The following is a 53,653-nucleotide window of genomic DNA, read 5'->3' as shown; positions in this document are numbered from 1 at the left end:
GGTGCCGCCGCCCGAGACGTCCAGGCACTTGCCCAGCGCCCGGACGGTGCCGTCGGTGCCGACCGTCCACTGCTGGGCGGCGTTGCCGTTGCACCAGGCGAGCTGGATCGGCGTGCCGTTGGCGGTGTTGGCGCCGGCCACGTCGAGGCAGATGCCGTTGGACGCCGTGACGGTGCCGGTGCGGCTGCCCCCGCCGCCGGTGGAGTCGTAGACGCGCACGTAGTCGACCACCATCTGCTGCGGGAACTGGGTGGTCCCGTCCGGGTATCCGGGCCAGTTGCCGCCGACGGCGACGTTCAGGATGAAGAAGAACGGCTGGTTGAAGACCCAGGGGTTGCTCCCGGTGTTGGCCGGGGTGAACGTCTGGTAGGCGACGCCGTCCACGAGCCACGTGATGGAGTTGGGGCTCCAGTCGACGGCGAAGGTGTGGAAGTCGTCGGCGAACGACCAGCCCTGCGGGTGCATGTACTGCCCGGTGATGGGGTTGCCGCCCGAGTACCCGGGGCCGTGCAGCGTGCCGTGCACCAGGTGCGGCTCGCGGCCGATGTTCTCCATGATGTCGATCTCGCCCGAGTTCGGCCACGGCGTGCTCGGGAACTGCGCCCCCAGCATCCAGAACGCCGGCCAGATGCCCTGCCCGCGCGGGATCTTGATGCGCGCCTCCAGGCGGCCGTACTGCGGCTGGACCTTGCCCTTGGTGGTCAGGCGGGCGGAGGTGTACCCGCCGTTGCCGTCCTGCCGGGCCGTGATGACGAGGTTGCCGTTGCCGTCCAGCGCGGAGTTCTGACGCGAGTTCACGTAGTTCTGCAGCTCGTTGTTGCCCCAGCCGCCCGCGCCGGTCTCGTGGTTCCAGTTGGCGGCGTTGGGCGCGCTGCCGGCAGCGCCGTCGAACTCGTCCGACCAGGTCAGGGCCGCTGCCAGGTCCTGGGCGGATGCGGCCGGTGCGGCGGCGTCGTCTGCGGTGGGCCCGGCGTCGCCGGCGCGCGGTGCGGCCGCCGAGGCCGCGAGCGAGGCCGACAGGACGAGCGACAGGGCGGCCGTGGCCACCAGTGCGGTGCGGGTGGTGCGGTGTCTGGTGCGACGCATCGAACGCTCCTTCGCGGACGTGTCCTCCCGCTGCGCTGGGGCGCGACGGGTGCGGTGCTCAGGAGAAGTATTTGGCGCCGTTTCGCGGCAGACAACGATCTGACCGGCACATACGGGTTTTCCCCGACGGCGTCCACGGCGTGCCGCGCCGGAAGGGGTGAAAAGGCCCCGTACACGACGACGGCGCCCGGCCGCGTGGAGCGGTCGGGCGCCGTCGGTGGAGCGCCTGGGATCAGGCGGCGGTGGTGACCTCGATGCGCTGCGGCGTCGTGCCGGCGAAGACGCCCGGCACGGTGACCGTCAGCACGCCCGCGTCGTAGGACGCGCGGACGGCGTCGCCGTCCACGGCCTTCGGCAGCGTGACGGTGCGGCGGAAGGAGCCGAAGCGGACCTCCGAGATGCGGCGGCCCTCGGACTCCTCCGAGCGCTGGTCCTTGCGCTCGCCGCGGACGACGAGCTTGCGGCCCTCGACCTCGACGGTGATGTCGTCGGCCGGGTTCACACCCGGCAGGTCGAGGCGGGCGACGAGGTCCTCGCCCTCACGGTAGACGTCGGCCGCGGGCACGGGGCCCTCGGCGGCCAGCGTCTGGCTCCACGGGTCGCGGAGCCAGGTGTGGGCGAACGGGGAACGGGTCAGAACGGTGGTCATGATGTCCTCCTCGGGCGGGGTCTGATGACCGGTACAACCTGAGTCGACCCGACTCAATTTCCGGGTTCGCCGACGGCGGACGCCGCCCCGGGACCACGAGGTCAGTGGCGGGTGATCGTCAGCGTTGCCTCGTCCGGGCCGACGGCGACCTCCGCCGTGCCGCCCACCGGGAGGGTGAGCAGCGGGCTGGTGTGCCCGAAGTCCACGCCCGCCAGGACCGGCTTGCCGCGCAGGGCGGGCTGACGCGCGACGATCTCGTCGAGCGCCTCGCGCGTCACGCCGGAGCTCGCCTGGAACCGGCCGATCACCAGGCCGGTGACGCCGTCCGCGCCCGGCTGCTGGAGCAGGGCCGTGAGGTGGCGGGCCACGTGGGCGGCGTCGGACTCGAAGTCGTCCTCTAGGAACAGGAGTGCGCCGTCCAGCGAGGGCAGGTACGGGGTGCCGTGCAGCAGCGCCAGCGTGCTCAGGTTGCCGCCGACGACCCGGCCCGCGGCTCGCCCCGGCCGCAGCGGCCACCAGCCCTCGTTCGGTACGGGCGTGCGGGCGTCCTGGTCGGCGAACCACAGGTCGTCGGTCCAGGCGGCCGAGGGCTTCACGACGATCGGGGCGTCGTCGGTCACGGCCGCGCGGAACCAGTCCCCGGTGGGCTCGAAGTGGTCGCGCATGCCCCAGCTCGACCAGTGCGGTCCGGAGTACGTGACCAGACCGGTGCGCGCGAGGATCGCGTTCTGCAGCGCGGTGATGTCCGAGTAGCCGCAGAAGACCTTCGGGTTCGCCGCGATCAGGTCGAAGTCCAGGTACGGCAGCAGCTCGTTGCTGTTGAAGCCGCCGATCACGGTCAGGATCCCCGCCACGGACGGGTCGGCGAACGCGGCGTGCAGGTCCGCGACGCGGTGCTCGACGGTGCTGCTGCGGAACTGGTCGTCCTCGTCCACGTGCTCACCGAACGTGAGCGTGAGCCCCATGGCGGCGAACCGCTCGTCGATCCACCGGGTGTTGTCGTGCTCCATGACCATGGTCCGGGACCGCGCGGGAGCGATCACCCGGAGGGTGTCGCCACGGCGGAGCCTGGGCGGGACGACGGTCTCTACGTGCTCTGGCATGGCTGCAGCCTAGGACGGTGGTGGCCGTGCGGGCTGCGAGGTCCGCTGCGCAGGTCGGGCCAGGACCGACAGGTCACCCGTGGATCGGGCCGTGGGTCTCGCGCAGCGGTCTGGCCGAGGCGCCCGAGCGGGTCGCGATCATCTCGGCCGCGATCGCGACCGCCGTCTCGTCTGGGGTGCGGGCGCCCAGGTCGAGGCCGATCGGGCTGCGAAGTCTTGCCAGCGCCTCGGGCGGTACGCCGTCGTCGATCAGGCGGGCCTCGCGGTCCGCGTGCGCACGGCGGGAGCCCATCGCGCCCACGTATGTGCCGGCGGGCAGACCGGTGAGCGCGGTGCGCAGCAGCGGCACGTCGAACTTCGGGTCGTGGGTGAGCACGCAGACGGCGTCGCGCCCGGACACGCGCCCGGCCTCGATCTCGGCGGTGAGGTAGCGGTGCGGCCAGTCCACGACCAGCTCGTCCGCCTCCGGGAAGCGCTGTGCCGTGGTGAAGATCGGGCGCGCGTCACAGACCGTGACGTGGTAGCCCAGCAGCCGTCCGGCGCGGGTCATCGCGGCGGCGAAGTCGATGGCACCGAATACGAGCAGGCGCGGGCGGGGTGCGAACACCTGGAGGAAGACCTGCGTCCCGGTACCCGTGCGCTCGCCGTGCGGTCCGTACTCCCGCAGCGTGGAGAGGCCCGCCGTGATCTGCCCGACGGCGTCCGCGGCGACGGCGGCGTCGAGGCCCGCGTTGCCTAGCCCTGTGTTGCCGAGTTCTGCGGCGTCGAGTTCCGTGTTGCCGAGTTCTGCTGGGTCCAGCTCTGTGTTGCCGAGCCCCGCATTACTGCGTCCTGCATTGCCGCGTCCTGCATTGCCGCGTCCTGCGTCGTCCAGCCCTGCGGCGTCTAGCTCTGTGTTGCCGAGTCCTGCGTCGCCCAGCCTTGCGTCGCCCAGGCTGGGCGCAGGCGCGGGTCCGGGCGGGAACCTCGGACCGGGGCCGGCGCTGGCGCCGGGTTCGGCTGGTGCGGCCTCGAGGACGATCAGGTGCCGACCCACCGTCGTACCGCCCGGTGCGGCCACGACCGTGGCCAGGCAGACGCCGCCGCCGGCTGCCGCGTCAGCGTGGGTGCTCGTCGCGGCGTCGCTACCCGGCGTCGTGCGTCCGATCGCCCGCCGCGCGAACGCATCGAAGTCCGGCCAGGCGGCACGGGAGAGCGGCGCGACGAAGAGCTCGATGGTCCCGCCGCAGGTCAGACCGACGTCGAAAGCCGCCTCGTCGGACACGCCGTAGCGGACCAGTGCGGGGCGGCCGGTCTCGGCGACCTCCAGGCACACGTCGTACACCGCGCCCTCGACGCATCCGCCGGACACGGAGCCGATCACCTCGCCGCCCGGTCCGACGGCCATCGCGGCGCCCGGTTCACGTGGCGCCGACCGGAACGTGCGCACCACCGTGGCGACGGCGGCGCGCTCGCCGGTGCGCCACCAGTCCAGCAGCTGCGGCAGCAGATCCAGCACGCGGCGCACCTCCTTCCGATCACGAGCCCGGCACCCGTGTACGCCCGTTCGGCGCTCGCGTACGCTCGCTCGGCACTCGCGTCCGTCCGCCCGGCACGTTCGGCACGCGCGTCCGTCCGCCCGGCACGCCGAGCCCGTTCCGGCCCGCTGTCGGAAGCCGCCGGGCACCTCTCCGTCAGCGTCCCACTTCTTCGTCACGGCCGGGAGTCGCCCGCGTGACAGCCGCATCAAACGATCACCTGACGCACCGGCCCGAACGGAGCGATGATGGAAGTACCGCAACGACGCGAGGAGGACCCATGAAGGCAGCAGTGGGCGACCGGATAGTGACGGCCTCGGGAGTGGTCGGCGGCGCGGTGCGTGACGGCGTGGTGACCGAGTGCCCCCACGACGACGGGTCGCCGCCGTACCGGGTCAGGTGGTCCGACACGGGCGAGGAGACGCTCGTCTTCCCGGGCGCGGACACGATCGTCGATCCGGGCGCACCGACCGGGAGCACGACGGCGGAGCCCGCTCACCCGGGGCGCGCGCTCACCTGGGACGTGCGGATCACCGTGGTCGAGTCCGGGGACAGCACCACGGCGGAGGCGATGGTGATGAACGGCCCGCCGGAGTCGCTGCGCGGCGTCGGGCACGCGCGGAAGGCGCCCCAGGATCCCGAGGTGCCGATGATCGGCGACGAGATCGCGGCGGGCCGGGCGTTGCGGCGGCTCGCGGACCGGCTGCTCGCGGTCGCCGAGAGCGACGTCTCGGCGGCAGTGGGGCACAAGGCGCACCTGCACCGGTAGGTGCGGCCCCGGTGGGCGATGCGGTCGCAGATCCAGGAGCGGGCCGTGCGTCGGGGCGGTTCGGTGTGGTGGCTTCGGTCAGATGCATCTGCGCCGGCTGCGTGTTCGGTCCCTTGCCGCGAGATCGGCCCGGCGGTGGGCCGATCTCGCGGCAAGGGACCGAACATCGCGGTCCGAGCCGGGCAGGTGACCGAAGACGCCCCCCTCGGTCGGCCGCACACCAGGCGGTGGTCACATCGGCCTGGTCGCACATCGGCCTGGTCGCACATCGGCCTGGTCGCACATCAGCCCGGTCACACATCAGCCCGGTCACACATCAGGCGGGCCGCGGACCACTTATCAGGCCGGTCACGTCAGCGGGGTCCACGTCCGCCGGGTCCACGTCCGCCGGGCTCACGTCCGCCGGGCTCACATCAGCTGGACCGGGCGGACCCACACCAGCCACTCCCACCCCCGCCACCCGCACCACCCCCGGCGCACCCGCCACACCAACCCCAGCCCTACGGCTGCACCAGGATCCCCGAGGCGTCCAGCGCCCCGCGCACCTCGGCGTCGAGCCAGGGCTCGATGCCCTCCCACGTGGTGCGCCAGGAGATCCCCGTGACCTGGCTGCCGTCGGGGAACCGCTCGATGTAGTCCGCCTGGAGCACTCCGAACGCGTCGCACCAGAACGCGTTGGCGGGCACGCCGTCCAGGAGCTGGTCGATGCGCATCGCCGACGTCGAGATGCCGTCCGGCAGCACCAGCGGTTGCGTGTCGGTGCGGACGAGCAGCGCGTGCTGCGCGCGCGTGGGGTCCGCGTCGTCGAGCTGCGTGTACTCGACCCACGCGCCCACCGACGCGAGCTCCAGCACCAGCAGGTACCGGGCGAAGGACGGCACGCCGTCCCCGACGCCGGGCGGCAGCTCGGAGCGCTCGAACGCGACGTCCACGCCCCCGGGTTCGCGCTGCAGCGAGTAGCGCACCCAGTGGCGGATGTCCCCGTCGTACTCCACGCGCTGCCGGGCTCGCAGCACCACGTCGGGCGTGGGCCGCATGGCGAGCACGGAGTCCAGCACCCGCAGCCCGTCGTGGGTCTGCGCGTCGCGGCGCACCAGCGCGCCGTCGGGGGTGGTCCCGTTGTTGCTCAGCGCGTGGATGTGCATGGTCGATTCTTGCGTCACGTCCGGCTCCCGCGCCAGAGCGGGACGTGCCGGTGCGGAGGCTCGCGTGGTGCCGGGATAGGTTGCGGACATGGGTGATCGCGTGGACGTGGAACAGCATCGGGCCGACGTCGCGGAGCTTCTCGCGCCGCTCGCCGAACGTCCCGTCGAGGAGGTGCCGGTCGGTCCCGACGTGCTGGGGCGTGTCCTGGCGCAGGACGTCACGGCACCCGGCGCGCTGCCCCGCTTCCGCAACTCGCAGATGGACGGGTTCGCGGTGCGCGCCGCGGACGTCGCCCCGGCCGCCCCGGGCACGCCCGTCACCCTGCCCGTGGTGGGCGACGTCGCCGCCGCGCCGGGTGAACCGGAACCGCTGGAACCCGGCACCGCGGTGCGCATCATGACGGGCGCCCCCGTGCCCGACGGTGCCGACGCCGTGGTCCCGGTGGAGGACACCGACCACCACACCTTCAACGGGGCGGCCGGCACCCCCGCGGCGACCGTCGCGGTGACCCGGTCGCGTGCCGTCGGCGAGTTCGTGCGGGAGCCCGGGTCCGACGTCGCGGCCGGCGCCGTCGTGCTGCGCGCGGGCACCGTGCTGGCGCCGCACCACGTGGCCGCGGCGGCCGCGTGCGGCATCACCCGGCTGCCCGTCCTGGTGCCCGTGTCGGTCGCGGTCGTGTCCACGGGGAGCGAGCTGGTCCCGCCGGACGCCGAACCCGGTCCGGGCCAGATCTGGGACGCCAACGGGCCCGCGCTGGAGGCCGCCGTGCGCGCCGCCGGGGCCCGGGTGGGTCTGCGCGTGAGCGTCCCGGACGAGCCGGAGATCGTGCGCGTCGCGCTGGAGCGCGCGGCGGCGTCGTGCGACCTCGTGCTGACGACCGGGGGCGTGAGCCAGGGAGCCTACGAGGTGGTCAAGGACGCCCTGCCCGAGGTGACGTTCCGTTCCGTGGCCATGCAGCCCGGGGGACCGCAGGGCCTCGGCCGGGTCGGCGGCCGTCCGGTGCTCGCCTTCCCCGGCAACCCGGTGAGCGCCCAGGTCTCGTTCGTGGTCTTCCTGCGCGACCTCCTGCGCCGGGCCGGGGGCCTGCCGCCCGTGGACCGGGTGCCCGCGGTGCTCGACGGCGCCGTCGGCTCTCCGGCCGGTCGTCGTCAGCTCCTGCGCGGGCGGTGGGTGCACGAGACGGGCGCGGCTCCGCGGGTCGCCGTCGTCGGCGGGCCGGGTTCGCACCTGGTGGCCTCGATGGCGGCGGCGGACGTGCTGATCGACGTGCCCGCGGCCGCGACTACGCTCGACCCGGGTGCGGAGGTGACCACATGGCCGCTGTGACGCCGCACGCTGGCCCCGCCGAGGGCCCGGAGGACGAAGGAGCGCTGGTGGACGAGGTAGTGCGCGTGACCGAGGACGTGCTGGACGAGACCATCGGGCGGGCCGTCGAGGCCGCCGTGGCGGCGCCCGAGTGCGGGGCCGTGGTCACGTTCCGTGGTGTGGTCCGGGACGAGGACGGCGGCCGGGACGTCACCAGCCTCGACTACGAGGCGCACCCCGACGCGAGCGCCGTGCTGCGCCAGGTGTGCGCCGCGGTGTCCGCCGAGACGGGTCTGCGCGTCGCCGCGGCGCACCGGTACGGGCACCTGGAGATCGGCGACGTCGCGCTCGTGGCGGCGGCGTCCGCCGGTCACCGCAAGGAGGCGTTCGAGGCGTGCTCGCTGCTGGTCGAGCGGATCAAGGCCGAGGTGCCGATCTGGAAGAAGCAGCAGTTCACCGACGGCGAGTCCGAGTGGGTCGGTCTCTAGCGATCCCGCGGACCCGGGTCACGGCGCGGCGGACCGTGCCGGGCACGTCGTCGGGCAGCAGCTCCGGGAGCCGCGCCGGGTGCATGCGCTGACCGAGGTCGCGGGCCGAGCGGAACGTCAGGCTGGGCTTGCGCACCGGCCGGGTCAGGCCGGGCAGGTGGAAGGCCGGCAGGCTCGGCAGGTGCAGGTTCGGCCGGGTCAGGCCGGACCGGGTCAGGCCGGGCAGGGTGATGCTGGGCAGCGTGATGGTGGGCATGGTCAGGCTCGGCATGCTCAGGGACGGCAGGCCGCCGCCCGGCAGCCGCTGGATCCCGCGGACCCAGATGCGCTCCCGCACGGGTGGGGGCGGCACGTCGAGCCGGTCGTGGAACGCCTCGGCGCAGGCCTGCCACGAGTAGAGCTCGGCGTACCGCCGGGCCTGTGCGCGTGAGCACTTCAGCGCGGTGAGGCACGCGGCCCGCAGGTCCTCGTCGACGGCGCCCGCACCCGAACCCGGGACGAGGTCGCGGGGCCCGGGCGCGTCGAAGCCGGCCACCGGCGTGCCGGACGCCATCGCCTCCAGGATGACGAGCCCGAACGTGTCGGTGCGGCTCGGGAACACGAGCACGTCGGCGTCGGCGAAGTGCCGGGCGAGGTCGTCGCCCGACCGGCGGCCCCGGAAGTGTGCCTCCGGGTAGGCGGCCTGAAGGGCGGCGCGGGCGGGTCCGTCGCCCACCACCACCTTCGGCCCCGGCAGGTCCAGGTCGAGGAACGCCTCGACGTTCTTCTCCACGGCGAGCCGTCCCACGTAGAGGAAGACGGGTCCGGTCAGGTCCCGGTAGACGCCGGACTCCCGGTCGGCCGCCCGGTGCCGGGGGTGGAACTGCTCGGTGTCCACGCCGAGGCTCCAGGGCGTGACGTTGGGGATGCGCCACCGGGTGAGCTGTTCGCGCATGGTCGCCGTAGTGACCAGCACGGCGCCGGACTTGTCGTGGAACCTGCGCACGTAGCGGTAGCCGGCCCACAGCGGGATCCACGACCAGCGTGCGGTCACGTACTCGGGGAACCGGGTGTGGTAGCTGGTGGTGAACGGGAAGCCGAAGTGGTCGCACACGGCGCGGGCGTACCAGCCGAGCGGACCCTCGGTGGCGATGTGCACGGCGTCGGGCGCGAACTCCAGGAAGCGGCGTTCCACGTCGTCGCGCGCCATGATCGGCACGCGGATCTCGGAGTAGGTGATCAGCGGGAGGGTCCGGTAGCCGTCCCAGGGCGTGACCACCTCGACGGCGCAGCCCATCCGGCGCAGCTCGGTGACCGTGCGGGCCAGGGCCGTGGCGACGCCGTTCACCTGCGGTTCCCAGGCGTCGGTCACGATCATGATGCGTCGCGGCCGTGCGGTCGCTGTAGTCACGGGCGAGATTCAACCATGTTCTCGGGGGTGTGCCGCTCACGACGGCGCGGCTCGTGGTCCGTGCCACGAGCCGCGCGCGACGTGCCGGTCCTGTCAGTCCTGGCTGGCGGTCCGGGGCGTCAGTCCTGGGCGTCGAGGTAGGGCTCGACGTTCTCGGTGTACGCCGTCTCGATGCGCGGCGTGATCTCCTCGAACGCGGAGGCGGGGTCGGCGCCCTCGATGACGATCTGCTCCAGCGCCTCGTTGAGCAGCGCGTCGGCGCCGGGCACGAAGACGCGCACGTCGTCCTGCACGCGGGCCTTGTCGGCGAGCTGGTCCACGGCGGTGCGGAACTGCGGCGTCGCCTCGTAGGTCGCCTTCATGGTGTCGCTCTCCACCGCGGACGTGCGCACGGGCATGTAGCCGGTGCTCTGCGAGAAGGTGGCGGTGTTCTCGGTGTTCGTGAGGAACTCCAGGAACATCGCGGCCGCGAGCTGCTCCTCTGGCGTCTTGGACGACGGGATGGCCAGGCCGGTGCCGCCGGTCGGGGTGCCGCCGCCCTGCGGTCCGTCGGGCAGGTAGGCCGTGCCGACCTCGAACGTCGCGGCGTCGAGCGCGCCCTTCAGCGAGCCGGTCGAGCCGATCGTGGAGGCGATGAGGCCGGACGAGAAGTCGGCCATGGCGTCGTCGGCCGACAGGGTGGCCACGCCGGACTCGTGGAAGAGGTCGTGCACGAACTGGCCGCCCGCGACCGCCTCGGGCGTGTCGAGGGTGAGCTCGAAGCCGTCCGAGTAGGCGCCGCCCTGGCCCCAGATCATGTTCTCGAACCACCAGGCGCCCCACGACGGGCCGGTCGACAGGCCGAACGTCGAGCCCTTCGCGGGCACCTCCTTCTTCAGGGCGGCGTTCCACTCCTCGAGCTCGGCCCAGGTCTCCGGGCCGCGGTCGGGCAGGCCGGCGGCCTCCCACAGGTCCTTGTTGTAGTAGAACAGCGGCGTCGAGCGTGCGTACGGCACGGCCCAGTGCTGGTCGTCGTACTCGTAGTCGGAGTACAGGGCGGGCTGGAAGTCGGCGGAGTCGGCGTCCAGGAACTCCAGGACGTCGTCGACCGGCATGATCTGGTCGTTCAGGTGGTAGCGGAACCACCACACGTCCGAGGCGATGACCAGGTCGGGCAGCTCGTCCGTCTGCGACGCGGCCTGGAAGCGCTGGGCGACCTCGTCGTAGTCGGCGCCCGCGGTCACCAGCTTCACGCGGATGCCGGTCTCGTCCTCGAACTCGTCGATGAACTGCTGCTCGACCTCCTGCGACTCGCCCGGGTGGTTGCTCCACCAGGTGATCTCCTGGGCCGGCTCGACCTGCGACCAGTCGACGGCCTCGGCGGAGGCGTCGGACGATCCGCCGGTCGCGCCGAGGCTCGGGCCGGCGCACCCGGCTGCGGTCAGGGCGGTCAGCGCGGCGAGCGCGGTGACGACGGCGGTACGCGGACGCCGGACGGCGGCGCGGACGGGACGGTGGGACACGGTGTGCTCCTTGGTGTTCGCGCGCCCCGGTCCGGGGCGCGTTCGGGAGTGAGACAGGACGGGGGCGCGGGTCAGCCGGTGACGGCGCCCGCGGTGAGGCCGGCGACGAGCCGGCGCTGCAGCACCAGGAAGACGAGCAGGACGGGGAGCGTCGCCAGGACGGTCGCCGCGAGCAGCACGCCCCAGTTGGTCATGCCGTCGCTGTTCTGCAGCAGCGTGAGCCCGACGGGCAGCGTCATCGTGGAGGGGTTGTCGACCACGAGGAACGGCCACAGGTAGTCGTTCCACTCGGTCACCACGGACACCAGCGCCACCGCGGCGAGCGTGGGGGTGCTCATGGGCACCACGAACCGCCACAGCCTGCGCCAGTGGCCGGCGCCGTCGAGCTCCGCCGCCTCCAGGACGGACCGGGGCAGCGTGAGGAAGTGCTGACGGAACAGGAACGTGCCGAACGCGCTGGCCAGGCCGGGCACGAGGATGCCCTGGTAGGTGTTCAGCCAGCCCAGGCTCGCCACGAGGGTGTAGTTGGGGATGATCGTGATCTGCGGCGGGATCATCAGGGTCACGATCACCAGCCCGAACGCGACGCGCTTGAACGGGAAGTCCAGGAAGACCAGCGCGTACGCGCAGCACAGGCCGAGCGCCACCTTGAGACCGGCGCCGGCGACCGTCAGGCCGATGCTGTTGACCAGCAGCCGCCCGAGCGGCACGGTCTCCGCGGCCTGCACGTAGCTGTCGAGGTCCGGCCGGGCGGGAAGCCACTGGAGCGGCACCTGGTACAGCTCGTCGGGGGCCTTGAGGCTCGCGAGCGCCAGCCACAGCAGCGGCGCCCCGAGCACCACGGTCGCCAGGATCATCGTGACGTAGCCGCCCACCGGGGGAGCGGGGCGTCGTCGGGCCACCGGGGCGGCGGGGCCCGGGTGCGGCACGGCGGTCATGCGTAGTGCACCTTCCGCTGGACGAACTGCAGCTGCACGGCCGTGACCGCCAGCAGCACGAGGAACAGGATCGTGGCGACGGCGGAGGCGTAGCCCGCGCGGCCGTTGACGAAGCTCTCCACGTAGATCGAGTACATGAGCGTGGTGGTGGAGCCGAGCGGGCCGCCCTGGGTCATCGCCTTGATGATGTCGAAGGACTGGAGCGAGCTGAGCAGCATCGTCACGAGCAGGAAGAACGTGGTGGGGGTGAGCAGCGGCAGCACCACGGAGCGCAGCGTGCGGGCGGCGGACGCGCCGTCGAGCGCCGCGGCGTCCTTGAGGTCCTGCGGCACCGCCTGCAGGCCGGCGAGGTAGATGAGGGCGACGTACCCGAGGTTCTTCCACAGGTAGACGACGATCACCATGACCAGGGGCCACGGCCGGCCGGTGTACCACTGGGGCGAGGCGACGCCGAACCAGCCGAGCAGCTCCTGCACGAGCCCGTAGCGGGGGTCGAACATGAACAGCCAGAGGATGCCGACGGCGAACCCGCTCAGCACGTAGGGCGCGAAGGCGACCGTGCGGGCGAGGCCGCGGCCCCGGAGCCGCCGGTCCAGGAGCAGGGCCAGGCCGAGGCCCAGGACCAGGGCGCCGCCGACGGTCGCGACCGTGAAGACCACGGTCGTGGTGACGATCCGGCCGGTGGTGGGCGCGGTGAACCACTCGACGTAGTTGCCGAGGCCCACGAACCGCGCGGTGGGTGAGCCGAGGTTCCACTGGAGGGTCGAGAGGTAGAGGCTCTCGACCAGCGGCCGGTACACGAAGACGAGCAGGAGGGCGAGGTTCGGGCCGGCGAGCAGCACGGCCCACAGGAGGGCGGTGCGCCGGCGCCGTGCGCCGAGGCGGCCGGGGCGCGGGCTCCGTGGCCCGGCCGCGGAGCCGCGGGTCGGCCGGGTGCCCGGTTCCTCCGGCGCCCGGGGCGTCGCGATGGTGGTCACGGCGGCGAGCCTAGGAAGCCCGCCGGGCGTTATGTTCTGTTTTGTCCCCGGCGGGGGCGAGGCTTCGGGCAACGTACATCCGGCGGTCCCCGAGGGGTCACCTGGGACCGCCGCCCGTCACCTGCGGGACATGTCCGGCGTCAGCCGCCGATGGCTCCCATGCTGCGGCGGGTGTCCGCGAAGGCGTCCGCGGCCAGCTCGACCGCGTCGCTGCCGTGCGCGCGCGGCTTGGCCCACATCGCGGCACGCCAGGCGTCGCCGACCTCCTCGTCGCTCGCGCCCGCCCGGAGCAGCGCCTTGAGGTCGGTCTCCTCGTTGCCGAACAGGCAGGACCGGACCGTGCCCTCGGCGGTCAGCCGGGTGCGGTCGCACGCCCCGCAGAACGACCGGGTCACCGACGCGATGACGCCCACGGTCGCCGGGCCGTCGTCGACCAGCCACTCCTCGGCCGGGGCCGACGGGTCCTCGCGACCCGCCGGGGTCAGCGTGAAGCGCTGCCCCAGCACCTCCAGCAGGTCGGCGGCGCTCACCACATCGTCGCGCGTCCAGCGCCCGTCGGCGTCCAGCGGCATCTCCTCGATGAACCGCAGCGCGCAGCCGTGCTCCACCGCCCAGGCGAGCAGGTCGGCCGCGCCCGCCAGCGTCTCCGGCAGCAGCACGGCATTGATCTTGACCGGCGCCAGGCCCGCGGCGAGGGCAGCGCGGATGCCCGTGAGCACGTCGTCCAGGCGGTCGCGCCGGGTCAGCGTGGCGAACGCCTGCCGGTCCACGGTGTCGAGGGAGACGTTGACCCGGTCGAGCCCGGCCGCGACCAGGGCGTCGACCCGCTTGTCCAGGCCGAGGGCGTTGGAGGTCATGGCGATGCGGACCCGCTCGGGCGGCGTGCCGCCGGTCGCGAGCGCGGCCATGCCCTCGTCCGCCGCCTCGCGTGCGGCGCCGATGATCTGCTCCAGGTCCCGCCGCATCAGCGGCTCGCCGCCCGTGAACCGGATGTCGCGGATACCGAGGTCACGTACCCCGATGCCGACCAGGCGGCCGATCTCGCCGGGCGTCATGAGCTCGTCGCGCGGCACGAGCGGGAGCCCTTCGGCCGGCATGCAGTAGGTGCAGCGCAGGGAGCACGCGGTGGTGATCGAGACGCGCAGGTCGCGCGCCACGCGCCCGTACCGGTCGACCAGCAGCGGGGTGTCGGGTCGCGGCCGGCCGGCCGGGGTGGCGGCTCGCCGGGGCACGCCCCGTACCGACGGGATCCCGAGCGTGACTGCTGTCATGTGCCGAGACTAGTCCAGAGCCCCGGCCGTCCGGCCAGACCGTCATGAGTTCGTCAGGTGACGAGCGCCGTCCGTCGCCCGCCCCCACCTACGATGTGGCCATGACTGACACCCTGATCGCCGTCGTCGGCCCCGGTGCGATCGGCGGCCTGGTGGCCGCGATGCTCCAGCGCGCGGGGCACGACGTCGTCGTGGTCGCCCGCGAGCGGACCGCCCGGCAGGTCACTGAGCACGGCATGGACGTGGTCACGGACGAGTTCGGCTCCTGGCACGCGCCGCTCGCCGCGGTCACCGAGGTGCCGCACGGCGCCCGGGTGGTCGTGGCGGTCAAGGCCGAGGGCGTCTCCGACGCCGCCCGCCTGCTCGTCGGCACCGCGCCCACCGAGGTGCTGTCCCTGCTCAACGGCCTGGACCACCTGGTCGCGCTCCGCGAGGCGCTGCCGGGCGTGCGCGTGGTGGGGGCCACCATCGCGGGCGAGACGCTGCGCACCGGTGCGGGCGGCTTCGGTCCGGCGCTGGTGCGGCACCGCGGCACGCTCCTGCGCACGGTGGTGCCGGACGACGCCGCCGCGCTCGGCGTCGTGACCGCGCTGCGCGACACCCCGATCGAGGTGGTGACCGGTGGCACCGAGGCCGAGGTGCTGTGGAAGAAGCTCCGCTTCCTGGCGCCCCTCGCGCTGCTGACCTCCACGTGGGCGACGGGCATCGGGGAGGCGCTGACCCGCGACCCCGGGCTGACCGCGGGGCTGCTCGCCGAGATCGCCGCGACCGCCACCGCAGAAGGGGTGCCCACCACGGGGGAGGACCTGCGCGGCATCCTGGACGGCTTCCCGCCCCCGATGCGCTCCTCGCTCCAGGCGGACGTCGAGGCGGGCCGGGAGGGCGAGCTCGACGCGATCGGCGGGGCGGTGGGCCGCCGGGCGGCTGCGCACGGCATCGCGACGCCGGTGCTCGACGACGTCGTCGGCCGGATCACCGCACGGGCGGCGCAGCCTCAGGCGTAGCCGGACGACGCCTGAGCCTGCGGTTCGCTCCGGGCGGTACGCCTCGTTCCTCGGCGCTCCGCCCACGCTCACCTCCGGCTCAGGCGTAGCTGGCCTTGACCACCAGCACGGGCGCGGGGGAGTCGAGCAGCACCTGCTGCGTGGTCGAGCCCACCAGGAACGTGCCCACGGTGGAGTGCTTGCGCGAGCCGATGACCACGAGGTCCGCGGAGACGGCCTCCGCCTGGTCCACGATCGCGTCGGCCACCTCGGTCTGCTCGGGACGGAACGCGATCGGACCGAGGGTGACGGTGCTGGGCACCGCGTCGAGCAGGTGGGCCAGCGCGGCCGGGACCTGCGTGCCGGCCTGCGGCGTGAGGACGAGCACGGCCAGCTCCTGCCGGCGTCGTGCCGCCTCGCTGACGGCCGCGCGCACGGCGGCCTCACCCTGGGGTGACTCGTTGTACGCCACGAGGACGGTCATCGGCCCTTGCACCTCCGGACAGGTTCGCCGGGTTGTCACCCTGCGGTGAAACTCTCTCACACGTCCGGGGTCGCGGCAGCGGCCGGATGCCAGGTCACGGTCCCGTCACCTTTCGTACCGCCCCGTACCCGGCGCTTGTATCGTCCAGGTGTCCGCGGCGCGCGGACGGACGAGGCGAGGGAGTGCGGCATGGGCCTGCTGGACAAGATCAAGGGCGAGCTCGTCGACATCGTCGAGTGGCTCGACGACACGCGGGACACGATCGTGTGGCGGTTCCCCCGCTACGAGAACGAGATCAAGATGGGCGCGCGGCTCGTCGTCCGCGAGTCCCAGACCGCGGTCTTCGTCAACGAGGGCACCATCGCCGACGTGTTCGAGCCCGGCACCTACACCCTGGAGACCCAGAACCTCCCGGTGCTGTCCACCCTGAAGGGCTGGAAGCACGGCTTCCACTCGCCGTTCAAGGCCGAGGTGTACTTCGTCAGCACCCGCCAGTTCACCGACCTGAAGTGGGGCACCAAGAACCCCGTCATGATGCGGGACCCGGAGCTCGGGATGGTGCGCGTGCGGGCCTTCGGCGCGTTCTCCGCCAAGGTCTCCGACCCGCAGCTGCTGCTGCGCGAGCTGGTCGGCACCGACCCGCAGTTCCGCACCGACGAGGTGCACGAATACCTGCGCCAGAACGTGGTGAGCCACTTCGCGAGCGTGCTCTCGTCGTCCGGCATCCCCGTCATCGAGGTCGCCGCGCACCACGGCGACCTCGGTGACCAGCTCGCCGCCCGGCTCACCGAGGAGCTGTCGACCGACCTCGGCATCGCCGTGCCGAAGTTCGTCGTCGAGAACGTCTCGCTGCCGCCCGAGGTCGAGGAGGCCCTCGACAAGCGCACCTCGATGGGCATCGTCTCGTCCGGCACCGTGGGCAGCATGGCCGCGTTCCAGCAGTTCCAGGCCGGCCAGGCGATGGAGGCCGCTGCTGACGGCGGTGGTGGCGCGGGCGCCGTCATCGGCATGGGGCTGGGCCAGGCGGTCGGCAACGCGATCGTGCCGCCCGCCCAGCCCGCCGCGCCGTCCGCCCCGGCCGCCGCCGCACCCGCCGGCCCGCCGCCCCTGCCGGGCGGCTGGTTCCTGGGCAACGGCGGCACCCAGACCGGCCCGTTCGACGACGCCGCCCTCGCCGCGCAGGCCGCCGCGGGCACCCTCACGGCGAGCACGCTGATCTGGCGTGCGGGCATGGCGGGCTGGGAGCCGGCGTCGTCCGTGCCCGACGTGGCCAGGCACCTGGGCGCGACGCCGCCCCCGCTGCCGCAGGCCTGACGATGGTCGAGCTGACCGAGGGCGGCCCCGTCGCCCACCGCGCCTACCCGTGCGAGCAGTGCGGGGCCACCGTCGAGTTCTCCGCCGGTACGGGCACGCTCACCTGCCCGTACTGCGGCCACACGCAGCAGGTCGCCGCCGTCGTCCGCGAGGTGCGCGAGCACGACTTCGCGGCGCTCGCGGCGCGGACGCGCCCCGTGGCGCCCGCCACGCAGGACTACCGGTGCGGCACCTGCGGTGCGGTCACCACCAGCGACCACCTGTCGCAGAAGTGCGGGTTCTGCGGGTCGCCCATGGTCGCGGAGGTCGAGGGCCTCGGCCTGGTCGAGCCGGAGGCCGTGCTGCCGTTCGAGGTGGACCGAGACGCCATGCAGGGCGCCTTGCGGACGTGGGTGCGCTCGCGGTGGTTCGCGCCGTCGGCCCTGAAGAAGGTGGTCTCCGCCGAGCAGGCGCACGGCGTCTACCTGCCGCACTGGACGTTCGACGCGCGGACCCGCTCCGACTACACGGGCCAGCGGGGCGAGCACTACTGGGTCACCGAGACCTACACGACCACCGACTCCGAGGGCCGCAGCCAGACGCAGACCCGGCAGGTGCAGAAGACCCGCTGGTACCCGGCCGCGGGCACCGTGGCGCGCGACTTCGACGACGTGCTGGTCGCCGGGACCGGCCGGGTCATGCCCGAGCACCTGGCGAGGCTCAGCCCGTGGCCGCTGGGCCAGGCCCGGCCCTACCAGCCCGACTACCTCGCCGGCTACGAGACGCTGCGGTACGACGTCGAGCCCGAGGCCGGGCTGGAGGTCGCCAAGGGCGAGATGGCGCCCGTCATCGAGAACGACTGCGAGCGCGACATAGGCGGCGACGTGCAGCGCGTGCACCAGGTGCACACCAGCTACTCGGCGGTGACGTACAAGCTCCTGCTGCTGCCGGTGTGGATCGCGACCTACCTGTACGCGGGCAAGCCCTTCCAGGTGCTGGTCAACGCGCGCACGGCGGAGGTCGTGGGCCAGCGTCCCTGGTCGGCCTGGAAGATCACCCTCACGGTCCTGGCGGCGCTCCTCCTGGTGGGCGCGGTCGTGTGGGCCGTCGTGGCCGCGCAGGACGGCGGCGCCGCCGTCTCAACAGCGGCGTCCCTCGGCGGTCCGGGCGTCCGTGAGAGCCTGGGAGCCTGGACCGGCCCGGGCAGGTAGGCAGCGGACGAGGAACCGCCCGGCGGCCCTGTCCGTTGGTTGACGCAGACGACGACCGCGAGGAGACCTTCAGCATGCTGTGCCCCATCGACCAGACCACGCTCGTCATGTCCGAGCGCAAGGGGATCGAGATCGACTACTGCCCCACGTGTCGTGGCGTGTGGCTCGACCGCGGTGAGCTCGACAAGGTCATCGACCGCTCGGTGGAGACCGAGATCGCGGCCGAGAACCGGCCGTCGGCCCCGTCGGCCCCCGCGGCTCCGCCCGCGCCCAACCCCGTCCAGGTGGGCCCGTCGTACGGTTCGCCGCAGCCCGCCTACGACCCGCGGTACGACGACCGGCGCCGCGACGACGACCGTCGTTACGACCGGGACGGCCGCTACGACCGCGACCGCCGGTACGACGACGACCGTCGTTACGACTCGTACGGGGACCGTCGCTACAAGAAGAAGCGCAAGGAGTCCTTCTTGGAGGACCTCTTCGACTTCTGACGTGCCCTGGCGCCCGGACGCCGGACGCGTGGCGCTGCGCCACGTGGTGAGATGGGTGCTGTGAACAGCGAGCCGGGTGACGAGGGCACGCGCCCGCCGTCCGGCAACCGGGTGCTTGTCGTGGACGACGACGTGGCGCTGGTGCGCGCCCTGGCCATCAACCTGCGGGCGCACGGCTGGGACGTGACCACCGCGCCGACGGGCGCGGCCGCGCTGGACGCGGTGGCCTCGGCCCGGCCGGAGGTCGTGCTGCTGGACCTCGGCCTGCCGGACATGCCGGGCCTCGAGGTGATCGCGGGCATCCGTGGCTGGACCCGGGTGCCGATCGTGGTGCTGTCGGCCCGGCAGCTCGGTGACGACAAGGTCGACGCCCTGGACGCGGGTGCCGACGACTACGTGACCAAGCCGTTCGTCATGAACGAGCTGCTGGCGCGGTTGCGGGCGGCGGTGCGCCGGGCGGCCCCGGCGCAGGCGGAGGAACCGGTGGTCGTGGCGGGTGAGCTGCGGATCGACCTGGCGCGGCGGCAGGTGTTCCGGGCCGGGGCGGAGGTACGCCTGAGCCCTACCGAGTGGGCGCTCCTGGAGGTCCTCGTGCGCAACCGGGGCCGGCTCGTGGACCGCAAGCTGCTGCTGCACGAGGTCTGGGGTCCCGCCTACTCGACCGAGACCAACTACCTGCGGGTCTACACGGCGCAGCTGAGGCGCAAGCTGGAGCGCGACCCGTCGCACCCGCAGCACATCCTCACCCACCCGGGGGCGGGGTACCGGTTCGAGGTCGAGCCGGCGGGGCCGGGACCCGCGCCCGGGAGCTAGGGCGCCGCGGACGGCGCGCGCAACCCCAGCAGGACACCGGCACCCACGACCGCGACGCCCAGCCACACCACCGGGCCCGGCACGGGCGCACCGAGCAGGACGCCGCCCACGGCGGACGCCACCGGGACCACGCCGGTGAACAGCCCGGCCCGTCCGGGACCGATCCGGCCGACGGCCGTGTACCAGAGCAGGAACGCCACCACCGTGACGCCCAGCGCGAGGTGGAGCACGGCGGAGACCTGCCCGGACCGCAGCGTCAGGACCGCGCCGGGCCCCTCGGTCACGAGGCTGAGGCCCCACAGCGCGAGGGCGGCGATCCAGACCGTGTGCAGCGACACCCCGTGCGGCCCGAGCCGGTGCAGCACCGGCACCGCGAGCAGGGTGAACCCGGCCTCGCAGAGCAGCGTGAGCAGGGCGTAGCCGAGGCCCGCCGGGTCGGCGCGCCCGCCCCCGGTGACCAGCACGGCGCCCAGGGTGACCACGACCGCGCCGGCCACCACCACGGGGGCGGGCCGGGCCCCGCCGAGGAGCGGTCCCACGAGCGCGAGCAGCACCGGCACGGCGGCGACCGCCACACCGATCACCGCCGGCTCGGCGTGCGCGACGCCGCGCACCACGCCCACGTTGAACAGCACCAGCCCGCTCAGCGCGACCGCGGCGAGCCAGGCCCACTCCCGGCCGCGCGGCACGGGGACGGTGCGACCGGTGGCCCGCAGGAGCAGCACCAGGACCACGGCGGCGAGCGTGTACCGCAGGGCCTGCACGGCGAACAGCGGGGCGTCGGCGAGCACCCCCGACACGGCCACCTGGCTGCCGACGAGGGTCATGCCGAGCCCGGCGAACACGGGGCCGGACCAGGGTGCGGACGGGCGGGCCGCCGGGGCGTCGCCCGGCGCCGGCGGGTGGATGGAGGTCGTCATGACGGTGAGCGTGCTCCAGACTTGGTCCGTCTGACAGTGCCAAGTTCGTGGCGAACAAGGAGACCAAGATGGCGGGCGCCGACTTTCTCCAGCTCGATCCGGCCCGCGCCCGGCCGCGCGGCCTGGCCACATGGCTCGCCGAGCAGGTGCGGGACGCCGTGTGCGACGGTCGCCTCGCCCCGGGCGACCGGCTGCCCGCGACCAGGGTCCTCGCGGACCAGCTCGGGTGCTCACGGGGCGTGGTGGTGGACGCGTACCGGCGCCTGACGGACGAGGGGCTGCTGACGGGGCGGCACGGCGGCGGCACGACGGTGCGCACCGAGGTCGTGGCTGCGCCGGGCGGGCGTGACGCCGTCGGGCCGCGGCCCGAGCCTGGGTCCGTTCCTGGGCCGCTGCCCGGGCCCGGCTCGCCGCACGTGTCGCCGGGGGCTGCCGACGGGCTCCCCGGCCCGGACGCCGCCGGTGCGCCGGCCGGCCCGGACCTGATCGACCTGTCGCCCGGTCTGCCGGATCTCGCGGCGTTCCCCCGCGCCGCCTGGGCGCGCGCCGAACGGGCGGCGCTGAGCGGCCTCGCGTCGAGCGGGCTCGGCTACGGCGACCCGCGCGGGCTGCCCGCGCTGCGCGAGGCCGTGGCCGGATGGCTCGCCCGCACGCGGGGCCTGCGTGCCCGCCCCGACGAGGTCCTCGTCGTCAACGGGGTGTCCCAGGGCCTCGTGCTGCTCGCCCGGGTGCTCGGCGCGCGAGGGACGCACCGCATCGGCTTCGAGGACCCGGGCTCGTACGGTGCACGTGAGCACCTGCGGCGGTGGGGTCTGGACCCGGTCCCGGTCCCGGTGGACCAGGACGGGCTCGACGTGGCCGCGCTCGGCCGCACCGCCGTGGACGCGGTGCTGGTCACTCCCGCGCACCAGTTCCCCACGGGCGTCGTGCTCGCCCCCGGCCGCCGACGGGAGCTCGTGGCATGGGCGCGCGCGGCCCCGCAGGGTCCGGACGGCATGCCCGGCCGCCTCGTCGTCGAGGACGACTACGACGCCGAGCACCGCTACGACCGGCCACCCGTCCCCGCCCTGCGCGCCCTCGCGCCGGACCACGTGGTGCACCTCGGCAGCGTGTCCAAGACCCTGGCACCCGCGATCCGCCTGGGCTGGCTGCTCGCACCCGCCGCGCTCCGGACGGAGCTGATCGAGGCCCGGTACTGGACCGACCTCGGCAGTCCCGCGCTGCCGCAGCTCGCGCTGGCGCACTTCATCACCTCCGGCGGGTTCGAGCGGCACCTGCGTCAGGTCCGGCGCCGCCATCGCGCCCGCCGGGACGCGCTGCTGGCGGCGCTGACGACGCACCTGCCCGGCGGCACCGCCCACGGCGTGGCCGCCGGCCTGCACCTCCTGGTGACGCTGCCCGGCCTCGACGACGTCGACGTGGCGCGCCGGGCCCGGGCGGACGGGGTGCTGGTGCAGCCGTTGTCGGCGCACCGGAGGGGTGCCGGGCCGCCCGGCCTGGTGATCGGGTATGCCGCGAACACCCCGGACCGGCTGCACGAGGCGGTGCGGCGGATAGCCCGCTGCGTCGGTGTTCTGCCCTGATCCGGGTCAGCGGGAAGTCCCTGGCCGAATGCCTTTTCCGGACAGCAGTGAGGCCCTTTCCCGGGTATCCGGGAAAGGGCCTCACCGGGAGCCCTTTGTCACCAGCCCCACCGTTCACGAACGGCTGGTGGAAAAGGGGTTCGGTAACCGGCCGTGCTGGCGACGTCCGGCAGGTCGAAAGGGTTGTCCTCAGACCCCGGGAAGGGGGACGGGGACGGGGAGACCACCGAGGAGCGAGCTCAGCAGGTTGCCGAGGGCGCTGAGCAGGCCGTCCAGCAGACCGGTGGTCGGCAGCGGGACAGGCAGCTCCGGCACGGGGAGGTCCGGCACGGGAACGTCGGGGACCGGGGCGTCGATCGGGACGTCCGGCACGGGGTCCGCGACGACGTCGGGCGCCGGCTCCGCCTCCACGCTGATCGTGTGGGCCGCGGGGACGTCCCCGTCGGTCACCACCGCGGCACTCGCACCTGCTGTGGCTGCGCAGACCAGGCCGGCGGAGACCGCCACGGTTGCCACAGCGCGACTGATTGCACGGAATCCTCGGATCATTGTGTTTCCCCTCGAATAGCTCCGTTGAAACAGGTGGTGGAGCACACGTGTGTGTTCACCACGAAGAAGAGTCGGGTGCTCTTTTCACCCTGTCAATCCGTGCTGTGCGGGCGGTGCGGGGAAGGAAACAAGACATTCCAGGACCGAACTCTGCGGCAGAGCGCCAGGAATACCCGTAACCCAGACATCACAGCCGTGATATCCCGCATTTTCTGGACGGGCGTCCACTTCGCGCGCCGATTTCTCCTCGCCAGGGCGCCGCGGCGGCGGGCAGGATCACCGCATGACCCGTGTCCGACCGACCTGGCCCGAGCTGCCCGCCCCGGTGCGTGACGCCGTCGTCGCCGAGCTGGGCGGCCCCGTCACCGGCTGGACGTCGCACGACGGCGGCTACTCGCCCGGCTGGGCACTCACCCTCGAGGCGGCCGGCGAGCGCGCGTTCGTCAAGGTCGCCTCGACCGGCTACGACGTCGCCGCCCGGCTGCACCGTCGCGAGGCGCAGCGCGCGGCGGCCCTGCCCGCGGGCGTGCCCGCCCCGGCCTTCCGCTGGGCCAGGGAGGTGCCCCTGCCCGGGTCGGACGAACCCGGGTGGGTGGTGGTCGCCTCCGACGCCGTGGACGGCCGTGTGCCGCGCACCGAGCCCTGGGACCTGGCCGACCTCGACCGGCTGCAGCACCTGGCCCGCCGCATCGCCGAGCACGAGGTGCCGGTCGGCGGCGCGTTCCCCGACCTGGTCGACCAGGTCTGGCCCGAGGCCTCGCTCCTGGCCGACGAACGGCCGGCCGGCCTGGCGACCTACGACCCCTGGCTGGGCCGGAACCTCGACCGCGTCGCCGAGACCGCGGCGCCGGCACGGCAGCGCGCCGCGCTTACCGGGCCGCACCTGGTGCACAAGGACCTGCGTGCGGACAACGCGCTCGTGGTCCGCCGGGCGGACGGGGCCGAGGAGGCGGTGGCCGTCGACTGGCCGCACGCCGTGCGGGGCGCGGGCTTCGTGGACCAGACCGCGATGCTGCCGGCGGTGCACGCCACGGGCGGGCCCGCACCGCAGGAGGTGCTGGACCGCACGCCGCTGGCCCCGGGCACGGACCCCGAGGCGGTCACGGTGTGGGTCGCCGTGCTGACCGCCTACTTCGTGCACCACTCCCTGCTCGACCCGCCGCCCGGCATACCGCACCTGCGCGCGTTCCAGCGCATCCAGGCCGAGGCGTGCGTGCCCTGGCTGCGGGCGCGGCTGGGCGGGTAGCGCCGTCAGGCGTGCGCGGTGCCGACCTGCTCCCGGACCTGGCGCTTGGCTCGGGCGAGCATGCCCGCCATGCCGTTCAGCCGCAGCAGGCTGACCACCTTCGTCAGGCCGAGCTGGAGCGGGTAGTCGTCGGGCACGTCCAGCACCTGCTGCGCCGTGAGCCCGGTCAGCCCCTGCGCGAGGATGGACGCGAAGCCGCGCGTGGTGGGCGCCTCCTCCGGGGCGGTCGCGTGGAAGGCGACCACCCCGGCGTCGTCCACCTCGGCGACGGCGTAGACGGGGGACTGGCACTCCTGGACCCGTTCGAGCTGTTCGGGCGCGTCCGCGTAGCGCGCAGGCAGGGGCGGGAGCTCGCGCGACACCTCCAGCAGGAGCTGGAGGCGATCCCGCTCGGGCGTCTCCAGGAAGGCGTCCCGCAGCTCGGCGAGGGCCTCGGGCAGGTCCGCGTGGTCGGTGCTCATCCGTTCATCCTTTCACCGTCGCGGCGGCCCGGGCGAGTGGCCGGACGGCGTCGTAGCGTGGCCCTATGGCCGAGAACAAGGGGCCGGACGGCGGCCCCGACCGCTGGTCCCAGCGCGTCACCGAGGGCAGTGACGCCCTGGACCTGGAGGAGGGCGTGTTCACCTGGCACGATCCCGCGCGGATCGCCCGGTCCCTCAAGAAGTCCGCGGAGGCGAGCGGCCGGCGCAAGAGCTCCCCGTACCGCTCCGCGATGTCGATGCTGACGTTCTACGTCAACCGCGCGGGCAAGGAGCTGGACGCCGACCAGCGCGACGTGCTCGAACGCGCCAAGGACGAGCTGCGCAAGGCCTTCGGCCGAGGCTGAGCCGCCGCCTGTGCGGAGCCGTCAGACCGTACCGGGCTCGGCGCCGGTCGCGACCGGGACGCGCACGGCGTTGCCCCACTCCGTCCAGGAGCCGTCGTAGTTGCGCACGCCTCTGTAGCCGAGCAGGTACGTCAGGGCGAACCAGGTGTGGCTGGATCGCTCGCCGATGCGGCAGTAGGTGATCACGGCGTCGTCCGGGCTCATGCCCAGGCCCTCCGTGTAGATCGCCTCCAGCTCCTCGCGGGTCTTGTAGGTGCCGTCCTCGGCCACCGCCGTCGCCCAGGGCACGTTGCGCGCCGTCGGGATGTGGCCGCCGCGCAGCACGCCCTCCTCGGGGTAGTCCGGGATGGCGATCCGCTCGCCCGTGTACTCCTGCGGGGAGCGGATGTCGACGAGCGGGCCGTTGCCCAGGTGCGCCAGCACGTCCTCGCGGAAGGCGCGGACCGTGGTGTCGTCGCGCTCGACCGTGGGGTACTCGACCGGTGCGGGGGCGGGGACGTCGGTGGTGAGCTCGCGGCCCTCCGCGCTCCACAGGCCGCGGCCGCCGTCGAGCAGGCGCACGTCCTGGTGCCCGAACAGGGTGAACACCCACGCCGTGTAGGCGGCCCACCAGTTGTTCTTGTCGCCGTACAGCACGATCGTCGTGTCGCGCGTGATGCCCTTGCCGCCCATCAGCGCGGCGAACGCGGCGCCGTCCAGGTAGTCGCGGACCTGCGGGTGCTGCAGCTCGGTGTGCCAGTCCACCTTCACCGCGCCGGGGATGTGCCCGGTCTCGTAGAGCAGCACGTCCTCGTCGGACTCCACGACGACGATCCCGGGATCCTTGAGGTGCTCGGCCAGCCACGCGGTGCTCACGAGGCGCTCCGGGTGGGCGTACCGCGAGAACTTCTCGGACGGGTCGACGGGCGTGGCCATGGTTCCTCCTCGGGGAGCGCGTGCGCTGACGACCAGGAGAACACGCGGCGGTCCCGAAACGATCCCGGATCGCCGGGGCCGGCCGGGATCGCCCGCGGGTCAGGTCAGCCGGCGCTCCAGCACGGCCAGGTGGGCCGCCGCCCGGGTGGCCTGCGGACCGCCGGGCTGGGCCAGCCGGGCCAGCCGGGTCCAGGCGGCGTGGTCGTCCGCACCCTCGGCGCGTGCGGTCCACCGCTCGACGGCGACGGCGTCGTCGCAGACGTGCACCGCCGCACGCACCTCCGCCTCCAGCTCCTCGCGCAGCCGCTCGACGCCGGGCGCCACCGACCGGCGCAGCAGCGGCTCCGGGTAGGCGGCCAGCGCGCCCCGCACGTCGCCGCGGCCCAGCCGTTCGCGTACCGCGTCCACGTCGGACAGGAGGGGGCGCGCGAGCCGGTACGGGCGTGAACCGGCGAGCAGCGGACCGTCCAGGGCGCCGTCGGCCACGCGGCGGAGCCGGGAGATCTCCGCCCGCACGGCCACGAGCGACAGGTCGCCCGGGTGCAGCAGCACGGCGAGCTCCTCGGCGCCCAGCCCCCGGGGGTGCTCCGCCAGCAGGAGCAGGATCTCCGCGTGGCGCAGCGAGATCCGCCGGCCGCGCAGCGCGGGCGGCCCGAGCAGCCGGAGGTCGGGCCCCCGGCCCGGACCGGCGGTCGGTCCGAGCGCCGTCGCCACCGTGGCGTCCCGCGGCCAGGCGGCGGCTCGCGCTGCGAGCTCGCGCTCGACCATGGCGACGGTGGCCCGCACGAGGGCGAGGGCGACGTGCGACCCGGCGACGCTGCCGCCGGTGAGGTCGACGGCGCCCACGATCCCGCCGGCCGGGTCGTGCACGGGCGCCGCGGTGCAGCTCAGTCGTTGCACGGGACGCGCGAAGTGCTCGGCGCCGAGCACCTGGACGGGGCGGCGTGTGGCCAGGGCGGTGCCCGGCGCGTTGGTGCCGACGGACTCCTCGCGCCACACGGCGCCCTCGACGAAGCCGACGTGGTCGACCGCGGCGCGGACCGGACCCCGGCCCTCCACCCAGAGCAGCCGGCCGGCGTCGTCCGAGACGGCCACCACGAGGTCGTCCCCCGTCGCACCGCCCACCATGTCCCGGACCAGGGGCATCGCGACGGCCAGGGGATGGTGGCTCCGGTAGTCCTCCAGGTCGTCCGACGCCGCGACCGCCACCGCGCTCGGGCTGTCCGGGTCGACACCGTTGCGCAGGCTCCGTCGCCACGAGGCCGCGACGACGGGGTCGATGCCGTCAGGCTCCTGCGAGCCGGCGGAACCGACGAAGTTCTCGTAGGCGGCGCGCACCCACTGCGCGTCGCGGTGCGGCACCTGCGCCATGCTGCCCCTGACCTGGTTCGGACGTCGTCGTCGAACCAGGCCAGTGTAGGCACCGGGCCAAGCCCCTCAACAGGTTGTGCCTGCCGATGGCCAAGCCGCCCGGCGCTCGGGAGCGTCGTCCACAGATCACGGACGTATTACGGATTCGCCGCGCGAGAGGAAGAAAGTAGTCCTAGCGTCATTCTCACCGGTTGTTGAACGGGCCTTGAGTCCGACAGATAGTTTTCATGGGAACTCTCTTTGGGGGAAGAGTTGAACACCATCGCTTTAGCTAGACCGGAATCCACGATGTCCGATGCTGACGAACCGGCCGGAGACAGTCCGAGCCACCTGCCCGCCTCGCCCGGCCCCACCGGGCTGCCCGCCCTGGCCGAGATCGACCCGGCCAACCTCCCGCCGCTCGACGCGTCGGAGCCCCCGCTCGCCGAGCTCGCCGGAGCTCGCGGGCGCCGCCGCTGGACGTACGGCGCCGCGATCGTCACCGGTGTCGCGGTGGCGATCACCCTCTGGGTCGGGTCGGTCCGCGCCGACGAGGCCAGCCGGCTGCTTGCCCTGACCGACAAGATCGAGCTGCAGGTCAGCGCCACGTCCGACCGTTCGCACGACCTGGCCGCCGTCATGGACATGGCCGAGCGGGTCTACGTGCACTCGGACGGTCGCGTCGCCGACCCGGCCACGCGCGACGTGCTCGCCCAGGCTCTCGCCGACGCCCGCGCCGCCGTCGCGCAGCGGGTGACCGACGCCCCGCCGTCGTCGGTGACGCAGGCTCGCACCCTGCTCGACCAGGCCACCCACATCGAGACGTCGCTCGACTGGGCCACCGAGGACCTGCGCGTCGCCATGGACATGGTGCAGCAGTCGCAGGGTGCCCAGCGCACCCTGGACTCCCGCGACCCGGTCGGCACCCGGACCATCCTCACCTCCCACGACGGCTCGTGACGACCGTTTCCGGCAAGGCCGGAAATTTCGGGTCGCACCCCTGGTGGTAAACAACTTTCTCGACATTCTTGCGGCCATTCTTTCTGGCGGTCATTGAATGTCTCTGCACCCATCGAGGAAAGAGCGGGTCCGGCGTCACCTCGGGTAGGCGTCGACCAGGCTCACGAACTCGGCCCGCAGTCCGTAGGGATCCTCGCCCAGGGCTCCGGCGGCACGCTCCCGGACCGCGTCGAGATCGGCCTCGCCCCGGTACTCCGACTCCGTGGCGATCAGGCCGAGCTCGGCCACGGCGGAGGCGAAGATGAAGTCGGCCGTCGGCGCCGTCGTGAACGCCTCGGCGCCGACGGGGAACTCGACCTCCGTGCTCCGCCCGCCGCCGGGCTGCTTGTACCGCACGTGCACGGTCATGAAGTCGTCACTGGTGCCGGCCTCCCGCTCCGAGTACTTCAGGTCGCCGTCCGACGCGCCGTCGCTGCCTGCCGGGACCAGCTCGTAGAAGGCGGTCACCGCGTGCCCGGCCCCGACGTCGCCCGCGTCCTTGGCGTCGTCGTCGAACTCCACGTCCGCCAGGCGCCGGTTGTCGTACCCGATCAGGCGGTACGAGCCGACCGTCGCCGGGTTGAGCTCCACCTGCAGCTTCAGGTCCTGCGCCACCACGAACATCGTCGAGTCGAACTCGTCGACCAGCACCTTGCGCGCCTCCGCGAGGGTGTCGACGTAGGCGTAGTTGCCGTTCCCGTGGTCGGCGATCGCCTCCATCGTGCTGTCCTTCAGGTTGCCCATGCCGAAGCCCAGCACGGACACGTACACGCCGGACTCGCGTTCCTGCTCGACCAGGTCCGTCAGCTCCTCCGGTGTGGACGGGCCCACGTTGAAGTCACCGTCCGTGGCCAGGACCACCCGGTTGTTGCCGCCCTCGACGAAGTTCTTCTCGGCCAGCTCGTAGGCCGTGGCCAGCCCGTCCGCGCCGCCGGTGGACCCGCCCGCACGCAGCGAGCGCAGATGGTCCACGAGCACGGCGTGCTCGGAACCCGGCACGGAGTCGGCGACCACCTGGTTGTCGCCCGCGTACGTCACGATCGACACCCGGTCGTCCTCGTCGAGCTGTTCCACCAGCAGCGCGAAGGACTCCGCCAGCAGCGGCAGCTTGTTCGGCTCGTCCATCGAGCCCGACACGTCCAGCAGGAAGACGATGTTGTTGCCCTCCGACGTCGGGACGGCCTCGGTGGCCTGCACGCCGACCATGGCGAGCTGGTGCCCGGGGTTCCACGGGGCGGCCGCGACCTCGGTGGTGACGGTGAACGGGTGCTCCGCGTCCGGGGCCGGGGCGGCGTAGTCGTAGTCGAAGTAGTTGACCAGCTCCTCGATCCGTACGCCCTCGGGCGTCACGCCCTGGTTCACCTGGCGGCGCAGGTTCGCGTACGACGCCGTGTCGACGTCGGCCGAGAACGTGGACAGGGGGCTGGTGGCGACATCCAGGAACGGTGACTCGGGGGAGTCGTCGTACTCCTCACGGCTCTCGGGCCCGACGAGCTCCGCGTCCGCGCCGGGGGCGACGGGCGCGGCCTCGCCGATCCCGGGTGCGGGGACCGTGAGGCTCGTGGTGTCGCCCGCCGTCGCCACCTCGTCGTTCTGGGCGGTGCAGCCGGCGAGCGCCAGGACGACGGTCAGCGCGGCGGACAGCGGCACGATCAGGGGAAGGGCGGGCTGCGGCCGGTGGCGCACGGGGAACGGGCCGCCGGCGTGCCGGGGTGCTGCGGGGTGCGGTGCGGGGTTCATCTGGTCCCTCTCCGGATTGGCGTCGTCGCGGACCGTGCCGGCCCGGCGATCTGTCCCTCTGTGGGTCCCTGTGTGCCGGATCCCGCCGGGCTTGCGCCGCGAGGTCACGGTCGGGTTGCAACGCTCCTGCAACGTGCGGCTGCCTAACGTCACCTCACTCGGGCGCGCCGGTGCGCCCGGGGGTGCCTCCGCCGTCGGACGACCGCGGCAGGCGCGTGAACCTGCGAGGAGGCAGACCATGACCGTGTACGCAGCCCCGGGGACCGAGGGAGCCGTCGCCACCTACCGGGCCCGGTACGACCACTGGATCGGCGGCGAGTACGTGCCCCCGGCGAACGGCCAGTACTTCGAGAACCCCAGCCCTGTGAACGGGCGCGTCTTCACCGAGGTGGCGCGCGGCGACGCGGACGACATCGACCGGGCCCTCGACGCCGCGCACGGCGCCGCACCGGCGTGGGGGCGCACCTCGGTCACGGAGCGCGCGATCGTCCTGAACAAGATCGCCGACCGCATGGAGGAGCACCTGGAGGAGCTGGCCGTCGCGGAGACGTGGGAGAACGGCAAGCCCGTCCGGGAGACGCTGGCCGCCGACATCCCGCTCGCCATCGACCACTTCCGCTACTTCGCGGGCGCCATCCGGGCCCAGGAGGGGTCGATCAGCGAGATCGACGGTGACACGATCGCCTACCACTTCCACGAGCCGCTGGGCGTGGTGGGGCAGATCATCCCCTGGAACTTCCCGATCCTGATGGCCGTGTGGAAGCTGGCACCGGCGCTCGCGGCGGGCAACGCGGTGGTGCTCAAGCCGGCCGAGCAGACGCCGACGTCGATCCTGTACCTCATGGAGCTCATCGCGGACCTGCTGCCGCCGGGCGTCGTCAACGTGGTGAACGGGTTCGGTGCGGAGGCGGGCAAGCCGCTGGCCAGCTCGTCCCGGATCCGCAAGATCGCGTTCACGGGCGAGACCACGACGGGCCGCCTGATCATGCAGTACGCGTCGCAGAACATCATCCCGGTGACGCTGGAGCTGGGCGGCAAGTCGCCGAACATCTTCTTCAGCGACGTCGCGGCGGCCCGGGACGACTTCTACGACAAGGCCCTGGAGGGCTTCACGATGTTCGCCCTCAACCAGGGCGAGGTGTGCACGTGCCCGTCGCGTGCACTCATCCAGAGCGACATCTACCGCGACTTCCTGGCCGACGCCGTCGCGCGCACCGAGGCGGTCGTGCAGGGCAACCCGCTGGACACCGACACGATGATCGGCGCGCAGGCCAGCAACGACCAGCTCGAGAAGATCCTGAGCTACTTCGACATCGGCCGGGCCGAGGGCGCGAAGGTGCTCACGGGCGGGCACCGGGCCGAGCTGGAGGGCGACCTCGCGGGCGGCTACTACGTGACGCCCACGATCTTCGAGGGCAAGAACGAGATGCGGGTCTTCCAGGAGGAGATCTTCGGCCCGGTGGTCGCGGTGACGGAGTTCGCGGACTTCGACGACGCGATCAAGATCGCCAACGACACCCTGTACGGGCTGGGTGCGGGCGTGTGGAGCCGGTCGGGGTCCGCCGCCTACCGGGCCGGCCGGGCCATCGAGGCCGGCCGGGTGTGGACGAACAACTACCACGCCTACCCGGCCGCGGCGGCGTTCGGCGGCTACAAGGGTTCGGGTGTGGGCCGCGAGAACCACAAGATGATGCTCGACCACTACCAGCAGACCAAGAACCTCCTGGTCAGCTACTCGCCGACCAAGCTGGGCTTCTTCTAGCCCACGGCCCGACGCGTCGGACGTACGGGTCGCCCCGGCGGCCTGTACGTCTGACACGGATGAGGGAGGTTCTTGTGTCCAGTGACGTCGACGGCGGTGCGCCGCCCGCGCGGGTGGGCGTGACCGAGGAGGCGGCCGCCCTGCTCGCGCGGCTGCGCACCCGGCACGGTGAGCTGATGTTCCACCAGTCCGGCGGGTGCTGCGACGGTTCGTCGCCCATGTGCTATCCCGACGGCGACTTCATCACGGGCGACGCCGACGTCCGCCTCGGCGACCTCGCGATCGCGCCGGGCCCGGACGACGGCGGTGCGGGGTTCACCGTGCCGGTCTGGATGAGCCGCAACCAGTTCGAGTACTGGAAGCACACCCATCTGACCATCGACGTGGTGCCCGGCCGTGGCGCCGGGTTCAGCCTGGAGGCACCTGAGGGCGTGCGGTTCCTCATCCGGTCGCGGCTGTTCACCGACGAGGAGTGGGAGCGCCTCCAGGACGTGTGAGAAAAGAGGCTTGAAGTTGACGCGGCGTCAACCTCTACCGTGGACGGCATGTACTGGTCCATCCAGGAGATAGCGCGGCTGACCGGCATCACGAGCCGCACGCTGCGGCACTACGACGCCGTCGGGCTGCTCCCCGCCGTCCGGACGACGGCGAGCGGCCCGCGCCGCTACGACCGCACCGCACTGGTGCGGCTGCAGCGGATCCTGCTGCTCCGGGACCTCGGTCTCGGCCTCGGCGACATCGCCGGGGTGCTCGACAGCGAACAGGACGAGGCGTCGGCACTGCGCCGGCACCTCGCCTCGCTGCGCGCGGAGCAGGAGCGGCTGACGCGGCAGATCGCGTCGGTCGAGCGCACGGTCGCCGCCCTGGAACAGGACCCCGACGCGAAGGAGGACATCATGGCGCAGGACATGCTCGACGGGTTCGACCACACCCGGTACGAACAGGAGGTGACCGAGCGCTGGGGCCGCGACGCCTACGAGACGGGCGACACGTGGTGGCGCGGGCTCGGCAAGGAGGGACAGGACGAGTTCAAGGCGCGGGTCGCGGCACTGAACCAGGCCTGGACCGAGGCCGGCGAGGCCGGGATCGACCCCGCCTCCGACCAGGCGCAGGAGCTCGCCGCACGGCACGCCGCCTGGCTCGTGTCCGTCCCCGGCACCCCTGGCCACGAGCAGGGTCGTCCCGACAAGGGCTACCTGCTGGGCCTGGGTGACATGTACGTGGCGGACGACCGGTTCGCCGCGAACTACGGGGGCACCGCGGGCGCCACGTTCGTGCGGGACACCCTCCGTGTCTACGCCGAGCGCGCCTACCCGGACGGCGAGAGCTGACCCTCGTGACCGCCGGTCAATGACACTCGGTTTCACAGGTAATCTCTCCACATGCTCGAAGCAGCCGCCGCAGCCCGCCAAAAACCGCATGTGACCTGCTGGTTTGCTGGCCTGACGACGCTCGATGTGATCCATCGGAGCACGGTCAGACCCGGGCCCAACCAGAAGATCACCGCCGTCCGGCAGGACGTGTCCGCCGGCGGCCCGGCGGCCAACGCGGCGGTGACCGCCGCGACGCTCGGGGCCCGGGCGCTGCTCATCAGCGCCATGGGCTCCGGGCCGGTGGGTGCCGCGGCACGCGGTGACCTCGAGCACCACGGCGTCGAGGTGCACGACACCGCCGAGGGCCGCGAGATCTCGCTCGCGGTCTCGGCGGTCATGGTCGACGACGAGACCGGTGACCGGTCGGTCGTCTCACCCGACGCGACGCTCGCCGGCGGGTTCGACGTCACGCCCGACGAGCTCGACACCCTGCCCCGGCCGGACGTCGTGCTGCTCGACGGTCACCACCCCGACCTGGCCCGCAGCGTGCTCGCCTACGCGCGGACCCTGGAACCCCGTCCGCTCGTCGTGCTCGACGCCGGCCGGTGGCGGCCCGTCTTCGCCGACCTCCTCGGAGCGGCCGACGTCACGGCACGCTCCGCCGACTTCCACGCCCCCGCGGACGTCGCACGGTCCCGGGCGTCCGTCGCCACGCACGGCCCGGCCCCCGTGACGTGGCGCGACAAGGACGGCCGCCGCGGGAGCACCGACGTGCCCGTCGTCGACGTCCGGGACACCCTCGGCGCCGGGGACGCGTTCCACGGCGCCCTCGTCGTGGCGCTCGCGCGCGGCGCCGGCCTGGAGGAAGCCGTCGAGGAGGCGGTGCGCGTGGCCTCCGTGCGCGTGCAGCACATCGGACCGCGCACCTGGCTGGAGAGCCTGCGGTGCGGCTGACGACCCGCGAGCTGGCGGACCGCGCGGCGGCGCTCGCTGCCGAGGCCTCCCGCACCGGCCGGGCACGCGTCCTGGGGATCACCGGCCCGCCCGGCGCGGGCAAGTCCACGCTGGCGGCCGCCCTGGCCGAAGCCCTCGGCGCGGGTACCGCCGTCGTGGTGGGCATGGACGGCTTCCACCTGTCCAACGCGGTCCTGGAGGCCCGCGGCAGCCGCGACCGCAAGGGCGCCGTCGACACGTTCGACGACGCCGGGTACGCCGCTCTGATCGACCGGATCGCCGGCCATGCCCTCGACGCCCCGCCGCTCTACGCCCCGGAGTTCCGCCGTGAGATCGAGGAGCCGGTGGCGGCGGGCACCGTGGTGGGCGCCGAGCCGCTGGTGATCACCGAGGGCAACTACCTGCTCGTCCCGGACGGTGCCTGGCCCGCCGCGCGCTCCCGGATGGCGGAGGTCTGGTACCTCGACCTGCCCGACGCCGAGCGGCTGCGCCGCCTCGTCGCCCGGCACCACGCCTTCGGCAAGCCCCTGCCCGACGCCGAGGCCTGGGCCGGCGGATCCGACCAGCGCAACGCGGAGCTCATCGCCACCACGCGGGGCGCGGCCGACCTGGTCGTCGAGTGGGTCTGACCAGCCGGTACGTCTGACCCGACGGCGGGCGTGGCCGGTGCGCCGCGCCGGGTGTGCCCCGGGCACGCCGCGCTGCGGGCTCAACCGATCTCCAGGACCGCCACGCGCCACACCCCGCGCCGCCCCTCCAGCCGCACGGCGGCCGCGCGTACGCGCCCCTCGTCGTGCAGAATCACCGTGGCCTCCGCCGAGGCGGCACCGAGCCGCACCATGCGCACCCGCCGGACGGTGGCCGCGTGCGCCCTGGGTCGCGGCGGACGCTGCTGGCGAGCCTCCCGCATGAGCCGCCCGCGCTCCAGGAGCTGGGTGTAGACCTCCGGCGTCACCCACCGCACGAGCTGTGCCGCCGGACGCTCGCCCCGGAGCACCTCGACGGCCGCGCGCACCACGCGGCACACCTGCGCCGTCGGGTCGGGCAGCTCGGGTTCTGGCTCCGGTGCCGGGCGTGCGGAGGTCACCGCCAGAGCCGCCACCGCGTCCCGCAGCTCGGGGTGCGGCGTGCCCCCGATCTGCATCCGCCGCAGGCGACTGCCGATGCCCGGCCCGGTGACCGGGCCGATCCGGGGTGTTGCCGGCCTGCGGGGCGGGGCCGGGACGGAGGTGGTGCGCAGGGTCGTGCTGCGGGGGGTCGTGCTGCGCGGGGTGTCGGTGCGCGGGGTGTCGGTGCGTGAGGTGTTGGTGCGTGGGGTGTTGGTGCGAGAGGTCGTGCTGCGTGGTGCCGTGCCGCTCGGACTCGTGCTGCGCGGTGCCGTGCCGCTCGGACTCGTGCTGCGTGGTGTCGTGCCGGCTGGGCTTGTGCCGGCAGGCCTCGTGCCGGCCGGGGGTGCGTCATCCGCCGTGGTGGCGCGTGGTGCCGGCGTCGGGGCCTCCGCGGCCTGCGGTGTCGCGGCCCCCGGCGGGGCGCCCTGAGGTACGTCGAGTGCGGTCATGGGTGAGCTCCTGGGGTCAGCGGGCAGTCGTGGTGGGGCGGGGCGGCAGGGTGGAGCCAGGGCTCCCGGTCATGGCACGCGCAGGACCGTCCCGGGGCGGATCAGGTCCGGGTCGGCACCGATCGTCTGCCGGTTGGCCTGGTGCCATCGCTGGACGGCCGCCGCGATCTCACCGGCGGTGGCTCCGGCGGTCGGGTCGGTGCCGGGGTCCCGGTCGGCCGCCGTCGCCTCGTCCGTGAGCCGGGCCGCCGCGATGGACCAGAGGGTGTCGCCCGGTTCGACCACGACCACCGGCCGCCGCTCGCCTCCGATGCCCAGGCCCCGGTCGACCAGCGAGGAGCGTTCGGGCACCGGGTGCGGGGATGCCGTGGGCGGCGTCGTGTGCGGTGATCCGCTCGCACGGCCGTGCGTCGCACCTCGCCGGGCGGGCTCCTGGTGCTCGGTCGCGCCGGATCGCGCCGCTGCCCCGTCGCCGGCTGTGGCACCGGTGGGCCGCCAGCCCAGATCGAGCACGACGGCGGGGCCACCGTCGGCCGCCGCCGACGCGAGTGCACCCCGTTCGGGCAGTGCCGTGGCGGTCGGTGCGGCGAGGGCGAGCCCGATCCCCGCCCCGACGGCGGCCCGGGCGAGGCGGCGCACGACCGCCGGTGCGTGCTCGGCCACCGCCCGCTCACCGGCGGCCCAGTGCACGCCCCGGCGGCAGGCGAGCACCCAGGCCAGTGCGACGAGCGTGTGCCCGCCGGCCCAGCCTGCCGCCACGGTGCCCGCTGCGACGGCCGCGAGCTCGACGATGCCCTCCACCGGGAAGAGTGCGCTACCGAGCCCGGTACCCACGTGCCAGGTGCGCACACCCAGCACACAGGCGGCTGCGACCAGCGACACGCCGAGGGCCAGGAGCCCGGCCGCCCCACGCCGGGCGATGCGTGCCGCCCCGCCGTGCCGGACGCGGCCGGTGCGCAGGGTCCGCCGGGTGCGCACGGTGCCCGGTGGCACCGGAGCCTGGCTGAGGATGCTGCTCGACATCGTTCCCCCTGTGATCGTCGTCCTCGAAGTCACCGAGCGTCATCAGCATCCGTTGATGGTGGTTGATGATGTCCGGTGCTCGATATTCAACATCCGTGGCGTCGGGGTGTCCACCGGAGAGCGAGATGGCTGTGGATGGCACAAGGTGGCCTCATGACGTCACTGGACCAGGCGGGTTCTGCTCGGTGGTCGGCACTGTTCGGGGACCTGGAGGCGCAGGCGCGCGCCCGGTCGGCGGCCGAGGCCGATGCGCTCGTTCCCGAGCTGACCCGCGCCGAGCACGCCACGATGACGGTCGCGGACCGGTTTCGGGCGGTGGTGGGCGGTGCGGTCACGGTGGAGCTGCTCGACGGCACCCCGCTGCGCGGTGTGGTGCGGGAGGTGGCGGACGAGTGGGTTCTGCTCCAGGGGGTGCGGCCCGAACCGACGGGGCAGCACCTGGTGCCGCTGGATGCGGTCGTGGGAGTGCTGGGACTGGCGCGGCAGGCGGCGTCGGCGACGTCCCGGCGCGATGCGCTCCGGCTGGGCCCCGCGCTCCGTACGCTTCAGCGCGACCGGGTGCGGGTCACGGTGCGCACGCTCGGTGGCACGGTGAGCGGTCGTGTCGCCCGCGTGGGGCGCGATCATCTGGACGTCGACCTGCTCGATGACCGCGGGGCGCGGCTGGTTCCGTTCTCGGCTCTGCTGGTCGTGAGCGAAGCGCCCTGACCTCGGTCGGAATGCCCGTTAACGGAGATCGGGACCGGTGTCACTCCTGTGGAGTGCTCCGGTCCCGACGGTGTGCTGCGGCAATTCAGGCATCGGTGGTCGCAGAGCCCTTGAGCCGTTCGCGGCTCTTTGCATACATCCGCTCGATGTACGCCTCGAGCTCTGCCGCCTCGACGCGCCAGACCTTCTTGGGGCCCACCTGGATGGCAGGAAGGTCGCCGGTCCGAACCAGGGCGTAACCCTGGGCCATCGAGATGTTCAGGGTCTCGACCACATCGGCCAGTGAGAGAAAGCGCTTTTCCATGGGAACAGTGTGGCACGAGACACCGACATGAGGGGGTTATCCCCAAGAAGTGTTTATCTGATGCCGGATCGGCGGTGTTCGATCACTATGGTTCCGGCGCTCTGCCCAAGCTGCGCCCATTCTGTCCGGATCGACACGTCGCAGTGCGTGAACAGTCAGTCGAAGTTCTACGCGACGGTCTACCCAAAGTCCACCAAAGTGCACGGAAGGACCGAGATGACGTATGCCCCGGCCGCACCAGCCCCCGCCCTCCAGGGGGTGCCCGAGCCGACGGCCGCCCGGCTCCGGCGGCCCCGCTGGCGTGACCCGCGGCTGGTGACCGGTGTCGTGGTCGTCGCGCTCTCGGTGGCGCTCGGCTCATGGGTGGTCTCGGCCGCGAGCCGTACCGTCCCGGTCTACGTCGCCGACGGTGCGCTGACACCCGGTGAGCCGGTCACGTCCGCCTCCGTGCGCGTCGCCGACGTCCGGCTCGGCGCGGGGACGGCCCGCTACCTGCCCGCCGACGAGGCGCTGCCCGCGGACCTGGTCGCGCTCCGCGTCGTGGACGACGGCGAGCTGGTCCCGCTGACCGCGCTCGGTGCCGACGTCGACGTCCGCTCGGTCGCCGTCCCCGTGGCGACCGGCCTCTCCGACCGGATCCGGCCCGGAGCCGTGGTGGACCTGTGGTTCGTGCCGTCCCCGCCCGCCGCGGCCGGCGGGGACGACCGGCCGGAGCCCCGGACGCTGGCGGAGCAGGTCGTCGTCGAGCAGGTCGAGACCGCCGAGGGGGCCATCGTGGTGCAGGGCCAGGTCACCCTGCACGTGCTCGTGCCGGCCGACGCGCTGCCGGCCGTCCTGACGGCGTTGTCGGACACGGGCACCGTCGCCGTGGTCCCCGTGGCGGGTGACGTCCGGTGACCGAGGAACGGACGGTCACGGTCCTGGTCGCGGTGCACGCACCGGGTGAGGAGGCCGCGGTGGTGACGGTGCTCGGTGCGCAGCAGCGGGTCGTCGTCGCCCGGCGGTGCGCCGAGCTGCCCGAGCTCCTGGCGTCCGCCGAGGCAGGTGCCGGGACGGCCGCCGTCGTCTCGGGGGACCTGCCCGGGCTGGACCGTGAGGCGGTCGCCCGCCTGCGTGTCGCGGGCCTGCGGGTCGTGGCCGTCGAGGACGCGGCCACGCCCGCCGACCGCCTCGCCGCCCTCGGCTGCGACGTGGTGGTGGCGGCCGGCGACGCGGAGAACCTGGTCGCTGCCGTGCGGGGCGCCGCGCCGGAGATCGTCGTGCCGCCCCAGCCCGACCCTGTGCCGGGCCTCGGGGGCCGGCGGGGTGCCGTCGTCGCCGTCTGGGGTCCGCAGGGGTCGCCCGGCCGGACCACGACCGCCATCGAGCTCGCCGCCGCCCTGGCGGGCATCGGTGCCGCCCCGGTGCGCCGGTCGGGCCTGCTGCGGCGCCCACGTGCCGCCACCCGGCCGGCGGGCGCGGACACGGCGCTCCTGGCCGACGCCGACACCTACGCGTCGTCGGTCACCTCCCGGCTCGGCCTGCTCGACGACGCGCCTGGTCTGGCGGCCGCGGCCCGCGCCGCCGGCCAGGGTGCGCTCGACGTGGTGACGCTCGCCCGGCACAGCCCCGTGGTGCTGCCGGGCGTGCGCGTGCTCACGGGCATCACACGGGCCTCACGGTGGCCCGAGCTGCCCGCCGCGTCGCTGGAGGTGGTGTTCCAGCGGTGCCGCGAGCTCGTGTCCTGGACGGTGGTCGACTGCGGCCCCGTCCTGGAGAGCGACGAGCTCATCACCTACGACACGCGCGCACCCCAGCGCAACGGTGCGACCCTGAGCGCTCTCCAGGCCGCCGACGTCGTGGTGGTCGTCGGCGGGGCGGACCCGGTCGGGATGCAGCGCCTGGTCCGGGGCCTGGAGGACCTGCGGGACACCGACGTGCCGGTGTCGGGCGCGCGCGTCGTGGTGGTGAACCGGGTGCGCGACGCCGCGGTCGGGCGGCGCGCCGAGACGCAGGTGCGGGACGCACTCGCCCGGTACGCCGGCGTCGACGACGTGCACCTGGTGCCCGACGACCCGGGCGGGCTCGACGCCGCGCTGCTGGCCGGCCGCGTGCTCGCCGAGTGCGCACCCGCCTCGCCGGCCCGCACCGCCTTCCTCGGGCTGGCCGACCGGGTCCGGGAGCTCGTGCCCGCTCTGGTGTGAGGGCGGGGCGCCGGGTCGGCGCCCCGTCCCGGGTAACAATCCGCCCGACCGGCGCGGCTGGGTGACCGAGACCTGCCATCCGACGCTAGGTTGTGCCCGTGGCCGCCATGACGAAGGACAACTACGCCGACGACCTCCGTCTGGCGCACGTGATCGCCGACCAGGTCGACTCCATCACCATGTCACGGTTCCGGGCGCTCGACCTCAAGGTCGAGACCAAGCCCGACCTGACGCCGGTGTCCGACGCCGACCGTGCCGCGGAGGACTTCATCCGCGGCCAGCTCGCCCGCGCCCGCACGCGCGACGCGATCGTCGGGGAGGAGTACGGCTCCGCAGGGAACGGCGCACGGCGCTGGATCGTGGACCCGATCGACGGCACCAAGAACTTCGTGCGCGGCGTCCCCGTGTGGGCCACCCTGATCGCCCTGGCCGACGGCGAGGAGGTCGTCGTCGGCCTGGTCAGCGCACCCGCGCTGGGCAGGCGCTGGTGGGCCGCGAAGGGTTCGGGGGCGTGGACGGGCAAGTCGCTGGCCTCCGCGGCGCGAATGTCCGTGTCGGGCGTCTCCCGGATCGCCGACGCCTCGTTCAGCTACGCCTCCATCGGCGGCTGGGAGGAACGCGGATCGCTCGACGGGTTCCTCGACCTGACGCGCGCCTGCGACCGCACCCGGGGGTACGGCGACTTCTGGTCCTACATGCTCGTGGCCGACGGCGCCGTGGACATCGCGGCCGAACCCGAGCTCGAGGTGTACGACATGGCGGCCCTGGTGCCGATCGTCACCGAGGCGGGCGGCACCTTCACCTCGCTCGACGGTGCCCCCGGGCCCTGGGGCGGGAACGCGATCGCGACGAACGGCAGGCTGCACGCCGAGGCGCTCGGCTACCTCGCCTGACGCACCGGCCTGACCCGCCGGCCCGACCCGCCGGCCCGACCCGCACGCCGTCAGGGCGCCGGGTCAGGCCGCATCCGTGGTGTCAGGCGCGCGGGACGTTCTTGATCTCGCTCCAGTCGTACCAGAGCAGGTCGCGGTCGGTGACGCGCTGCAGCGCCTCGTCGAGCAGGGTCTCCGACTCCTCGCCGACCTCGGCGACGTCCTCGCTGTCGCTCTCCTCGTCGGCCGCCGCCAGGACCGCCTCGATGTCGGCGGCCGCGTCGGGCTCGTCGACGTGCACGCAGACGATGGCGACGTCCTCGACCGTGCTGGTGACCTCCACCTCGGAGGCGACCGGCTCGTCGTCCTCGTCGTCGTCCGCGGTGCCCGCCGCCGCGGGACCGACCACCGAGTCCGGAACCTCCACGGTGATGATCACGCGCAGGTTCGGGGCGTCGGTCCGGCCGGCGATCAGGGCGAGGGAGTCGTCCGCGGCGTTCAGCGCGGCGACGTACTCGAGGCTCTCCGCGTCCTCGTCCGGCAGTGCGGCCTCGAGCTCCTTCGTGACGGCGTGCGCGCGGCGGGGGGCGACCGTCCAGCGGGCCGCGTCGGACGTGTGGGTGACGGCGTCGAGCTCGTCGAGCGTGGCGGGCACGTAGATGCGCATGTGCTCAGTCTGCCGTGTCCCGGGCCTGGTGGGCGCCACGTACGGGCGGACGGTCTCGTCCGGTGGCGGTGTCGGCGGGTACCCGTACCCTCGTGTGCGGCGTCGGGGCGGGACGCCACGGGCAGAGGAGTCGAGGGCGGGAGAGACGATGGGTGCCAGGACCGCGATGCTGGTGTACGCGGACGGGGACGTGGCGGCGGGCCTGTCGGGGGCCGCGGAGTTCGCCGACGAGGCCGGAGCAGCCGAGCTGCTCGGCCTGCTGTGGCCGCCGGCGCGGATCCGGCCCGACGGCGAGGAGCCGTGGGACCTCGGCGACGCGCTGTTCCCGCCCCAGGGCCGGGCGTGCGCGTTGTCGACGCCGGAGGTGGACGTCCTGTGCGACCAGGCGCTCATGCTCGACCGGCCCTCGCAGCTGCCCGCGCACCTGGTCGACGCGAGCGTGGGCCGCACCCTGTACCTGCACGCGATGCACAACGCGGTCGACTGGTTCGCCTTCGCGGTGTGGCGGGACGGCGTCCTGGTGCGCTCGCTGAGCGTGTCGCCCGACGACGGCGTCCTGGAGGACACCGGGGAGCGGCTCGCGTTCGAGGAGCCGTACTGGGCGGGCGAGCGGCCGGCGTCCGTGGCCGGCTACCCGCTCCCGTTCCATCCGCTGGAGCTCGGCGAGCAGGCGGTCCGTGAGTTCTTCGGCTTCGAGGTGGAGGGAGCCGCCGACGGCGGACCGGCCGCCGGGCGCCTGGACCCCTGGGCGGTGGAGCTGTTCGGCTTCCAGATCGGCTAGCGCTCGACAGATCCTCGAAAGACTCGTACATTTGTTCGAGAAAGAGGAGGTCTGTCATGCCCGCACCCTCAGTGGTCCCCATGCTGTCGTACCAGGACGGCGCCGCCGCCATGGACTGGCTCATCGAGGCATTCGGCTTCAGGGAGGCGGAACGCCAGCTGGACGACGACGGCCACCTCGCGCACGGTGAGCTCGACGTCGAGGGCGGGCGGGTGATGCTCTCCGAGCTGGCGTCGTACGAGGGCCCCACCGCGCACCGCACGCACTGCACCGCGGCGGACGCCTGGCTGTCGACGCCCTGGGTGATCGACGGCGTGCTGGTCCACGTCGCCGACGTCGAGGCCCACTACGAGCGCGCCCGTGCTGCCGGGGCGGGGCTGCTCTCCGGTATCGAGGACGCTCCGTACGGCAGGCTGTACCGCGCCGAGGACGTGGAGGGCCACCGCTGGATGTTCCTCCAGGCCTGACGCCTGCCGGACGACGAGCCGGCGTCAGGCCGGCGATGCCCCGCGCGCCAGCCGGTCCACGCGCCGCAGAGCGTCCGGCAGCCGCCCCTCACCCGCCATCGTCCGCACCAGCTCCGCGGCGGTCTCCAGCGCCATGCCCGACGCCGTGACGTACAACGGCCGTGCGGACCGCCCGCGCAGCACCTCGACGGCGTGCGTCGCCGTCCGGAACCGGGTCTTGGCGACACCGACCACCACCGGTGCGAGCCCCGCCTCCGCGGCGTGCGCGCCCAGACCGGGGCTGCCGGCGGGGTCGAGGTCCACGTAGCCGTCGACGATCAGCAGGTCGAGGGGTGCTGCGTGCGACAGGACCTGCTCCAGCGCCGGTAGCTCACGTTCGTAGAACCGGCCCGGCCGGTACTCCGCCACCTGATCGACGAGCACCGTGTGCTCCTCGAGCGGGCCGGCGAACACCAGTCGGTCGGAGACGACGAGCGCCGCCCGCGCCCCGCCGTCGTCGAGGTACTGCACATCGACGGCGCCGAGGCGGGCGGCGCCGTCGGTGCGCTGCCCCACGTCAGGTGTCCGAGCCCGTCCGCGACGCCAGCAGGCGGCGGAACGAGGCGAGACGTGCCTCCCGGGCCGGGCGCTCGTCCTCGGGCGAGGCCGCGATCCAGTCGTCGAGCGCACAGTCCGGCGCGTCGGCCAGGTGGGTGCACCCGCGCGGGCACTCCCGGGCCACCTCGTCGAGATCCTCGAACGCGTGCAGCAGGTGCGCGACCTCGACGTGCGCCAGACCGAACGACCGGACGCCGGGGGTGTCGATCACCCAGCCGTCGAACCCGGCTGACGACCCGGCGGTGGATTCTGCGGAGGACCCTGCGGCCGACCCGGCCGCGGCTCCGTCGTCGTCCGGGCCGCCGGCCGCGACGGGGAGCCGCAGCGCCACCGCCGACGTGGACGTGTGCCGGCCGCGGCCGGTCACGTCGTTCACCACCCCGGTGGCGCGCCGGGCCGCGGGCACCAGGGCGTTGATCAGCGTGGACTTGCCCACCCCGGAGTGCCCCACGAGCACCGAGACCTGGCCCCGCAGCCGGTCCCGGACCTCCTCGACCGACTCGGGCACGAGGGCCACGTGGTCGGTGTCGGGGGACGCCGCCCGCCGGGTGACCACCACCTCGACCCCGAGGGGCTCGTAGAGGGCACGCAGCGCGTCGGGGGATGCCAGGTCGGCCTTCGTGAGGCAGAGCAGCACGGACATCCCGGCGTCGTACGCGGCCACCACGCAGCGGTCGATCATGCCGGTCCGCGGCTCGGGCTGCGCGAGCGCCGTGACGATCACGAGCTGGTCGGCGTTCGCGACGACGATCCGCTCGTACGGGTCGGTGTCGTCCGCCGTCCGGCGCAGCGTGGAGGTCCGGTCCTGGATGCGCACGATGCGGGCGAGGGAGCCTTCCTCGCCGGAGACGTCCCCCACGACGTCGACCCGGTCGCCCACCACCACGCGCGTGCGGGTGAGCTCCCGTGCCTTCATCGCGGTGACGACGGTGCCGTCCGGGGTCCCGCCCGCGGCCCCGCCGACCAGGAGCGTGTACCGCCCGCGGTCCACGCCGGTGACCAGCCCCGTGACGGCGTCGGAGTGCTCGGGGCGCTGCTTGGTCCGGGGCCGGGAGCCGCGCTTGGACGGGCGCGACCGGAAGTCCGACTCGTCCCGTACGTCGCGGCGGCCCATCAGGCGGCCCTCGTCACGGCTGCTCCATCAGCGGCGGCCCGTCAGGCGGCCGTGCCGAGCATGCCCAGCCACATGCCCGTGAAGTCCGGCAGGGTCTTGGCCGTGGTGGCGACGTTCTCCACCAGCACGCCGGGGACGCGCAGGCCCAGCAGCGCGGCGGACGTCGCCATGCGGTGGTCGGCGTAGGTGCGCACCACGTCGCCGCGCAGGGGGCGAGGAGTGATGACGAGCCCGTCGCGGGTCTCCTCGGCCTGGCCGCCGAGGCGCGTGATCTCCCGGGCGAGCGCCGCCAGGCGGTCCGTCTCGTGCCCCCGCAGGTGCGCGATCCCGCGCAGCCGGGACGGGGAGTCGGCCAGGGCGGCGAGCGCGGCGAACGTCGGCGCGAGCTCGCCACCGGCGTGCAGGTCCACGTCGATCCCGCGGATCTCGCCGGTTCCCGTCACGGCGAGCACGCCGTCGGTGAGGGTGGAGGAGGCGCCCATGCGCTCCAGCAGCTCGGGGACCATGGCGCCGGGCTGGGTGGTCAGGGTCGGCCAGCCGGGCACGCGGACGGTGCCACCGGCCACGAGCGCCGAGGCGAGGAACGGCGCAGCGTTGGACAGGTCGGGCTCGACGCGCACGTCCCGGGCCGCGATCGGGCCGGGGGAGACCTGCCACATGCCGTCACGCGAGTCGTCGACCTCGACCCCGACGTCGCGCAGCGTGGCCACCGTCATCTCGATGTGCGGCAGGCTCGGCAGGGTGGCGCCGATGTGCCGCAGGGTCAGGCCGCGCTCGAACCGGGCGGCGGCGAGCAGCAGCCCCGACACGAACTGCGAGGACTCCGAGGCGTCGACGTCGACGGCGCCGCCCGGCACGCGTCCGCGGCCCTCCACGGTGAACGGGAGGTGGGCGGGCGGCTCGGCGTGGTCCGCGGCCAGCGGATCGTGCACCGTGATGCCGAGCGCACGCAGTGCGGCGAGCACCGGCAGCATCGGCCGCACGCGGGCCTCGGGGTCGCCGTCGAACCGGACCGGGCCGTCGGCCAGGGCCGCGACGGGCGGCAGGAAGCGCATGACGGTGCCGGCCAGGCCGGTGTCGATCTCGGTGCCGCCGGTGACCGGTCCTGGCGTGACGTGCAGCGTGCTCGGGTGCTCACCCTCCTCGATGCCCGCGCCGAGCGTGCGCAGGGCGCGGATCATGAGGTCCGCGTCGCGGCTGCGCAGGGCGCCGCGGAGGGTGCCGGGGGCGTCCGCGAGGGCGGCGAGCACCAGCAGACGGTTGGTGAGCGACTTGCTGCCGGGTACCTCGACCGTCGCGTCCAGCGGCGCGCCGGCGAGCGGCGCCTCCCAGGTCGGTGCGGGCGCGGTGGTCGAAGACGTCATGTGCCGAGATTATCGCGGAGTCAGCCGGCGGCGGCGGCCTTGGCCTCCGCGCGGGCGGCGCGCGCCTGCTGGACGCGCCAGGACAATCCCGGCCGGCCCTCCAGGTCGGCGCCCGCGATGAGGGCGGCGCCCACCGCGGCGAGGTTGCGCAGGAACCGCTCGGTGCGCACGGGGCGCTCCTCCTTGGGCGCGGTGAAGGGCTGGTTCACGACGGCGAGGGGCAGCGTCAGCAGCGCCAGCGCGACGGCGGACGCGCGCGGCGCCTTGCCGAGCGCGAGCAGCGTCCCGGCGGCGGCGGTCGCGACGCCGTGGGCGCGCACGAGTGTGGCCACCTGCTTCTCGCTGAGCGGTTCGGCACCGAGCGCCTTGGTCGCCAGCGCGGAACCCGTCCTGGCCGCGGCCACGTGCTCACTCGGCTTCCGGGCGGCCTGCACGCCGTCGTAGACGAACGACGAGGCCAGGAGGGGACGCGCGATGTGTCGGAGCAGCATGCACCCACCATGGCAGATGCGGGCGTCCCCCGCAGCAGTGATCGCCCGGTCCGGCCCGGGAATTCGCGGCGCCGGCCAGGGGTTGAAACCCTCGTGGAGCGATGCCTCGAGAAGGATGCGGTGAGGAACAGGGTGATCGACACGGTGACGGGTGCAACGGCCGGCGTGCGGGACGTGCCCCTGGAGTTCGGTGCGGTTCCTGCCCACCTGCTCGGGGACGGCACGGACCCCCTGCGGGCCACGGCCAAGGGCCCGGCGGACGAGCTGTCCGCGGTCCTGGCGAACACGGGCTGGCCGACACGGCTAGGCTCGAGTGCGATGACTGACACTTCCCGCGAGCAGAACGAGGGCCCCGGCGACGCCGGAGCCGATGTCGAGGCGCGCCCCGACACGAGCGCGAACGAGGTCAGCACCGTGGAGCCCGGCGAGGTCCCGGAGGACGAGGGCACCGAGCGCTCGCCGGCCGAGGAGGATGCCGCGGCACGGGCCGTGCGCTTCGAGCGCGACGCGCTGCAGTACCTCGACCAGCTCTACTCCGCGGCGCTGCGCATGACGCGCAACCCCGCGGACGCCGAGGACCTGGTGCAGGAGACGTTCGCCAAGGCCTTCGCGGCGTTCCACCAGTACCGGCCGGGCACCAACCTGAAGGCCTGGCTGTACCGCATCCTCACGAACACGTTCATCAACAGCTACCGCAAGAAGCAGCGCGAGCCGCAGCAGTCCCAGACCGAGGACGTCGAGGACTGGCAGATCGCGCGCGCGGCGTCGCACACGTCGCGCGGCCTGCGCTCGGCCGAGGCCGAGGCGCTGGACCGGCTCCCGGACAGCGACGTGAAGCGGGCGCTCGCCGAGCTCCCGGAGGACCGTCGGATGGTGGTCTACTACGCCGACGTCGAGGGCTTCCCCTACAAGGAGATCGCGGAGATCATGGGTACTCCGATCGGGACGGTCATGTCCCGTCTCCATCGCGGACGCCGGCAGCTGCGTGAGCTCCTCGCCGACTACGCGGCCCAGCGTGGACTCGTCAGCCAGGCGCCCGGAGGTGCGCAGTGAACAACATCGAACCCGTCCCGCACGACACGGCGGGGGAGTCCGAGTGCGAGCATGCACTGACGCACCTGTACGAGTACCTGGACTCCGAGATGACCCCCGACGACGAGCAGCGCATGCGCGCGCACGTCGCCCACTGCTCGCCGTGCCTGGCCGAGCTCAGTGTGGAGGACCTGGTCAAGCAGCTCGTGAAGCGGTCGTGCAGCGAGCGCGCCCCGGACACGCTCCGGGTGCGCATCCACCAGCAGCTGACCGTCATGGCGGTCGTGCGGTAGCGCCGTCCGCTCGTCGAGCGCGGGCATGACGAAGGGCCGGGACCCCGACAGGGGTGCCGGCCCTTTCGTGTGCCGTGCGGCCTGAGGCTGTGCTCAGGCGTTGGGGCGCTTGCCGTGGTTGGCGGCCGAGCCCTTGCGGCTACGGCGCTTGCGACCGCGCTTGCTCATGGGTGTCTCCTGACAGGTGACGGACTGAATGGTGCCCATGATCCCACAGATCGGGGCGTTGTCCGGCATCGAGATCTCGCCGAGAGGGGTTGCCCTGTCCGAGGACGCGATATATCGTGTCTGCACCGGACGCGATATATCGCGTCCCTCCGGAACCACCCCGAGCGAGACCGAGCAGCGGAGGAAGCCATGAGCGCGGACAGCTGGACCGTCACCGGTCCGCAGACCATCGAGCTCGACGGCGTGACGTCCGTCGACGCGCACGTCGTCGACGGACGGCTCGACGTCGTGGCCCACGACGAGCCAGTCGTCCGGATCGAGGTGCACTCGGTCGAGGGCCGGTCCCTCGAGGTACGCCTGGTCGACGGTCGCCTGGTGATCGAGCACGAGAGCGGCCTGTCGGGCTGGGGCTCGTTCGTGAAGCGGTTCGTCGACTTCGGCGGCAAGGCGCGCGCCGACATCCACGTGGCGGTCCCCGCCACGACCGCCGTGCGGCTCGGCACGGTCCGCGGCGAGGGCCTGCTCGCCGGGACGACGGCGGGCGCCTCGGCCTCCACCGTCTCCGGCTCCCTGCTCGTCTCCCGTACGGCCGGCGACCTCAAGCTGAACACGGTGTCCGGCGAGGTGACCGTGCGCGACCACGTCGGCGACGTCACGAGCAACACCGTGTCCGCCGACGTCGTGGTGAGCGGCTCGGCCGACGTCGTCACCTCGACGTCGGTCTCCGGGGACGTGACGTTCGACCTGGTGACCCAGCCGCGGCAGGTCCGCGTGAACACGGTCTCGGGCAACATGCTGCTGCGGGTCCCGGACGAGCGTGCCGTCGAGGTCTCGGTGCAGAGCGTCAGCGGCCGGGTCACGCTCGGCGGGCTCCAGTTCACCGGAGGTGGCGGCGGCAAGGTGACCGGCGGGGTCCGTTCGGCCGCGCCCGGCGTCATGCAGCTGCGGGTGACCGGTGTGTCGGGTGACGTCACGGTGATCGGCGGGCCGCAGGACGCACCGGCGGACGCGCCCGAGGACGCCTCGCCCGCGCCCCTGGAGCTGTAGTGCCGCCCGTCTTCGCCCACGGTGAGCTGCGCCTGTACCTGCTCGTGCTGCTCCTGGACGGGCCGCGGCACGGGTACGAGCTCATCACCGAGCTCACCCGGCGCTTCGGAGGTACCTACCGGCCGAGCGCCGGGACCATCTACCCGCGCCTGGCCCGCCTGGAGGAGGAGGGGCTCGTGCGCCGCACCGTACCCGGCGACCACCCGGGCGCCGCCGGTGCGGGCCGCAAGGCGTCGTACGAGCTGACGCCGGCCGGCCGAGCCGAGGTCGACGCCCGCCTGGACGACGTCCGGCGCCTGGAGCGCAGCGTCGCCGAGACGGTGCGCAGCCTCGCGGACGAGGTCCGGGCGGACATCCGCGACACGATGCGCGGGCTGCGGGCCGAGCTCGCGGCCGCGGCCCAGGAGGCACGTTCCCGTCCGCGGCCCGGACCGGACACCGCACCCGACCCGCAGCGCACCCGGTCCAACTCCCTGCGGCACGACGCCGAGGCGGTGCTGCAGCGGTTCCGCAACGACGTCCTGGCGGACCTGCGCGAGGCCGACGTCGCGGGTACGGTGTCGGCGCTGACCGTCGAGACGCTGCGCACCGTGCTCGACTCGGCGCGCACCGCGATCCGTGGGACGCTGCCGCACACCACCGCCTCCGGCCGGCCGCCCACCGACCGGACGACCGACCTGTGATGCCCACCTGCCCCGGAATCTCCCCACCTGACGTCCCACCGAACTTCCGAGCGAACTCCCCATCGAACTTCCCAGCGAACGGAGCACAGTGATGACCACCGAGTCCTGGAGCGTGGCCGCCCCCCAGACCATCGAGGTCGGCGGCGCCTCGACCCTGACCGTCCGACTGACCAACGGCCGCGCCGAGGTCGTGGCCGACCCGAACCGCACCTCCGGCGCCGTCGTGGAGGTCCTGGAGGTCTCGACACGGCCGCTGCAGGTCCTCGCCGAGCACGGCAACCTCCGCGTGGCCTACGACTTCCCGGGCCTGGAAGGCTTCGTCGACCGGTTCCGTGGCCTCAAGGACCAGGACAGCGCCGTCGTGCGGATCACCGTGCCGGCCACGTCCGTGGTCGACGTCGCGACCGTCGGCGCCGAGGTCGTGGTGACCGGGGCGCAGGCCGGCGTCAACGTCAAGACCGCCGGCGGAGCCATCACGGTCACGGGGGCATCGGGCTCGGTGACCGCGAAGTCCGGCACCGGGTCCGTCACGATCGCGGAGCACTCCGGCGACGCGTCGGCCACCACCGTCTCGGGCGCCGTGTCGCTCGCCGGCGCCCTGGGCCGCGTGTCGGCACAGACCGTGTCCGGGCCGGTCGACGTGACCGCCGTGGGCACCACGCCGCTGGTCAACGCGAAGACCGTCTCGGGCGCCGCGGCGATCCGGCTGGACGCCGGGTCGCCGGTGAACCTCCGGGCGCGCAGCGTCACGGGCAAGGTCGTCATCGACGGCACGCAGGCGACCTCCAGCGCCCAGCGCACCGTCGTCGTCGACCACGCGGAGCCCGGAGCGGCGGCGTACGTCTCGACCAACACGGTCTCGGGCACGGCCACCGTCACGCGCGGCTGATCCGGCCCGCGAACGCGTCAGGCGCTCAGGTCACTCCGGTGACCTGAGCGCCTGACGCGTTCCGCGACCTACGCGACCTCGTCCTGGGGGAGGCCCAGCCAGGCGTGCCAGCCCGTGTGCAGCACCAGCCACGCCATGAGGCCGTAGCCGGCCTGCCCGGGGTAGGTGCCCCCGCCCTGGGCCATGTCCGCGAGCCACTGCTCGTGCTGGGCCAGCGGCGTGTACGTGTCCACGTACGGCACCCGCCGGCGGCTCGCGACGTCGGCGAAGGCGTCCGACAGCTCGGCGATCCGCTCGCCCTCGGACGGCGCCCCCGGCGGCGGCCCGACCACGAACGCGGCGGTCCGGTTCGCGTCGGCGACGTCGAGGATGTTCGCGAGGTTCAGGCGGGAGCGCGCGACCGTGAGCCCGGTGGCGACGTCGTGCCGACCCAGGGCCACCACCAGGCGGTTCTCGACCTCGGAGTCCGGGCCGAACCGCGCGGCGGTCTCCGCCTCCCAGCGGGCACCGAGCTGCGTGCTGGTCTCGCCGGGGACGGCGAGGGTGAACAGCATGGCGGGCCGGGAGAAATGGGTGCGCGCGATCACACGACCGGTCCAGCCGAGCGCACGGGCGTCTCCGACACCCGTGGCCAGCTCGTCACCGACGACGCAGATGCGCACCTCGCGATCCTGCAACGGACTCTCCTTGCCTGTTCCCGGCAGCCTGGCGGACGGCCGGTTCCCCATTGTGGTGCACGACCCGTGACCGATCGGTGACAACGCGCCGACGTCACCTGCCCGGGTCGCGCCCGCCGGTCCCGCCCGCGTCGCAGCCGCCCGGCACCGGGCGGTCCGTCAGAGCAGCGTCATGCCCCAGCGGACCGCGTGCCGCGCGCCCGGTGCGAGGTGCACCAGCCGGTCGCCCGTGCGGAAGGCGTCGGCGACGCAGGTCATGGGCTCGGCGGCGAGGCCGAGGCGCCGCCGCTCCGGCTCGATGTGGTCGCCCGTGCAGATCTGCCACACGTCCTGCGAGCCGTCCATCCAGACCGCCGCCGTCCGGCCGTCCGGGCCGGTCAGGTGGGCCCAGGACAGCCCGTCCTCGTCGCGGACGACGTCCACGTACGCGTCGTCGAGGTCCAGGCCGGCCGCCGTGCGCGGCTCCCGCAGGTCGTAGCTGCCCGCGGCCGGCTCGGTGCCCGTCGGGAGCAGTCGCTCGTCGGTGGTGACGCGCGTGGCGGCGTCGAGGCGCACGGTGCACTCGTCGAGGTCCGCGCCGCCCGTCGACAGCCAGGGGTGGAAGCCGCACCCGTAGGGCGCGGTGTCGGCGCCCACGTTGGTGACGTCGAGGGTGATCTCCAGCCCTGCGTCGGACAGCGCGTAGCGGATCTGCGCGACAAGCTGGAACGGGTACCCGGGCCGGGCGACGAGCTCCAGCTCCAGCGTCACGGCGGAGCCGGTGTGCTCGACCACGGACCAGCGCTCCCACGCCGCGAGGCCGTGCAGCGCGGTGTTGCGCGCGGGCTCGGTGATCGGGAGCTGGTGGGTCGCGCCGCCGTACTCGTACGAGCCGTCGGCCAGCCGGTTGGGCCACGGGATGAGGACCGCGCTGTTGAACACGGGGCTGATCTCGTCGACGCCGAACGGGACCACGACGTCGCGCCCGTCCACCGAGTACTCTCTCAGCGCCGCGCCGACCTGGGTGACCGTCGCGCGGTGGCCGCCGTGGCCGATCCGGAACTGGTCCCCGGAAGGATGGGGCCTGGCCGCACCGACGGGAGGAATTTCTGTCGTCACACTCACACCGTAACCGTAGGGCAATTTTCTCCTGCGGCACGTAGCGTGAGACAGCAGACTATGGGGTCGGGTCTGTGGCATGTCCACACGACCCCGCACGAAGACGGCCCGACGACGGGCCTGCGCGGGTGTAGTCCGCCCGCCTCAGCAGCAGGAGGAACGATGGAACAGCAGGTACTCGGACGGACAGGTCGGCTCGTATCGGCTGTGGGCCTGGGCACCTGGCAGCTCGGCGCCGACTGGGGAGAGGTGAGCGAGGACGACGCCCGCGCCGTCCTGGAGGCCTCTCTGGACGCCGGCGTGACCTTCTTCGACACGGCCGACGTGTACGGGGACGGCCGGAGCGAGCAGGTGATCGGTTCCTTCCTCAAGGACCACCCGGACGCCGGGCTGACCGTGGCCACGAAGATGGGGCGCCGCGTGGACCAGGTGCCGGAGAACTACGTGCTGGACAACTTCCGCCAGTGGATCGACCGGTCGCGGCGGAACCTCGGCGTCGAGCGGCTGGACCTGGTCCAGCTGCACTGCCCGCCCACCTCCGTCTACTCCTCGGACGCCGTCTACGACGCGCTCGACCAGCTCGTGTCCGAGGGCGCCATCGCCGCGTACGGCATGAGCGTCGAGAAGACCTCGGAGGCCCTGGAGGCCATCGCGCGCCCGGGCGTCGCCACCGTGCAGATCATCCTGAACGCGTTCCGCCTCAAGCCGCTCGACGAGGTGCTGCCCGCGGCGTCCGCGGCGGGCGTGGGGATCATCGCGCGCGTGCCGCTCGCGTCCGGGCTGCTGTCCGGCAAGTACACCAAGGACACGGTGTTCGCCGAGAACGACCACCGCACGTTCAACCGCGAGGGTGCCGCGTTCGACGTCGGCGAGACGTTCTCCGGCGTGCCGTACGAGGTGGGCCTGGAGGCCGCGGCCCGGTTCACGGAGCTGGCGCGCGACCGCGTGGGCGACGCGCTGACCCCGGCGCAGGCGGCCATCGCCTGGGCCTGGCAGCGGCCGGGCGTCTCCTCGGTGATCCCGGGTGCGCGGAACGTCGAGCAGGCCCGGGCCAACGCGGCCGCCGGCGACGCCGCGACGCTGGGCCCGCTGTTCATGTCGGGTGTGCGCGAGATCTACGACGAGATGATCAAGGAGCACGTCCACGACAAGTGGTGAGCTCACCCGCGCAGGGGCCGGTCCGGGCGGAACACGCAGAACTCGTTTCCCTCCGGGTCGGCCAGCACGTCCCACCAGACGTGCGGGTCGGGTGAGTCCTCGCGGCCGGTGAGCAGCGTCGCTCCCGCCGCGAGGAATGCCTCGGTCTCGCCCCAGACGTCCCAGTGGATGCGGTTCTTGACCGTCTTGGGCTCGGGGACCGGGATGAAGAGCATCAGCCAGGGCAGGCTGCCGCCGGGCTCCAGCCGGTACCACGGTCGGTCGTCGTACCGCAGGGGCTCCAGGCCGAGGCGCTCGCCCCACCAGGCGCTCACGGACGCCGGGTCCGCGGCGTCCACCACCAGGGCGTAGAGCCGGTACCTGCCGACGGTCGCGGCCCGCCGCGGGAACGCGCACAGCTCACCGCCCTCGGGATCACGCAGGACGGTCCAGTCGTCGGCTTCGTTGCCCGCGTACTCCGCGGCCGCCGTGGCGCCGAGCCGCGTGAGCTCCTCGACCGTGGCGTGCAGGTCCAGGTGTACCCGGTGTTTCACGGTGCGGGCTTCCGGCACCTGGTTGATCCAGACGGTGTGCTCGGCGACGTCGTCCCGCAGCACGAGGTCCGTGGGTGACTCGCCCGCCGGCTCCGCTCGCAGGCCGAGCGCCGCCGACCAGAAGGCGGCGAGCGTCGGCCCGTGGGTGGCGTCGATGACCAGGTCCTTGAACGCTGCGTCTGCCATCCGGACAGCCTAGGCCGGGCCGGTGACACGCCGGCGCGGGACGCACGAGAGGCGGGGCCCCCCCGGGGGGGCCCCCCCCCCGGGGGGGGGGGGGGCCCCCGCCCGCACGCCGGTTGCAGCACGGGGTTATGGTGGGGCGGGTGGAGCTTTGGCGTACCGGCCGCCCGCGAGAGATCGGAAGAGCCTG

Annotated in this window: 60 protein-coding genes (1 of these 60 cut by a window edge); 31 read left to right on the top strand and 29 right to left on the bottom strand. The window is 73.6% G+C overall.

What is annotated here, in order from left to right; genetic code table 11:
* The 4 genes from ACIG47_RS13990 to ACIG47_RS13975 all read right to left on the bottom strand — a co-directional run.
* Positions 1-1,086, bottom strand: partial view of a family 16 glycosylhydrolase gene (locus tag ACIG47_RS13990; protein WP_397414168.1) — the 5' portion only. The gene continues 201 nt to the left of window position 1, outside the view; only the first 1,086 of its 1,287 coding nucleotides appear in the window; the start codon lies at positions 1,084-1,086; its stop codon lies off the left edge, out of view.
* Positions 1,087-1,318: 232 nt separating this feature from the next.
* Positions 1,319-1,735, bottom strand: a complete 417-nt coding sequence (locus ACIG47_RS13985) for an Hsp20/alpha crystallin family protein (protein ID WP_397431464.1) — start codon at positions 1,733-1,735, stop codon at positions 1,319-1,321.
* Between the two features lie 101 nt (positions 1,736-1,836).
* Complete coding sequence (locus ACIG47_RS13980) at positions 1,837-2,838, bottom strand: LD-carboxypeptidase (protein ID WP_397431463.1); 1,002 nt, start codon at positions 2,836-2,838, stop codon at positions 1,837-1,839.
* Positions 2,839-2,911: 73 nt separating this feature from the next.
* Positions 2,912-4,336 carry an XdhC family protein gene (locus tag ACIG47_RS13975; protein ID WP_397431462.1) on the bottom strand — a complete coding sequence of 475 codons (1,425 nt, stop codon included), beginning with the start codon at positions 4,334-4,336 and terminating at the stop codon, positions 2,912-2,914.
* A 299-nt stretch (positions 4,337-4,635) separates the two neighbouring features.
* Here ACIG47_RS13975 and ACIG47_RS13970 point away from each other — a divergent pair, with 299 nt between their 5' ends.
* The gene (locus ACIG47_RS13970; protein ID WP_397414159.1) at positions 4,636-5,124 is read left to right on the top strand and encodes a dsRBD fold-containing protein; all 489 of its coding nucleotides are present in this window, start codon (positions 4,636-4,638) and stop codon (positions 5,122-5,124) included.
* 500 nt (positions 5,125-5,624) lie between these two features.
* Here ACIG47_RS13970 and ACIG47_RS13965 read toward each other — a convergent pair whose 3' ends face one another.
* Positions 5,625-6,269 (bottom strand): hypothetical protein, encoded by a 645-nt coding sequence (locus ACIG47_RS13965; RefSeq protein WP_397431461.1) that lies wholly within the window; start codon positions 6,267-6,269, stop codon positions 5,625-5,627.
* An 88-nt stretch (positions 6,270-6,357) separates the two neighbouring features.
* On the opposite strand from ACIG47_RS13965, the gene glp reads away from it, so the two are divergent.
* Both glp and ACIG47_RS13955 read left to right on the top strand, forming a co-directional pair.
* Entirely contained in the window at positions 6,358-7,596 is a 1,239-nt protein-coding gene (gene glp, locus ACIG47_RS13960; RefSeq protein WP_397431460.1) for a gephyrin-like molybdotransferase Glp, read from the top strand.
* Complete coding sequence (locus ACIG47_RS13955) at positions 7,584-8,063, top strand: molybdenum cofactor biosynthesis protein MoaE (RefSeq protein WP_397431459.1); 480 nt, start codon at positions 7,584-7,586, stop codon at positions 8,061-8,063. The genes glp and ACIG47_RS13955 overlap by 13 nt, the downstream gene beginning before the upstream one ends.
* Here the strand turns inward: ACIG47_RS13955 and ACIG47_RS13950 are convergent.
* The 5 genes from ACIG47_RS13950 to moaA form a co-directional block, all read right to left on the bottom strand.
* On the bottom strand, positions 8,029-9,453 hold the full coding sequence (locus ACIG47_RS13950; protein WP_397431457.1) for a glycosyltransferase family 4 protein: 1,425 nt from the start codon (positions 9,451-9,453) through the stop codon (positions 8,029-8,031). The two genes, ACIG47_RS13955 and ACIG47_RS13950, sit on opposite strands and share 35 nt — an antisense overlap.
* A 119-nt stretch (positions 9,454-9,572) precedes the next feature.
* Positions 9,573-10,955: an ABC transporter substrate-binding protein gene (locus tag ACIG47_RS13945; RefSeq protein WP_397431455.1), complete on the bottom strand. Its 1,383-nt coding sequence runs from the start codon at positions 10,953-10,955 to the stop codon at positions 9,573-9,575.
* Between the two features lie 71 nt (positions 10,956-11,026).
* On the bottom strand, positions 11,027-11,893 hold the full coding sequence (locus ACIG47_RS13940; protein WP_397431454.1) for a carbohydrate ABC transporter permease: 867 nt from the start codon (positions 11,891-11,893) through the stop codon (positions 11,027-11,029).
* The gene (locus ACIG47_RS13935) at positions 11,890-12,870 is read right to left on the bottom strand and encodes a carbohydrate ABC transporter permease (protein ID WP_397431453.1); all 981 of its coding nucleotides are present in this window, start codon (positions 12,868-12,870) and stop codon (positions 11,890-11,892) included. Before ACIG47_RS13935 ends, ACIG47_RS13940 begins: the two co-directional genes overlap by 4 nt.
* A 140-nt stretch (positions 12,871-13,010) precedes the next feature.
* On the bottom strand, positions 13,011-14,141 hold the full coding sequence (gene moaA, locus ACIG47_RS13930; protein WP_397414144.1) for a GTP 3',8-cyclase MoaA: 1,131 nt from the start codon (positions 14,139-14,141) through the stop codon (positions 13,011-13,013).
* A gap of 101 nt (positions 14,142-14,242) precedes the next feature.
* On the opposite strand from moaA, the gene ACIG47_RS13925 reads away from it, so the two are divergent.
* Complete coding sequence (locus ACIG47_RS13925; protein WP_397431452.1) at positions 14,243-15,145, top strand: ketopantoate reductase family protein; 903 nt, start codon at positions 14,243-14,245, stop codon at positions 15,143-15,145.
* 79 nt (positions 15,146-15,224) lie between these two features.
* Here the strand turns inward: ACIG47_RS13925 and ACIG47_RS13920 are convergent, their stop codons facing one another.
* Entirely contained in the window at positions 15,225-15,608 is a 384-nt protein-coding gene (locus ACIG47_RS13920; protein ID WP_397414139.1) for a universal stress protein, read from the bottom strand.
* Positions 15,609-15,797: 189 nt separating this feature from the next.
* On the opposite strand from ACIG47_RS13920, the gene ACIG47_RS13915 reads away from it, so the two are divergent.
* The 4 genes from ACIG47_RS13915 to ACIG47_RS13900 all read left to right on the top strand — a co-directional run bounded on the left by ACIG47_RS13915 (position 15,798) and on the right by ACIG47_RS13900 (position 19,416).
* Positions 15,798-16,922, top strand: a complete 1,125-nt coding sequence (locus tag ACIG47_RS13915) for an SPFH domain-containing protein (protein ID WP_397431450.1) — start codon at positions 15,798-15,800, stop codon at positions 16,920-16,922.
* A gap of 2 nt (positions 16,923-16,924) precedes the next feature.
* On the top strand, positions 16,925-18,112 hold the full coding sequence (locus ACIG47_RS13910) for a hypothetical protein (protein WP_397431449.1): 1,188 nt from the start codon (positions 16,925-16,927) through the stop codon (positions 18,110-18,112).
* A 74-nt stretch (positions 18,113-18,186) separates the two neighbouring features.
* Positions 18,187-18,603, top strand: coding sequence for a zf-TFIIB domain-containing protein (locus tag ACIG47_RS13905; protein WP_397414131.1), 417 nt, complete (start codon positions 18,187-18,189; stop codon positions 18,601-18,603).
* Positions 18,604-18,663: 60 nt separating this feature from the next.
* Positions 18,664-19,416 (top strand): response regulator, encoded by a 753-nt coding sequence (locus ACIG47_RS13900; protein WP_397431448.1) that lies wholly within the window; start codon positions 18,664-18,666, stop codon positions 19,414-19,416.
* Here ACIG47_RS13900 and ACIG47_RS13895 read toward each other — a convergent pair.
* Positions 19,413-20,336, bottom strand: a complete 924-nt coding sequence (locus tag ACIG47_RS13895) for a DMT family transporter (RefSeq protein WP_397431447.1) — start codon at positions 20,334-20,336, stop codon at positions 19,413-19,415. The two genes, ACIG47_RS13900 and ACIG47_RS13895, sit on opposite strands and share 4 nt — an antisense overlap.
* A gap of 47 nt (positions 20,337-20,383) precedes the next feature.
* On the opposite strand from ACIG47_RS13895, the gene ACIG47_RS13890 reads away from it, so the two are divergent.
* The gene (locus tag ACIG47_RS13890) at positions 20,384-21,919 is read left to right on the top strand and encodes a PLP-dependent aminotransferase family protein (protein ID WP_397431446.1); all 1,536 of its coding nucleotides are present in this window, start codon (positions 20,384-20,386) and stop codon (positions 21,917-21,919) included.
* A gap of 189 nt (positions 21,920-22,108) precedes the next feature.
* Here the strand turns inward: ACIG47_RS13890 and ACIG47_RS13885 are convergent, their stop codons facing one another.
* Entirely contained in the window at positions 22,109-22,435 is a 327-nt protein-coding gene (locus tag ACIG47_RS13885; protein WP_397414119.1) for a hypothetical protein, read from the bottom strand.
* 316 nt (positions 22,436-22,751) lie between these two features.
* Here ACIG47_RS13885 and ACIG47_RS13880 point away from each other — a divergent pair, with 316 nt between their 5' ends.
* The gene (locus tag ACIG47_RS13880) at positions 22,752-23,714 is read left to right on the top strand and encodes a hypothetical protein (protein ID WP_397431444.1); all 963 of its coding nucleotides are present in this window, start codon (positions 22,752-22,754) and stop codon (positions 23,712-23,714) included.
* A gap of 5 nt (positions 23,715-23,719) precedes the next feature.
* Here the strand turns inward: ACIG47_RS13880 and ACIG47_RS13875 are convergent, their stop codons facing one another.
* Entirely contained in the window at positions 23,720-24,175 is a 456-nt protein-coding gene (locus tag ACIG47_RS13875) for a SufE family protein (RefSeq protein WP_397431443.1), read from the bottom strand.
* Between the two features lie 65 nt (positions 24,176-24,240).
* Here ACIG47_RS13875 and ACIG47_RS13870 point away from each other — a divergent pair, with 65 nt between their 5' ends.
* The gene (locus tag ACIG47_RS13870; RefSeq protein WP_397431442.1) at positions 24,241-24,540 is read left to right on the top strand and encodes a DUF3175 domain-containing protein; all 300 of its coding nucleotides are present in this window, start codon (positions 24,241-24,243) and stop codon (positions 24,538-24,540) included.
* Positions 24,541-24,561: 21 nt separating this feature from the next.
* Here the strand turns inward: ACIG47_RS13870 and ACIG47_RS13865 are convergent, their stop codons facing one another.
* Both ACIG47_RS13865 and ACIG47_RS13860 read right to left on the bottom strand, forming a co-directional pair.
* The gene (locus ACIG47_RS13865; RefSeq protein WP_397431440.1) at positions 24,562-25,455 is read right to left on the bottom strand and encodes a sulfurtransferase; all 894 of its coding nucleotides are present in this window, start codon (positions 25,453-25,455) and stop codon (positions 24,562-24,564) included.
* 99 nt (positions 25,456-25,554) lie between these two features.
* On the bottom strand, positions 25,555-26,826 hold the full coding sequence (locus ACIG47_RS13860) for a transcriptional regulator (protein ID WP_397431439.1): 1,272 nt from the start codon (positions 26,824-26,826) through the stop codon (positions 25,555-25,557).
* 288 nt (positions 26,827-27,114) lie between these two features.
* Between ACIG47_RS13860 and ACIG47_RS13855 the strand changes: the two genes are divergently transcribed.
* Positions 27,115-27,765 (top strand): hypothetical protein, encoded by a 651-nt coding sequence (locus ACIG47_RS13855; protein WP_397431437.1) that lies wholly within the window; start codon positions 27,115-27,117, stop codon positions 27,763-27,765.
* Between the two features lie 135 nt (positions 27,766-27,900).
* Here the strand turns inward: ACIG47_RS13855 and ACIG47_RS13850 are convergent, their stop codons facing one another.
* Positions 27,901-29,544, bottom strand: a complete 1,644-nt coding sequence (locus ACIG47_RS13850) for a von Willebrand factor type A domain-containing protein (RefSeq protein WP_397431436.1) — start codon at positions 29,542-29,544, stop codon at positions 27,901-27,903.
* A 238-nt stretch (positions 29,545-29,782) separates the two neighbouring features.
* On the opposite strand from ACIG47_RS13850, the gene ACIG47_RS13845 reads away from it, so the two are divergent.
* The 5 genes from ACIG47_RS13845 (at position 29,783) to ACIG47_RS13825 (ending at position 34,202) form a co-directional block, all read left to right on the top strand.
* On the top strand, positions 29,783-31,306 hold the full coding sequence (locus ACIG47_RS13845) for an aldehyde dehydrogenase family protein (protein ID WP_397414101.1): 1,524 nt from the start codon (positions 29,783-29,785) through the stop codon (positions 31,304-31,306).
* Positions 31,307-31,380: 74 nt separating this feature from the next.
* On the top strand, positions 31,381-31,803 hold the full coding sequence (locus ACIG47_RS13840) for a DUF779 domain-containing protein (protein WP_397431434.1): 423 nt from the start codon (positions 31,381-31,383) through the stop codon (positions 31,801-31,803).
* Positions 31,804-31,851: 48 nt separating this feature from the next.
* Positions 31,852-32,637 (top strand): MerR family transcriptional regulator, encoded by a 786-nt coding sequence (locus ACIG47_RS13835; protein WP_397431432.1) that lies wholly within the window; start codon positions 31,852-31,854, stop codon positions 32,635-32,637.
* Positions 32,638-32,688: 51 nt separating this feature from the next.
* A complete protein-coding gene (locus ACIG47_RS13830) occupies positions 32,689-33,573 on the top strand; it encodes a PfkB family carbohydrate kinase (RefSeq protein WP_397431431.1) in 885 nt (294 codons plus the stop codon).
* Positions 33,564-34,202, top strand: a complete 639-nt coding sequence (locus ACIG47_RS13825; protein WP_397431429.1) for a nucleoside/nucleotide kinase family protein — start codon at positions 33,564-33,566, stop codon at positions 34,200-34,202. The genes ACIG47_RS13830 and ACIG47_RS13825 overlap by 10 nt, the downstream gene beginning before the upstream one ends.
* An 80-nt stretch (positions 34,203-34,282) precedes the next feature.
* On the opposite strand, the gene ACIG47_RS13820 is transcribed toward ACIG47_RS13825, so the two are convergent.
* Complete coding sequence (locus ACIG47_RS13820; RefSeq protein WP_397431427.1) at positions 34,283-34,717, bottom strand: Rv3235 family protein; 435 nt, start codon at positions 34,715-34,717, stop codon at positions 34,283-34,285.
* A gap of 19 nt (positions 34,718-34,736) precedes the next feature.
* Here ACIG47_RS13820 and ACIG47_RS13815 point away from each other — a divergent pair, with 19 nt between their 5' ends.
* On the top strand, positions 34,737-35,111 hold the full coding sequence (locus tag ACIG47_RS13815) for a hypothetical protein (protein WP_397431425.1): 375 nt from the start codon (positions 34,737-34,739) through the stop codon (positions 35,109-35,111).
* 89 nt (positions 35,112-35,200) lie between these two features.
* On the opposite strand, the gene ACIG47_RS13810 is transcribed toward ACIG47_RS13815, so the two are convergent.
* Positions 35,201-36,154 carry a LysM peptidoglycan-binding domain-containing protein gene (locus ACIG47_RS13810; protein WP_397431423.1) on the bottom strand — a complete coding sequence of 318 codons (954 nt, stop codon included), beginning with the start codon at positions 36,152-36,154 and terminating at the stop codon, positions 35,201-35,203.
* Between ACIG47_RS13810 and ACIG47_RS13805 the strand changes: the two genes are divergently transcribed.
* Positions 36,141-36,311, top strand: coding sequence for a hypothetical protein (locus tag ACIG47_RS13805; RefSeq protein WP_397431421.1), 171 nt, complete (start codon positions 36,141-36,143; stop codon positions 36,309-36,311). The genes ACIG47_RS13810 and ACIG47_RS13805 overlap by 14 nt on opposite strands.
* Positions 36,308-36,862, top strand: coding sequence for a hypothetical protein (locus ACIG47_RS13800; protein WP_397431419.1), 555 nt, complete (start codon positions 36,308-36,310; stop codon positions 36,860-36,862). The genes ACIG47_RS13805 and ACIG47_RS13800 overlap by 4 nt, the downstream gene beginning before the upstream one ends.
* 85 nt (positions 36,863-36,947) lie before the next feature.
* Here ACIG47_RS13800 and ACIG47_RS13795 read toward each other — a convergent pair whose 3' ends face one another.
* Entirely contained in the window at positions 36,948-37,166 is a 219-nt protein-coding gene (locus ACIG47_RS13795) for an AlpA family transcriptional regulator (RefSeq protein ID WP_116673897.1), read from the bottom strand.
* Positions 37,167-37,382: 216 nt separating this feature from the next.
* Here ACIG47_RS13795 and ACIG47_RS13790 point away from each other — a divergent pair, with 216 nt between their 5' ends.
* From ACIG47_RS13790 to hisN, 3 genes are all read left to right on the top strand, one after another.
* Positions 37,383-38,063 carry a hypothetical protein gene (locus ACIG47_RS13790; RefSeq protein WP_397431418.1) on the top strand — a complete coding sequence of 227 codons (681 nt, stop codon included), beginning with the start codon at positions 37,383-37,385 and terminating at the stop codon, positions 38,061-38,063.
* Positions 38,060-39,349, top strand: a complete 1,290-nt coding sequence (locus tag ACIG47_RS13785; protein ID WP_397431416.1) for a hypothetical protein — start codon at positions 38,060-38,062, stop codon at positions 39,347-39,349. The genes ACIG47_RS13790 and ACIG47_RS13785 overlap by 4 nt, the downstream gene beginning before the upstream one ends.
* Positions 39,350-39,456: 107 nt before the next feature.
* Positions 39,457-40,242, top strand: coding sequence for a histidinol-phosphatase (gene hisN / locus ACIG47_RS13780; protein ID WP_397414405.1), 786 nt, complete (start codon positions 39,457-39,459; stop codon positions 40,240-40,242).
* 82 nt (positions 40,243-40,324) lie between these two features.
* Here hisN and ACIG47_RS13775 read toward each other — a convergent pair whose 3' ends face one another.
* The gene (locus ACIG47_RS13775) at positions 40,325-40,888 is read right to left on the bottom strand and encodes a DUF6912 family protein (protein ID WP_397414077.1); all 564 of its coding nucleotides are present in this window, start codon (positions 40,886-40,888) and stop codon (positions 40,325-40,327) included.
* A gap of 148 nt (positions 40,889-41,036) precedes the next feature.
* On the opposite strand from ACIG47_RS13775, the gene ACIG47_RS13770 reads away from it, so the two are divergent.
* Both ACIG47_RS13770 and ACIG47_RS13765 read left to right on the top strand, forming a co-directional pair.
* Positions 41,037-41,669 carry a DUF6928 family protein gene (locus ACIG47_RS13770; RefSeq protein WP_397431414.1) on the top strand — a complete coding sequence of 211 codons (633 nt, stop codon included), beginning with the start codon at positions 41,037-41,039 and terminating at the stop codon, positions 41,667-41,669.
* A gap of 56 nt (positions 41,670-41,725) precedes the next feature.
* Positions 41,726-42,136 (top strand): VOC family protein, encoded by a 411-nt coding sequence (locus ACIG47_RS13765; RefSeq protein WP_397431412.1) that lies wholly within the window; start codon positions 41,726-41,728, stop codon positions 42,134-42,136.
* A 24-nt stretch (positions 42,137-42,160) separates the two neighbouring features.
* On the opposite strand, the gene ACIG47_RS13760 is transcribed toward ACIG47_RS13765, so the two are convergent.
* The 4 genes from ACIG47_RS13760 to ACIG47_RS13745 are packed head-to-tail and all read right to left on the bottom strand — an operon-like array spanning position 42,161 to position 45,702.
* A complete protein-coding gene (locus tag ACIG47_RS13760; protein WP_397431410.1) occupies positions 42,161-42,691 on the bottom strand; it encodes an endonuclease V in 531 nt (176 codons plus the stop codon).
* Between the two features lies 1 nt (position 42,692).
* Positions 42,693-43,847 (bottom strand): ribosome small subunit-dependent GTPase A, encoded by a 1,155-nt coding sequence (locus ACIG47_RS13755; protein WP_397431409.1) that lies wholly within the window; start codon positions 43,845-43,847, stop codon positions 42,693-42,695.
* Positions 43,848-43,888: 41 nt separating this feature from the next.
* Positions 43,889-45,211, bottom strand: a complete 1,323-nt coding sequence (gene aroA, locus ACIG47_RS13750) for a 3-phosphoshikimate 1-carboxyvinyltransferase (protein ID WP_397431408.1) — start codon at positions 45,209-45,211, stop codon at positions 43,889-43,891.
* Positions 45,212-45,231: 20 nt separating this feature from the next.
* Positions 45,232-45,702, bottom strand: coding sequence for a DoxX family membrane protein (locus ACIG47_RS13745; RefSeq protein ID WP_397414064.1), 471 nt, complete (start codon positions 45,700-45,702; stop codon positions 45,232-45,234).
* A gap of 318 nt (positions 45,703-46,020) precedes the next feature.
* On the opposite strand from ACIG47_RS13745, the gene ACIG47_RS13740 reads away from it, so the two are divergent.
* Positions 46,021-46,755, top strand: a complete 735-nt coding sequence (locus tag ACIG47_RS13740) for a sigma-70 family RNA polymerase sigma factor (RefSeq protein WP_397431406.1) — start codon at positions 46,021-46,023, stop codon at positions 46,753-46,755.
* Complete coding sequence (rsrA, locus tag ACIG47_RS13735) at positions 46,752-47,027, top strand: mycothiol system anti-sigma-R factor (RefSeq protein ID WP_397414059.1); 276 nt, start codon at positions 46,752-46,754, stop codon at positions 47,025-47,027. The genes ACIG47_RS13740 and rsrA overlap by 4 nt, the downstream gene beginning before the upstream one ends.
* 93 nt (positions 47,028-47,120) lie before the next feature.
* On the opposite strand, the gene ACIG47_RS13730 is transcribed toward rsrA, so the two are convergent.
* Positions 47,121-47,195, bottom strand: a complete 75-nt coding sequence (locus tag ACIG47_RS13730) for a 50S ribosomal protein bL37 (protein WP_156968370.1) — start codon at positions 47,193-47,195, stop codon at positions 47,121-47,123.
* Between the two features lie 189 nt (positions 47,196-47,384).
* Here ACIG47_RS13730 and ACIG47_RS13725 point away from each other — a divergent pair, with 189 nt between their 5' ends.
* The 3 genes from ACIG47_RS13725 (at position 47,385) to ACIG47_RS13715 (ending at position 49,814) form a co-directional block, all read left to right on the top strand.
* Positions 47,385-48,242 (top strand): DUF4097 family beta strand repeat-containing protein, encoded by an 858-nt coding sequence (locus ACIG47_RS13725; protein WP_397414057.1) that lies wholly within the window; start codon positions 47,385-47,387, stop codon positions 48,240-48,242.
* Entirely contained in the window at positions 48,242-48,925 is a 684-nt protein-coding gene (locus ACIG47_RS13720; RefSeq protein ID WP_397414055.1) for a PadR family transcriptional regulator, read from the top strand. The genes ACIG47_RS13725 and ACIG47_RS13720 overlap by 1 nt, the downstream gene beginning before the upstream one ends.
* A gap of 91 nt (positions 48,926-49,016) precedes the next feature.
* A complete protein-coding gene (locus tag ACIG47_RS13715; protein ID WP_397431405.1) occupies positions 49,017-49,814 on the top strand; it encodes a hypothetical protein in 798 nt (265 codons plus the stop codon).
* A gap of 68 nt (positions 49,815-49,882) precedes the next feature.
* Here the strand turns inward: ACIG47_RS13715 and ACIG47_RS13710 are convergent, their stop codons facing one another.
* Both ACIG47_RS13710 and ACIG47_RS13705 read right to left on the bottom strand, forming a co-directional pair.
* A complete protein-coding gene (locus ACIG47_RS13710) occupies positions 49,883-50,476 on the bottom strand; it encodes a GDSL-type esterase/lipase family protein (protein WP_397414403.1) in 594 nt (197 codons plus the stop codon).
* A gap of 174 nt (positions 50,477-50,650) precedes the next feature.
* Positions 50,651-51,595 carry an aldose 1-epimerase family protein gene (locus ACIG47_RS13705; protein ID WP_397414050.1) on the bottom strand — a complete coding sequence of 315 codons (945 nt, stop codon included), beginning with the start codon at positions 51,593-51,595 and terminating at the stop codon, positions 50,651-50,653.
* Between the two features lie 156 nt (positions 51,596-51,751).
* Between ACIG47_RS13705 and ACIG47_RS13700 the strand changes: the two genes are divergently transcribed.
* On the top strand, positions 51,752-52,747 hold the full coding sequence (locus ACIG47_RS13700; protein ID WP_397431403.1) for an aldo/keto reductase: 996 nt from the start codon (positions 51,752-51,754) through the stop codon (positions 52,745-52,747).
* A 2-nt stretch (positions 52,748-52,749) separates the two neighbouring features.
* Here ACIG47_RS13700 and ACIG47_RS13695 read toward each other — a convergent pair whose 3' ends face one another.
* Positions 52,750-53,466: a VOC family protein gene (locus ACIG47_RS13695; protein ID WP_397431402.1), complete on the bottom strand. Its 717-nt coding sequence runs from the start codon at positions 53,464-53,466 to the stop codon at positions 52,750-52,752.
* Between the last annotated feature and the right edge of the window lie 187 nt (positions 53,467-53,653).

The sequence above is a fragment of the Promicromonospora sp. NPDC052451 genome, assembly GCF_044547525.1.
Lineage (GTDB): Bacteria > Actinomycetota > Actinomycetes > Actinomycetales > Cellulomonadaceae > Promicromonospora.
This window is presented reverse-complemented; position numbering and strand designations above follow the sequence as displayed.

Excerpts from the sequence above, each read along its gene's own strand:
- ACIG47_RS13740 (WP_397431406.1), top strand. The coding sequence starts at position 46,021 with ATGACTGACACTTCCCGCGAGCAGAACGAGGGCCCCGGCGACGCCGGA.
- ACIG47_RS13800 (WP_397431419.1), top strand. The coding sequence starts at position 36,308 with ATGACGTCACTGGACCAGGCGGGTTCTGCTCGGTGGTCGGCACTGTTC.
- ACIG47_RS13905 (WP_397414131.1), top strand. The coding sequence starts at position 18,187 with ATGCTGTGCCCCATCGACCAGACCACGCTCGTCATGTCCGAGCGCAAG.
- ACIG47_RS13870 (WP_397431442.1), top strand. The coding sequence starts at position 24,241 with ATGGCCGAGAACAAGGGGCCGGACGGCGGCCCCGACCGCTGGTCCCAG.
- ACIG47_RS13790 (WP_397431418.1), top strand. The coding sequence starts at position 37,383 with ATGACGTATGCCCCGGCCGCACCAGCCCCCGCCCTCCAGGGGGTGCCC.
- ACIG47_RS13915 (WP_397431450.1), top strand. The coding sequence starts at position 15,798 with ATGGGCCTGCTGGACAAGATCAAGGGCGAGCTCGTCGACATCGTCGAG.
- ACIG47_RS13770 (WP_397431414.1), top strand. The coding sequence starts at position 41,037 with ATGGGTGCCAGGACCGCGATGCTGGTGTACGCGGACGGGGACGTGGCG.
- ACIG47_RS13910 (WP_397431449.1), top strand. The coding sequence starts at position 16,925 with ATGGTCGAGCTGACCGAGGGCGGCCCCGTCGCCCACCGCGCCTACCCG.
- ACIG47_RS13805 (WP_397431421.1), top strand. The coding sequence starts at position 36,141 with ATGCTGCTCGACATCGTTCCCCCTGTGATCGTCGTCCTCGAAGTCACC.
- ACIG47_RS13700 (WP_397431403.1), top strand. The coding sequence starts at position 51,752 with ATGGAACAGCAGGTACTCGGACGGACAGGTCGGCTCGTATCGGCTGTG.
- ACIG47_RS13715 (WP_397431405.1), top strand. The coding sequence starts at position 49,017 with ATGACCACCGAGTCCTGGAGCGTGGCCGCCCCCCAGACCATCGAGGTC.
- ACIG47_RS13810 (WP_397431423.1), bottom strand. The coding sequence starts at position 36,154 with ATGTCGAGCAGCATCCTCAGCCAGGCTCCGGTGCCACCGGGCACCGTG.
- ACIG47_RS13965 (WP_397431461.1), bottom strand. The coding sequence starts at position 6,269 with ATGCACATCCACGCGCTGAGCAACAACGGGACCACCCCCGACGGCGCG.
- moaA (WP_397414144.1), bottom strand. The coding sequence starts at position 14,141 with ATGACAGCAGTCACGCTCGGGATCCCGTCGGTACGGGGCGTGCCCCGG.
- ACIG47_RS13765 (WP_397431412.1), top strand. The coding sequence starts at position 41,726 with ATGCCCGCACCCTCAGTGGTCCCCATGCTGTCGTACCAGGACGGCGCC.
- ACIG47_RS13875 (WP_397431443.1), bottom strand. The coding sequence starts at position 24,175 with ATGAGCACCGACCACGCGGACCTGCCCGAGGCCCTCGCCGAGCTGCGG.
- ACIG47_RS13925 (WP_397431452.1), top strand. The coding sequence starts at position 14,243 with ATGACTGACACCCTGATCGCCGTCGTCGGCCCCGGTGCGATCGGCGGC.
- ACIG47_RS13820 (WP_397431427.1), bottom strand. The coding sequence starts at position 34,717 with ATGCAGATCGGGGGCACGCCGCACCCCGAGCTGCGGGACGCGGTGGCG.
- glp (WP_397431460.1), top strand. The coding sequence starts at position 6,358 with ATGGGTGATCGCGTGGACGTGGAACAGCATCGGGCCGACGTCGCGGAG.
- ACIG47_RS13940 (WP_397431454.1), bottom strand. The coding sequence starts at position 11,893 with ATGACCGCCGTGCCGCACCCGGGCCCCGCCGCCCCGGTGGCCCGACGA.
- aroA (WP_397431408.1), bottom strand. The coding sequence starts at position 45,211 with ATGACGTCTTCGACCACCGCGCCCGCACCGACCTGGGAGGCGCCGCTC.
- ACIG47_RS13815 (WP_397431425.1), top strand. The coding sequence starts at position 34,737 with ATGCCCGGCCCGGTGACCGGGCCGATCCGGGGTGTTGCCGGCCTGCGG.
- ACIG47_RS13865 (WP_397431440.1), bottom strand. The coding sequence starts at position 25,455 with ATGGCCACGCCCGTCGACCCGTCCGAGAAGTTCTCGCGGTACGCCCAC.
- ACIG47_RS13745 (WP_397414064.1), bottom strand. The coding sequence starts at position 45,702 with ATGCTGCTCCGACACATCGCGCGTCCCCTCCTGGCCTCGTCGTTCGTC.
- ACIG47_RS13955 (WP_397431459.1), top strand. The coding sequence starts at position 7,584 with ATGGCCGCTGTGACGCCGCACGCTGGCCCCGCCGAGGGCCCGGAGGAC.
- ACIG47_RS13970 (WP_397414159.1), top strand. The coding sequence starts at position 4,636 with ATGAAGGCAGCAGTGGGCGACCGGATAGTGACGGCCTCGGGAGTGGTC.
- ACIG47_RS13830 (WP_397431431.1), top strand. The coding sequence starts at position 32,689 with ATGCTCGAAGCAGCCGCCGCAGCCCGCCAAAAACCGCATGTGACCTGC.
- ACIG47_RS13895 (WP_397431447.1), bottom strand. The coding sequence starts at position 20,336 with ATGACGACCTCCATCCACCCGCCGGCGCCGGGCGACGCCCCGGCGGCC.
- ACIG47_RS13835 (WP_397431432.1), top strand. The coding sequence starts at position 31,852 with ATGTACTGGTCCATCCAGGAGATAGCGCGGCTGACCGGCATCACGAGC.
- ACIG47_RS13845 (WP_397414101.1), top strand. The coding sequence starts at position 29,783 with ATGACCGTGTACGCAGCCCCGGGGACCGAGGGAGCCGTCGCCACCTAC.
- ACIG47_RS13725 (WP_397414057.1), top strand. The coding sequence starts at position 47,385 with ATGAGCGCGGACAGCTGGACCGTCACCGGTCCGCAGACCATCGAGCTC.
- ACIG47_RS13860 (WP_397431439.1), bottom strand. The coding sequence starts at position 26,826 with ATGGCGCAGGTGCCGCACCGCGACGCGCAGTGGGTGCGCGCCGCCTAC.
- ACIG47_RS13920 (WP_397414139.1), bottom strand. The coding sequence starts at position 15,608 with ATGACCGTCCTCGTGGCGTACAACGAGTCACCCCAGGGTGAGGCCGCC.
- ACIG47_RS13980 (WP_397431463.1), bottom strand. The coding sequence starts at position 2,838 with ATGCCAGAGCACGTAGAGACCGTCGTCCCGCCCAGGCTCCGCCGTGGC.
- hisN (WP_397414405.1), top strand. The coding sequence starts at position 39,457 with ATGACGAAGGACAACTACGCCGACGACCTCCGTCTGGCGCACGTGATC.
- ACIG47_RS13985 (WP_397431464.1), bottom strand. The coding sequence starts at position 1,735 with ATGACCACCGTTCTGACCCGTTCCCCGTTCGCCCACACCTGGCTCCGC.
- ACIG47_RS13850 (WP_397431436.1), bottom strand. The coding sequence starts at position 29,544 with ATGAACCCCGCACCGCACCCCGCAGCACCCCGGCACGCCGGCGGCCCG.
- ACIG47_RS13795 (WP_116673897.1), bottom strand. The coding sequence starts at position 37,166 with ATGGAAAAGCGCTTTCTCTCACTGGCCGATGTGGTCGAGACCCTGAAC.
- ACIG47_RS13855 (WP_397431437.1), top strand. The coding sequence starts at position 27,115 with ATGTCCGATGCTGACGAACCGGCCGGAGACAGTCCGAGCCACCTGCCC.
- ACIG47_RS13755 (WP_397431409.1), bottom strand. The coding sequence starts at position 43,847 with ATGGGCCGCCGCGACGTACGGGACGAGTCGGACTTCCGGTCGCGCCCG.
- ACIG47_RS13880 (WP_397431444.1), top strand. The coding sequence starts at position 22,752 with ATGACCCGTGTCCGACCGACCTGGCCCGAGCTGCCCGCCCCGGTGCGT.
- ACIG47_RS13695 (WP_397431402.1), bottom strand. The coding sequence starts at position 53,466 with ATGGCAGACGCAGCGTTCAAGGACCTGGTCATCGACGCCACCCACGGG.
- ACIG47_RS13775 (WP_397414077.1), bottom strand. The coding sequence starts at position 40,888 with ATGCGCATCTACGTGCCCGCCACGCTCGACGAGCTCGACGCCGTCACC.